This is a genomic window from Roseicyclus amphidinii (genome assembly GCF_030163755.1).
GTDB classification, from domain to species: domain Bacteria; phylum Pseudomonadota; class Alphaproteobacteria; order Rhodobacterales; family Rhodobacteraceae; genus Roseicyclus; species Roseicyclus amphidinii.
This window is the reverse complement of sequence record NZ_JASJOE010000024.1, coordinates 1-53,376: the sequence shown is the minus strand read 5'-3', so window position 1 is coordinate 53,376 and position 53,376 is coordinate 1. Positions and strand designations below refer to the sequence as shown.

Genomic DNA, 53,376 nt, shown 5'->3' with positions numbered 1-53,376 from the left:
GGCGCTCGCGCGGCTCACCGCGGCCCCAGCGGCACCCGCTCCCCAAACCGGCCCCGCCCCCGAAACCGGCGCGGCAACGGCGGACCCGCGCGTGGGGCCCGTCACCGGCTTTCCCCTGCCGCGCTATGTCTCGATCAAGGCCTCCGAGGCGAACGCCCGCCGCGGCCCTTCGCGCAGCCACCGCATCGACTGGGTCTTCCAGCGCCGCAACATGCCGGTGATGATCGTCGCCGAACATGGCCATTGGCGCCGCGTCGTCGACCGCGACGGGGCCGGCGGCTGGGTGCATTACACGCTTCTGTCGGGCGTGCGCACCGCCATCGTCGAGGCCGACCGCGTGGCGCTTCACGCCCGCCCCGACCGCAACGCCATGATCCGCGCCGAAGCCGAGCGCGGCGTCGTGGGCGAGCTGCGCGAATGCCGCCCGACCTGGTGCGAGATGGAGGTCGGCGGCTACCGCGGCTGGGTCGAGGCCCGCAGCCTCTGGGGCGTCGATCCGGGCGAAACCTTCGACTGACGCCGCCCGGTCGTCAGTCCTTCAGCAGCAGCGCCAGCGCCGCGATGGTCAGCGCGATGCCGCCCAGCACCAGCACCGGCGGCAGCGGCTGGCCCAGCGCCAGCTCCCACCCAAGCACCCAGCTGGGCGTCAGGTAGGTATAGGCCATCACCTTGGACGAGGGCAGCCGCATCGTGGCGAACTGCACCAGGAAGACGGTCATCGAGGACGCCGCCACCGCCGTGTAGACCATCGTCACCCAGACCAGCGGCCGCAGCCCCGCCCAGTCGGTCGCCACGATGTCGGACCAGCCGTAGACCCCGATGATCACCGTCGTCGTCGTCAGCGTCCAGAAGGTGAAGACAAGGATCGGCTCGCCCCGGTTCAGCACCCGCACCAGTGGCGTGTAGAAGGCATGCGCCATGCAGCCCCAGAAAAAGATCGCCTCGCCCCTCCCGATCTCGAAGGCCACAAGCGCCGACAGGTCCGCGCGGAAGATCACCCAAAGCGCCCCCGCCGCCCCCAGCGCCAGCGCCAGCACGATCCGGCCGCCCATCACCTGCCGCAGGAGCAGGTAGCCGAAGATCCCGCTCATGATCGGCGTCAAGGTGAAGACCGCGGCGGCCGAGACCGGCGGTGCGGTCTTGAGCCCCTCGAACATGGTCACGAAATAGACCCCGAACAGCCCGCCCAGCATCGCGTAGCGCCAGGGCGCGCGCAGCGCGCGGCCCGCCTCTCCCCAGCCTCCGCGCAGGGCGATCACCACGCCGACGACCGCCGCCGACAGGGCGAAGCGCAGCGCGTTCAGCGCCGCGGGGGCGATCTCGTTGGCAACCTGCCCGCCCAGCGAGAACGATCCCGCGATCAGCGCCGAGAAGGCGAGCATCGCAAGATGCCCGCGTCGCGCCTCGGCCCCCGGCTGCGCCAGCGCCGTCACGGCGGGCTGACCGCCCAGCCCCGGACCTTCTCCTTCAGGAAGCGCACGAAGGTCTGCACCTTGGCGGTGCGGTGCAGGTCCATGTGGGTGACCAGCCAGATCTTCGCCGACCAGTCCTCCATCGGCGGCAGCATCTCGACCAGCCCCTCGGTCCCCTCGTCATCCCAATCCGCGATGAACCCGATCCCGATCCCCGAGCGCACCGCCGTCTTCACCGCCTTCATCGAGGTGACGCGCAGGTAGACCGACGACGGCGGCACCGTCTCCATCAGCCAGCGGAAATTGGGCGCGCGCGGCGTGTCCTCGGTCGTGCCGATGAACCGGTGCCCCGCCAGCGTGCCCTCCTCCAGCATCCCGTGGCGCGCCACGTACTCGGCCGAGGCCATCAACCGCAGCGTCTGGGTGAAGAACGGCTGCACCACGTTGTCGGGCTCGTCCGGCAGCTTGCCCGCACGGATCGCCACATGCGCCTCGCCGTATTCGAGCCGCAACAGGCGCTGGTCCGAGATCAGCTTGACCCGCAGGTCGGGATGATCGGCCATGAACTCCCCGATCGCGGGCACCAGCAGCGGCGCGAGGCTGTCGAGCGAGGTCACCAGCAGGTCGCCCGTCACCTCGTCGCCGCGCCCCTTGATCCGGCTGGCCAGCTGGCTGAACTGGTCGTCGGTCTGGCCCGCCACGGTCAACAGGTCCTGCCCCGCCTCGGTCGGCGTGTAGCCGCGCGCGTGGCGCTGGAACAGCTTCGCGCCCAGCCGCCCCTCCAGCGCGTCGATATGGCGGATGACCGTGGCGTGATGCACGCCCAGCACCTCGGCCGCCCCCGAAACGGTGCCCATCCGGGCAACCTGGTAGGCGGTGCGGATCTCGTCCCAGTGATCGAATGACATCTCTGTGCGCTCACTCACATATTCAACGCAGTTAGGGCAGAGGATGTTTGATTTCGCAAGGGGGGAAGAGGGGGCCGATCTCGGGACCGCGAAAGCCGCTCACGCCCCGCCGCTCCGTCGCGGACCCCTGTGCAGGGGCCCCGGCGGAGCCGGCAGCATCCCGCCCTCGGCGGTCAGATCATGGGTCACGCCCTCGAATGCGCCGAACCCGCCCCCCTGCATCACCGCCATCGCCGTCTCGACGTCCGGCATCACGTCGTCCGTCCCGGTGCCCGCGCCGCAGGCCCCAACGGCCAGCCGCACGGGACGGACGCGAAGCAGGCACCCCGGAGGGATCGTCCTGATGACCAACTGACAGATCTGTGCGGTCGCGCACACAACTCCCGCCATGTGGGCGGATTGTGCATGATGTCTCAAGGGACGATTTCGGTGGTCGACATCCAAACCCTCCCAAAGGACTGATCCCATGACCCGCTCCATCCTCCGCATCGACGCCTCCGCCCGCCGCGACGGCTCGGTCTCGCGCGATCTCGCCGACCGGATCGTCGCCCGTTTCGGCGACGGCGTGACCGTCACCACCCGCGACCTCGCCACCGGCCTGCCGCTGATCGACGAGGCGTGGATCGGCGCGAATTTCACCCCCGCCGACCAGCGGACCGAGGCGCAGCGCACCGCCCTTTCCCTCTCCGACCAGCTCGTCGCCGAGCTGCAGTCCGCCGATACCCTCGTCATCGGCCTTCCGATCTACAATTTCGGCGTCCCCGCCGCCCTCAAGGCCTGGGTCGACCTCGTCGCCCGCGCGGGCGTGACCTTCCGCTACACCGAGGCCGGGCCGCAGGGCCTGCTGACGGCCAAGCGCGCCATCGTCGCCGTCGCCTCCGGCGGCACCGAGGCGGGCAGCGAGATCGACTTCGCCACGGGCTACCTGCGCCACGTCCTCGGCTTCATCGGCATCACCGATGTGAGCTTCGTCACTGCCGACCGGTTGATGCTGGACCCCGAGGCGACCCTCGCCTCCGCCGCAGCCCAGGTCGCTGCCCTCGACATCGCCGCCTGACGGCACGGCGGGCGGGCCGGTCGGGGGCGCAGCCCCCCCCAAGCCGCCCACCCGCCACAGCCGCCCCGCGCCACACGCTCCGCGTCAGCACCATCCCAATGGCCACCCGCGCCACCGCCACCACGCAGGCCGCGGCCCGACACACCTCGGCCGTCGTCGGCACGCCGGCAAACGGAACGGGTGGGGCGCGCAGCGGAACAGCGGTCGGAGAGGCCTCAGCCCCACCCGACCAGCCCACCCGCCGCCGTCACCGTCACAGCCGCCCCGCGCCATGGCTACACCCTCGGCATCAGCACGATCCCCGAAGCGTCACACACAGGTGCAACCACGCAGGCCGCATCCCGCCCCATCGCGGCCCCCGTCGGCACGCCATTCTACCGGTCGGAGAGGCCCCAGCCCCACCCGACCAGCCCATCCGCCGCCGTCACCGTCAGAGCCGCCCCGCGCCATGGCTACACCCTCGGCATCAGCACGATCCCCGAAGCGTCACACACAGGTGCAACCACGCAGGCCGCATCCCGCCCCATCGCGGCCCCCGTCGGCACGCCACTCTACCGGTCGGAGAGGCCCCAGCCCCACCCGACCAGCCCATCCGCCGCCGTCACCGTCAGAGCCGCCCCACGCGACACCAAGGCAGCCCGCGACACCGGCACAACCGAGGGCGACCCGCACAACGCTCCCGCGTCGGCGCCATCCCCCGGCCGTCCGACACCGAATACGCGCGGGCCGTGCCCCCTTCCCCGACGGGGCCGCGCCGCTATCCTATCCCCCATGCGGACTCTCGCCCCCCTCCTGCTGGCGCTGATCCCGGCCGCCTCGCCGCTCGGCGCACAGGAGTGCCGCGTCGACTTCACCGTCGAGGTGACGCAGGGCGCGGGCCAGATCCGCCCCGGCCAGACCCTCACCGGAGAAGCCGCCTTCCGCACGACCGGCGAGACGCTCCCCGGCGAGGCCGGGATCACCGTTCACCTCGCCAGCGGCGAGATGACCCTCGTCCCCGGTATCCGCGGCGAGCTCTGGGCCGTCGTCACCACCTCGGGCAACCCGGTCGCTGACCTGATCGCCCTGCACGCCCGCGAGGTCGAGGGCTTCACCGTCGCGGGCCTGCCCTACGCCGGTCCCATGACCATCACCCTCTACGGAGACCCCGGCACCCTGCCCTCCCCCGCCATCCCCAGCGCGCAACCCGGCTGGGACGCCATGAGCCTCGCCCGCCGCTTCGCGCTCCACGCGCAGGGCTACGACCGCATCGCGGGCGACGTGACCGCCCTCACCCTCGCCTGCGCGCCGCCCTCCCGCGATTGACAGACAGGCGGAATCCGCCTAAGCGGACCGGCAACACCCGGATTGCGCCAGCATTCCGGTCCTGATCCCGTCAGGATCGCCCCCCGTCAGCGAGGTTTCGCCCACGGGGGCAAAACCCGTTTGGGTCTGGCGCATCTCCGCACCGCCCCCCACATTCGGGGGGCACCGAGGATCGACGAAAGGGGCCGAAAGCCCATGTTTGAAAACCTGTCCGAACGCCTCTCCGGCGTCTTCGACCGCCTCACCAAGCAGGGCGCGCTGTCCGAGGATGACGTGCGCACCGCCATGCGCGAGGTGCGCGTGGCCCTGCTCGAGGCCGACGTGTCGCTGCCCGTCGCGCGCGACTTCATCAAGGCGGTCGAGAAAAAGGCCACCGGCGCCGCCGTCACCAAGTCGGTCACCCCCGGCCAGCAGGTCATCAAGATCGTCCATGACGAGCTGAAAAACGTGCTCTCCGGCGACGAAGACCCCGGCAAGCTCAAGATCGACAATCCCCCCGCCCCCGTCCTCATGGTCGGCCTGCAGGGCGGCGGCAAGACCACCACCACCGCCAAGATCGCCAAGCGCCTGAAGGAGCGCGAGGGCAAGAAGGTCCTCATGGCCTCGCTCGACGTCAACCGCCCCGCGGCGATGGAGCAGCTGGCGATCCTCGGCACCCAGATCGGCGTCGACACGCTGCCCATCGTCAAGGGCGAAGACCCCGTCGCCATCGCCAGGCGCGCCAAGACGCAAGCGAGCCTCGGCGGCTACGACGTCTACATGCTCGACACCGCCGGCCGCCTCTCCATCGACGAAGAGCTCATGGCGCAGGTCGAAGCGGTGCGCGACGTCGCCAACCCCCGTGAAACCCTGCTGGTCGTCGACGGCCTGACCGGTCAGGACGCCGTCACAACGGCGGAAAACTTCGACGAACGCATCGGCATCACCGGCGTGGTCCTGACCCGGATGGACGGCGACGGCCGCGGCGGTGCCGCGCTCTCGATGCGCGCGGTCACCGGCAAGCCGATCCGCTTCGTGGGCCTCGGCGAAAAGATGGACGCGCTCGAAACCTTCGAGCCCGAGCGCATCGCGGGCCGCATCCTCGGCATGGGCGACATCGTCGCCCTCGTCGAAAAGGCGCAGCAAACCCTCGAGGCCGAACAGGCCGAGCGCATGATGAAGCGCTTCCAGAAGGGTCAGTTCAACATGAACGACCTCAAGGGCCAGCTGGAACAGATGCTCAAGATGGGCGGGATGCAGGGCATGATGGGCATGATGCCCGGCATGGCCAAGATGCAGAAACAGCTCGACGAAGCGGGCTTCGACGACAGCGTCATCAAGCGCCAGATCGCGCTGATCAACTCGATGACCAAGCGCGAGCGCGCCAACCCCGACCTGCTTCAGGCCAGCCGCAAGAAACGCATCGCCGCCGGTGCCGGTCAGGAGGTCTCGGACCTCAACAAGCTTCTCAAGATGCAGCGCCAGATGGCCGACGCGATGAAGAAGCTGGGCAAGATGGGCAAGAAGGGCCTGGTGCGCGGCGGCCTCGGCGCGCTGATGGGCAAGGGCGCGCCCGCGGGCCTCAAGGGCATGGACCCCTCCGCGATGGACCCCGCCGAGATGGAGCGTGCGGCCAAGCAGATGGGCATGGGCGGCCTGCCCGGCCTCGGCGGCGGTGCCGCGTTGCCCCCCGGCCTCTCGGGCTTCGGCAAGAAGAAGTGACCATGAACGCCCCCACCCTCCAGACCGGGCGCCTGACGCTCCGGCCCCTGCGCGCAGGCGATTTCCCCGCCTATGCCGCGCTGATGGCCGGTCCGCGCGCGGTCTTCATGGGTGGGCCGTTCGACACCGCCGCCGCGTGGGGCATGTTCTGCCATGACGCGGGCTGCTGGGCGCTCTTCGACCATGGCGCGCTGATGATGGACCTGCGCGAGACCGGCCAGACGGTGGGGCAGGTCGGGCTGAACGCCGGGCCGCTCTACCCCGAGACGGAACTGGGCTGGATGCTCCACGACGGCCACGAGGGGCAGGGCTACGCCACCGAGGGCGCGGCGCGCCTGCGCGACTGGGCCTTCGACGCCCTGCCGCTCGACAGCCTCGTCAGCTACGCCGACCCGGCCAACAGCGCCTCCCACGCCGTCGCCCGCCGCCTCGGCGCGGTCGAGGATACCACCGCCCCGCGGCAGGCCCCCGAAGACATCGTCTTCCGCCACCACCGGGGGGCCGCCGCATGACCGCGCCGCGCTGCACCCTGCCGCCCACCGGTGCCGCGGCACAAGCCGCCGCGATGCACCGCGCCAGCCTTCCGGTGATCGAGACCGCGCGCCTGCGCCTGCGCGCCCCCATGCTCGACGACCTGCCCGACTGGACCGCCGTCTTTCTCGAGGCCTTCGCCGAACCGGGCGACGGCCCGGATCGGGCATGGGCCGAGTTCAGCTATTACACTGCGGGCTGGATGCTGCACGGCCACGGCCTCTGGACGGTCGAGCGGCTGTCGGACGGCACGCGCACGGGCTTCGTGCTCGTCGGCCTCGAATGGGGCGACGAGGAACCCGAGCTTGGCTACATGACCCTGCCCGCCTACCGCCGCCACGGCTACGCCGAAGAGGCCGCCACCGCGGCGCGCGACTTCGCCCTCGGCCTGCTCGGCGATCTGGTCAGCTACGTCGATCCGGGCAATCCCGCCTCCGACGCGCTCGCCGCGCGCCTCGGGGCCGCGCGCGATGCCAAGGCCGAGGCGCGGCTCGAAGCCCGCGACGGCGCACCGGTCCATGTCTGGCGTCACAGGGGGGCCGCGTGATGACCGCCCATCTCGCCGACACCCCCGTGCTGCAGACCGAGCGCCTGATCCTGCGCGCCCCCCGCGCCGCCGATTTCGAGGCGCTCGCGCCATTCATCATGTCCGACCGCGCCCGCTTCGTCGGCGGCGGCGCGGACAAGGACATCGGCCACGCCTGGCGCGTTCTGGCGATCTTCTCGGGTCATTGGCACCTGCGCGGCTACGGCATCTTCGTCGCCGAACACCGGGCCGAGGGGCGGCCCGTCGGGTCCGTCGGCCCGTGGTTCCCCGGCGACTGGCCCGAGCAGGAACTGGGCTGGACGATCTGGGACGCCTCCGACGAAGGCCGCGGCTACGCCTTTGAGGCCGTGGAGGCGGTGCGCCGCCACGCCTATGCCGATCTCGGCTGGTCCACCGCCGTCAGCTACATCGACCCGCTGAACGACCGCTCCCGCGCGCTGGCCGCGCGGCTCGGCTGCACGCTGGACGCGGACGCCCCCCGCCCCGACCGCGACCCCGCGCTTCAGGTCTGGCGCCATCCCGCGCCCTCGGAGGTGCTGGCCGCATGATGACCGTTTGCACCATGACCCCCGCGTATGCACGCGGTGTGTACGGGGTGTGCACGCCCTGTGACCCTTTCGAGGAGGCCCTGACATGACCGACGCCACCACCCGCGCCGCCGAGCTTCTGAGGGGCCACCGCGAGAGCATCGACCGCCTCGACGCGATCCTCGTCTATACCCTGGGCGAGCGCTTCAAGCACACCCAGGCCGTCGGCAAGCTCAAGGCCGAACACGACCTTCCCCCGTCCGATCCGGCGCGCGAGGCGCAGCAGATCGCACGGCTCGAAGACCTGGCGAAACGGGCCGATCTGGACCCGGAATTCGCCAAGAAGTTCCTGAACTTCATCATCGCTGAAGTCATTCAGCATCACAAGCAACACCAGGAAACCGGGGCATAAGCCCCCAGCCATTTCAAGGAGTTATCCCATGGCAATGAAGATCCGACTGGCCCGCGGCGGCTCGAAGAAGCGCCCCCACTATTCCATCGTCGCCTCCGACAGCCGCATGCCCCGCGACGGCCGCTTCATCGAGAAGCTGGGCACCTACAACCCGCTTCTGGCCAAGGACAGCGAAGACCGCGTGCGCATGAACGTCGAGCGCGTGCAATACTGGCTCGACCACGGCGCCCAGCCGACCGATCGCGTCAGCCGCTTCCTCGAGGCCGCCGGCGTGATCGCCAAGAAAGAGCGCGCCAACCCGAAAAAGGCACAGCCCGGCAAGAAGGCCGTGGAACGCGCCGAGGAAAAGGCCGCCAAAGCCGCCGCCGCCGCGGAAGCTGCTGAAAATGCAGCGGAAACCGCAGCCGAGGCCACCGAGTAATCGGCCCGGCGATGCGTCCCGCATCCCCCGTCATCCGCGGGCCCGGTCATGGCTGACCGGGTCTGCGTCGGCACCGTCGCGGGCGCCTTCGGCGTCCGTGGCGAGGTGCGCCTGAAAAGCTTCTGCGCCGAACCCACGGACATCGCGGCCTATGGCCCGCTCACGACCGAGGACGGCAGCCGCAGCTTCGAGATCACCCTCACCCGCCCGGTGAAATCCGGCTTCGCCGCCCGCCTCTCCGGCGTGCCCACGAAGGAAGCCGCCGACGCGCTGCGCGGCACGCGCCTCTACGCCCCGCGCGACGCCCTGCCCTCGCTGCCCGACGACGAATTCTACCACGCCGACCTGATCGGCCTGACCGCGCTCGACACCGGCGGCGCGACGCTCGGCAAGGTCGCCGCCGTCCTCAACCACGGCGCGGGCGACCTGCTGGAACTGCGCGGCGCGGGCCTCAAGGGCTCGGTCCTCGTCCCCTTCACCCGCGCCGCCGTCCCCACCGTGGACCTCGCCACCGGCCGCGTCATCATCGACCCGCCCGAGGGGCTTTTCGACTGACCCTGCATCTTTATCCCGGAAATATGGCGGGGGAATCCCGAAGGGATGGGGATCGCCATTGGAACGCCATTGGTCCGAGTAACAATGGCGATGCCCCCCGCGCGAAGCGCAAGAAAAGACTCACGGAGCGAAGCGACCTCTACGAATGCACCGCAGGTGCGCCTTTTGGTCAGGGGCGCAACCGCCACCCCGTGCGGAAGATCCATCCGATCGCGGCAAGGCATGCCACGAGAAAGCCGCAGATCGCCAGGATCGACCAGCCCAAGGCCACGTCCGCCGTCCCGAAAAAGGACCAGCGGAAGCCCGACACGAGGTAGACCACCGGGTTGAACAGGCTCACCGCCTGCCAGCCCGCGGGCAGCATCGAGATCGAGTAGAAGGCCCCGCCGAGAAACACCAGGGGCGTCACGGCCAGCAGCGGAACCAGCTGCAATTGCTCGAAATTCTGCGCCCAGATGCCGATGATGAAGCCGAACAGGCTGAAGGACAGGCAGGTCAGGACAAGGAAGGTCAGCATCCAGACCGGGTGCAGGATCTGCAGATCGACGAAGAAGAACGCGGTCCCCAGAATGATCAACCCGATCGCCAGCGCCTTGGTCGCCGCCGCCAGCACGTAACCCGCCGTGATCTCGAGGAAGGACGCGGGCGCCGACAGCAATTCGTAGACCGTGCCGATGAATTTCGGGAAGTAGATCCCGAAGGACGCGTTCGAGATCGACTGCGTCAGCACCGTCAGCATGATCAGCCCCGGCACGATGAAGGCGCCGTAGCTGACCCCCTCGACCTGGTCGATCCGGCTGCCGATGGCGGTGCCGAAGACGATGAAGTAAAGCGAGGTGGACAGGACCGGCGAGATCACCGATTGCGCCAGCGTGCGAAAGGTCCGCGCCATCTCGAAGCGGTAGATCGCGGCGATTGCGGTCAGGTTCATGCCTCGGCCCCTTCCTTCACCAGCCCCACGAAGATCTCTTCGAGCGAGCTTTGTTTCGTTTCCACGTCGGCCACCTGCAGCCCCGCCTCCTGCAGCGCGGTCAACAGGCGCACGATCCCGGTGCGGTCGGCCCGGGTGTCGTAGCCATAGGTCAGCCGCGCCCCCGTGCCGTCCAGCGTCAGGCCGAAGTCCTCCAGCGCGGCGGGAATGCGCGCGACGGGCTCGCGCAGCTCGATCCGCATCTCCTTGCGCCCCATCCGGCGCATCAGCGCCGCCTTCTCCTCGACCAGCAGGATGCGGCCGCCGTTGATCACGGCGATCCGGTCGGCCATCGCCTCGGCCTCCTCGATGTAATGGGTGGTCAGGATGATGGTGACGCCATCCTCCTTGAGCTGGCGCACCACCTCCCACATGTCGCGGCGCAACTCCACGTCGACGCCCGCCGAGGGCTCGTCGAGGAACAGCACCCGCGGCTCGTGACTGAGGGCCTTGGCGATCAGCACGCGGCGCTTCATCCCGCCCGAGAGCGACCGGATCGGCTGGTCGCGCTTTTCCCAGAGCGAGAGCTGGCGCAGGATCTTCTCGAGGAAGGCATCGTCGCGCGGCTTGCCGAACAGCCCGCGCGAGAAGCGGACGGTGTTGATCACCTTCTCGAAGGGTTCGAGGTTGATCTCCTGCGGGACCAGCCCGATCAGAGACCGCGCCGCGCGATAGGCGGTGACGGTGTCGTGGCCGCCCACGGTGACCTTGCCGCCCGTGGGCTGCACCAGCCCGCAGATCGCCGAGATCAGCGTCGTCTTGCCCGCCCCGTTCGGGCCGAGCAGCGCGAGAATCTCGCCCGCGTGGATGTCGAGCGACACCGCATCGAGAGCGCGGAACCCGCCCTCGTAGGTCTTTTCCAGGCGGTCGACAGTCAAGATGGGCTGGGGCACACATTCTCTCCGCTGAGGGTTCGGCGGCGCTATCGCGCCACGCGCCGACACTTAACCCCTTTGCCCGTCCCCGCAACCGGCAGCGATGCACAGCCGCCGTGACCGGATGCACCCCCGCACCGCGCTGCCCCTTGCCGAACCGCCGCGGCGTGGGTATCGCAGCGGCATGTCCGACACGCCCTCCAGATCCCATGGCCGCCTCGCGGTCTCGGCCAGCGCCACCCCGCGGGAGCTGATGACCGACCGGCCGCGCCTCAAGGGGGCGTGGTGCGCCAAGGTCGTGACGCTGTTTCCCAATGTCTTTCCCGGCGTGCTCGACGCCTCGCTGACGGGCAAGGCGTTGCAGCAGGGGTTGTGGGCGCTGGAAACCATCGACCTTCGGACCTTCGGCACCGGCAAGCACCGGCAGGTGGACGACACGCCCGCGGGCGGCGGTGCGGGGCTGGTGATGAAGCCCGACGTGCTGGGCCGGGCGCTTGGGATGGCCGCGGTCGGCACGCCCGATGATCCCGCGCGCTGGCCGCGCGTCTACCTGTCGCCGCGCGGCAAGCCCTTCACGCAGGCCGACGCGCGCCGTTTCGCGGCCGCCGACGGCATGACGCTTCTGTGCGGGCGGTTCGAGGGGGTGGACCAGCGCGTGATCGACGAATTCGCGCTGGAGGAGGTCTCGATCGGGGATTTCGTCCTGACCGGCGGCGAGATCGCGGCGCAGGCGCTGATCGACGCGACCGTGCGGCTGATCCCCGGCGTGCTGGGCAACGCGGCCTCGACCGAGGAGGAGAGTTTCTCCGACGGGCTGCTGGAGCATCCGCACTACACCCAGCCGCGCGAATGGCGCGGGCGCGAGATCCCGCCCGTGCTGTTGTCGGGCAATCACGGCGAAATCGCCAAGTGGCGCAGGGCCGAGGCCGAGCGTCTGACGGCGGAGCGGCGGCCCGACCTGTGGGCAGCACATCGCGCGAAGACCGGCGACTGAGACGCGCGGAATCGGCTTGATCCGGCTGGAAACCCGGCCTATACGCTGCTCACGCCCGCGGGAGGCAACTCCGGCGGGATTTCCGTTTGTTGCGCATTCTTCTGCGCGACGCCTGCGACGGACGACACACGACAAGACACGGTCGGACGACCTCTGACGGGCGCCCCGCGGATGCGGGCCAAGGCGGACCCGGTTGAAGATCAGAGCTCTCGGCACAAGACCACGACACCTCCGCGGGCAAACCGTGGGCAATATAGGAGCGCATCAGATGGACCTGATCGCACAGATCGAGGCGGAACAGATCGCCGCCCTCGGGAAGAGCATTCCCGACTTCAAGGCCGGCGACACGATCCGCGTCGGCTTCAAGGTCACCGAAGGCACCCGCACCCGCGTGCAGAACTACGAAGGCGTCTGCATCAGCCGCAAGAACGGCAAGGGCATCGCGGGCTCGTTCACCGTTCGCAAGATTTCCTTCGGCGAAGGCGTCGAGCGCGTCTTCCCGCTGTATTCCACGAACATCGACTCGATCGAGGTCGTGCGCCGCGGCAAGGTGCGCCGCGCCAAGCTCTACTACCTGCGCGCGCGCCGCGGCAAATCTGCCCGGATCGCCGAGGACAACACCTACAAGCCGCGCGCAAGCGCCGACGCGTAAGGAGAGGCGTGATGAAAAAGGAAATCCACCCCGACTATCACGTCATCAACGTCAAGATGACCAACGGCGACATCATCCAGATGCGCTCGACCTGGGGCTCGGAGGGCGACACGCTCGCGCTCGACATCGATCCCACGGTTCACCCGGCCTGGACCGGCGGCTCGTCGCGCCTGATGGACACCGGCGGCCGCGTGTCGAAGTTCAAGAAGAAATACGAGGGCCTCGGCTTCTGAGCCGACCCACCGTTCGACTGCATGGCGCCGTCCCCTGTCGGGGGCGGCGTCTTTCTTTGGGTGATTGTGCTTAACCTTTGCCCCCACATCACGTAATATCTGCAACAATTCGCGCCCCGGCCAAGGAGGGCGCCCATATCTTGAGGCCGCATTCGGGGGACGGGCAGTGGCGCATATCATCGTGTTGGGTAACGAGAAGGGCGGCTCGGGCAAATCCACCACCGCAATGCATGTCGCCACCGCGCTGGCGCGCATGGGGCATGTGGTGGGTGGCCTCGACCTCGACCTGCGGCAACGCAGCTTCGCACGCTACATGGAGAACCGCCGCGCCACGATCGCGGCCCGCGGCATGGATGTCGCTGCGCCCGAGCTGATGGAGCTGCCCGAGGTGGACCCCGCGACGCTGGCCGAGGGGGAGAACATCCTCGACAAGCGCCTGTCGGCGGCGGTGGCGCAGCTGGAGGGGCGCTGCGATTTCATCGTGATCGACTGCCCCGGCAGTCACACCCGCCTGAGCCAGGTGGCGCATTCGCTGGCCGACACGCTGATCACGCCGATGAACGACAGTTTCGTGGATTTCGACCTGATGGCGCGGATCGACCCGGAGACCTACGAGATCAAGGGGCCGAGCGTCTATTCCGAGATGGTCTGGCACGCGCGGCAGCTGCGGGCGCGGGCGGGGCTTGCCCCGATGGACTGGATCGCGGTGCGCAACCGCCTGCCGACGCAGCAGATGCACAACAAGCGCAAGGTCGGGCGGGCGCTGGAGCAGCTGTCGGAGCGGATCGGCTTCCGGGTGGCACCCGGCTTTTCCGAGCGGGTGATCTTCCGCGAGCTGTTTCCGACGGGGATGACGCTTCTGGACCTGCGCGACCTGGGCGTGGAGCGGCTGAACATCTCGAACCTTGCCGCACGGCAGGAGCTGCGCGACCTGATGGCGGCGCTGAACCTGCCTGGCGTCAGCGTGGAATTCTGACGGGTTTCGCCGCGCTGCGCGCGCCGACCCGGCGGCGGGCGCACGCCCGCCGGGGGCCTGTGGCCGGTGTTTGCGCGTCATCCCCGGTGTTGCGCGCGTGGCCGGCCGGGTGCCATCCGTATTTGGAGGAAGATGAAGGGCCTGTCGCTCAGTCGTAGCGCAGTTCCGTCGCCTTGCCGCGGAAGATCGTGTAGGCGAGCACCGAGTATCCGAGGATCACCGGGACGACGAAGCAGGCCCCCACAAGGATGATGAAGAGGCTTTCGGGGGCGGCGGCGGCCTCGTAGATCGTCAGCTGATCGGGCACCACATAAGGGTAAAAGCTGTAGGCCATGCCGAGATAGGCCAGCGCGAAGAGCGCGGTCGCCGCGGCGAAGGGCAGCCAGGAGCGGCGATCTTCGGGGAAGGGCATCTCGCGCAGCATCTTCCAGAGCCACAGGATCAGCAGACCCGACAGGATCGGCAGCGGCGCGAGGTAGAAGATCTCGGGCACGGTCAGCCACTTGTCGAAGATGCGGGTGGAGACGAGGGGCGTGGCGAGCGAGACTGCGCCGATGCCGAGGATCACGCCCCAAAGGCTTTCGCGGCCCCAGCGGACGGCCTTCCATTGCAGGGCGCCTTCGGTCTTGTGGATGAGCCAGGCCGAGCCGATGAAGCTGTAGCCGACGGCGAGGAACACCGCCGTCAGCGTGGCGAAGGCGTAGGTGGCAAGCGTCTGTTCCAGCCCCATGATGTAGAGGCCGAGCATGAAGCCCTGGGCCAGGGCCGTCATCAGGGAGCCGGTGAAGAACAGGCGGTTCCACAGCCGCTTGTGGTGGTCGCGCGCCTTGGCCCGGAACTCGAACGCCACGCCGCGCAGGATGAGGCCCACGAGCATCACGAAGACCGGCAGGTAGAGTGCTGTCAGGATCATGCCGTGCGCCTGCGGGAAGGCCACGAGGAGAAGGCCCACGGCGAGGACGAGCCAGGTTTCGTTGGCGTCCCAGAATGGCCCGATGGAGCCGATCATGCGGTCCTGTTCCGCAGGTTCGGCCAGCGGAAACAGGATGCCGACGCCGAGGTCGAAGCCGTCGAGCACCACGTAGATCAGGATCGACAGGCCCATGAGCGAGGCGAAGGCCCAGGGCAGCCAGTCGGCGGGGTTGGCGAAATCGGGCAGCATGGGTTCACTCCGCGGGGCTGAGGGCGACCACGCCGGCCTTGCCGGAATGATCCATGTCGATGGCGCGGCCGTCGTCACCGCGGGCGGCCTTGCGGGCGAGATAGGCGATGACGCCGATATAGGCGACGAGCAGCGCCGCGTAGATCGCCAGGTAGGTCACGAGCGTGCCCAACACCATCGGCGCGGGCACGTCGGCCACGGCCATCTCGGTGGTCATCACCCCCTGCACAAGCCAGGGCTGGCGGCCGATCTCGGTGGTATACCAGCCCGCGAGCGTGGCGACCCAGCCGGAGAAGGCCATGGGCACCAGCGCCCAGAGAATCGGCTTCGGCAGCCCCTCGACCGCGAACCAATGGCCCGCGATCCGCCCCTCGTGCAGCGCGCGGCGGCGCCACATGAACCAGACCGAGGCCCAGCTGAGCAGCAGCATGGCGACGCCGGTGCCGACCATGACGCGGAAGGACCAGAAGACGGGGGCCACCGGCGGGTGCAGGACGGTGCCGTCCTCGGCCACGAAATCGTTGAGGCCCTGCAACTCGCCATCCCACTCATGCGTGAGGATGAAGGAGGCGAGACCGGGGATTTCCACGGCCATGTGGTTGGTCCGCGCCTCTTCGTCCGGGATGCCGAAGAGGACGAGCGGCGCGCCCTCCTGCGTTTCCCACAGGCCCTCCATCGCGGCGACCTTGGCGGGTTGGTATTCCTTGGTGTTGAGCCCGTGCAAATCGCCCATGAAGATCTGCACGGGGATCAGCAGCGCACCGATCGAGACGCCGGTCTTGAGCATCGCCCGCACCTCGCGCGAACGGTCGCCCAGAAGCCAGCGGAAGGCCGAGACACCGGCGACGAGGAAGCCCACGGTCAGGAAGCTGGCCAGCATCATGTGGGCGAAGCGGTAGGGCATGGAGGGGTTGAAGATGATCGCCCACCAGTCGGTGGCGAAGGCCTCTCCGTCGATCATCTCGAAGCCCTGCGGCGTGTGCATCCAGGAGTTCAGCACGATGATCCAGAAGGCAGACATGGTGGTGCCGAAGGCCACGAGGAAGGTCGCCAGCATGTGCAGCCAGCCCGGCACGCGGGAAAAGCCGAAGAGCATGATGCCGATGAAGACGGCCTCGAGGAAGAAGGCGGTCAGCACCTCGTAGGCGAGCAAGGGCCCCGCGATATTGCCCACGGTCTCCATGAAGCCCGGCCAGTTGGTGCCGAACTGGAAGGACATGGTGATGCCCGAGACGACGCCCATGGCGAAGGAGAGGGCAAAGACCTTCACCCAGAAGCGGTAGGCGGCCATCCATTTCTCGTCGCCGGTCTGCGCGAAGCGGACGCGGAAGAAGAACAGCACCCAGCCCAAGGCGATGGTGATCGTCGGGAACAGGATGTGGAACGAGATGTTGGCCGCGAACTGGATGCGGCTCAGGAGAAGGGTGTCCAGCGTTTCCATGGCAATCGTCCCCTACTTGCGTTTCGTGAGCGACGGGATCATCCCGCCCGTCTTGTCGATCAGCCCCGCGATGCGGCTGCCCAGCGTCATCAGCTTCACCAGCCGCTCGGTTTCGAGCTTTTCCATCTCGGCGTAGAAGCCGGTCATCATCTCGATCAGCTCGCGCAGCTCGGCGATGCGGGCCTCGGCGTAGTCGTCCCCGGCGGGGCCCTGCATCTCGAGCTCGCGCAGCTTGGTCAGCGTCGGGTCGATCTCGCGCTTCTTGCGCTCGGCCACGAGGGTGCGCACGATCTCCCACAGGTCGTCTGGTGTGGTGAAATAGTCCCTGCGGTCGCCGGGGACATGCTTGAGCCGCACGAGGTTCCAGCTTTGCAGCTCCTTCAGGCCCATCGAGGTGTTCGACCGGCTGATCCCGAGCGCCTCGGTGATGGTTTCCGCGTTCAGCGGCTCGGAGGAGAGGAACAGCAGGGCATAGATCTGCCCCACGGTGCGGTTGATGCCCCACCGGCTGCCCATTTCCCCGAAATGCAGGATGAACTCCTGCCGGAGCGGCGTCGTCTTCATGCAAAATCCTGTTCGCGCAGTGATTTCAGAAATTTCTGAAACGAAGGTAATGCTTGCAGCCGCAAGAGCAAGCGCGCGCAGGTGCGACAGGTTGGCCGCGTGGGGACAGGCCGAAACGAAAAAAGGCCCCGCCGATGGGGCGGGGCCTTTCCGATGGTCCGGGTGGACGGATCAGTCGTCGTTCTTGCTCAGTGCCGCGCCGAGAATATCGCCCAGCGATGCACCCGAGTCGGACGAGCCGAACTGTTCCACGGCCTCTTTCTCTTCGGCGATCTCGCGCGCCTTGATCGACAGGCCGAGGCGGCGGGTCTTGGCATCCACGTTGGTGACGCGGACGTCGACCTTGTCGCCCTTCTGGAAGCGCTCGGGGCGCTGCTCGGCCCGGTCACGCGACAGGTCGGAGCGGCGGATGAAGGACTTCATGCCCTCGTATTCCACCTCGACGCCGCCATCCTCGATCGCCGTCACTTCGACGGTGATGATCGAGCCGCGCTTCACGCCGCCGATCGCCTCGGCGAAGGGGTCGCCTTCGACCGCCTTGATCGAGAGCGAGATACGCTCCTTGTCGGTGTCGACCTCGGTGACGACGGCCTTGACCACGTCACCCTTGCGATACTCGCCGATCACGTCTTCGCCACGACCTTCCCAGGTCAGGTCCGACAGGTGAACCATGCCGTCGATGTCGCCCGGAAGGCCGATGAACAGACCGAACTCGGTGATGTTCTTGACCTCGCCCTCGACCTGCGTGCCGACGGGGTGGGTTTCCTCGAAAACCTCCCACGGATTGCGCATGGTCTGCTTGAGGCCCAGCGACACGCGACGCTTGGCGGTGTCGATCTCGAGCACCATGACCTCGACCTCTTGCGAGGTGGAGACGATCTTGCCGGGATGGACGTTCTTCTTCGTCCAGGACATTTCCGACACGTGCACGAGGCCCTCGACCCCAGGCTCCAGCTCCACGAAGGCGCCGTAGTCGGTGATGTTGGTGACGCGGCCGGTGTGGGTCGATTCCAGCGGGTAGCGCGTTTCCACGGCATCCCACGGATCGTCCTGCAGCTGCTTCATGCCGAGGCTGATGCGGTGCGTGTCCTTGTTGACCTTGATGACCTGCACCTTGACGGTCTCGCCGATGGTGAGGACCTCTTTCGGGTCGTTAACGCGGCGCCATGCCATGTCGGTGACGTGCAGCAGGCCGTCCACACCGCCGAGGTCGACGAAGGCGCCGTATTCGGTGATGTTCTTGACCACGCCGTCCACGACGTCGCCCTCGTTCAGCTTGCCGATGACCTCGGCGCGCTGCTCGGCGCGGGACTCTTCGAGGATCGCACGACGCGACACCACGATGTTGCCGCGGCGGCGGTCCATCTTGAGGATCTGGAAGGGCTGCTTGAGACCCATCAGCGGGCCCGCGTCGCGCACGGGGCGCACATCGACCTGGGAGCCGGGCAGGAAGGCCACGGCACCGCCCAGATCGACGGTGAAGCCACCCTTGACGCGGCCGAAGATCGCGCCGTCGACGCGCTCTTCCGCGGCATAGGCCTTCTCCAGGCGATCCCAGGCGGCCTCGCGGCGTGCCATCTCGCGGCTGATGACGGCTTCGCCGCGGGCGTTCTCGACGTTGCGCAGGTAGACCTCGACCTCGTCGCCGACGGCGATCTCGGGGGCCTCACCGGGGTTTGCGAATTCCTTGAGATCGATGCGGCCTTCCATCTTGTAGCCGACATCGATGATGGCCTGGCCCGCCTCGATGGCGATGACCTTGCCCTTGACGACGCTGCCCTCGTCGGGCGTGTCGATTTCGAAGCTTTCGTTCAGGAGGGCTTCGAACTCCTCCATGGTTGCTTTGGCGCACATATGCGTATCGGTTCCTTTATCTGCCCTGCCCCTTCGCCGGGCGACGGTGCGGGCGTTCGATTTTTCCGGCCGTGCGGTTGTCTCCGCCGGTCTTGGGGTGATCGTTGGTCTGACGTTCCGGAAAGCAAAGAGGGCCGGTGACACCGACCCTGCTCGATCTCTTGGCTTCCGGCGTTGATCGCCGTGTTGACGGGGGCGCTATAGCGGCAAGCACCGCGCAAGGCAAGAGTGGGGGGGCAAGGGTGGGGGCGCGGACCCGGCAGGGGGCGCAGACGCCCCACCCTGCCCTACCCGCGCGCCCCGACCCAGGGCGCAGGTCAGCCGTCGGCGGCCGCCTGCAGGCGCTGCGTGATCCGGGCGTTGAGATCGGCGTCCTCTCCGGCCCGCTGCAGCATGGCGGCGTAAAGCTCGATATCCATGCCCTCCACCTCGTTGATCGCGGCGACGATGGCGGCATTGCCCTCTTCGACGATGGCCTGCTGCGCCGCCTCGTCGGCCGCCTGCTGCAGGCGCTCTGTATAGACCGCGCGCAGCGCATCGACATCGAGGAACGCTTCGACGAAGGCGTCCAGCTGGCCCGCCGAATAGGCCTGCTCGGCCTGCGCGGCCGCGGGCCCCGCGGACAGCATCACGGCGGGGGTGGCGGCAAGGGCCAGGACGGCGGCGGACGTGGTAGCGACTAGGGTCTTTCGGAAGGTCATGATTTCTCCTGATGGGGCCGCCGGAGCGGCGTGCCGCGCACCGGGCGATGACCCGGCCGCAACCGTCAGGCTATGGACCATGGCGCGACGACGCAAACCGGGCGGCAAGAACTTGCCGACGGCGGCGCGATCAGCCCACCCTGGCGGCCTCGACGGCGGCGACGGCGGCAGCCACCGCCTCCTCCACGCCCATGGCGCTTGTGTCGAGCGTCAGGGCATCGTCCGCCGCACGCATCGGCGCGCTGGCGCGCTCGGCATCGCGGGCATCGCGGCTTTTCACATCGGCCAGCACCGTTCCAAGATCCGTCTCGAACCCCGCGGCCAGAAGCTCCTTCAGCCGCCGCTCGGCCCGCACCTCGGCGCTGGCGGTGACGAACAGCTTCACCTCCGCCTCGGGGCAGATCACGGTTCCGATGTCCCGCCCGTCCAGCACCGCACCGCCCGCGCGCCGGGCAAAGGCGCGCTGGAAGTCGAGCAGCGCCGCGCGCACCTCGGGGATCACGGCGACCTTGCTTGCGGCCTCGGCCACCGCGGCGGTGCGCAGCGCGTCGGGATCGGCGAGGTCATCCGGCGTCAGCGCCTCCGCCGCCGCGATGGACGGCTCACCCGCCAGCATCCGCCGCCCCACGGCCCGGTACAGCAGCCCCGTGTCGAGATGCGCGAAGCCGAACCGCGCGGCCACGGCCCGCGAGATCGTGCCCTTGCCCGCCGCCGCGGGCCCGTCGATGGCGACCGTGAAGCTCATGAGGTAACCTTCAAACAGAGCGACGCCAGCCCCACAAGCCGCAATCCACCCTCCGCCGTTTCACAAATATCTCGGGGGAGTCCCGCAGGGACGGGGATCGCCATTGGAACGCCATTGGTCCGAGTGACAATGGCGATGCCCCCCGCGCCGGAGGCGCAAACAAAAGCCTCGCGGAGCGAAGCGACCTGAAAGGAATGCACCGCAGGTGCGCCTTCTGGTCAGGTGTCAGACGCTGTTCGCCCGGTCCAGCCGTGCGCCGAGACCGCGCATCAGCGGCTCGAACACCGGGAAGGACGTGGCGATAGGGCCCGCGTCATCCACCGTGATCGGCTGCGCCGAGGCCATGCCGCCGCAGAGGAAGGACATGGCGATCCGGTGGTCGAGATGGGTGGCGACCGTCACGCCCCCCTGCACACCGCCCGCGCCGCGGCCATGGACGATCCACCAGTCGGGCCCCTCCTCGACCTCCACCCCCGCGGCGCGCAGGCCCACGGCCATGGCGTCGATCCGGTCACTTTCCTTGACGCGCAGCTCCTTGACGCCGCGCATCACGGTCGCGCCCGTGGCATTGGCCGCGACAACCGAGAGGATCGGGTATTCGTCGATCATGCTGGCGGCGCGTTCGGGCGGCACCTCGATACCCAGCATGTCGGGCGAATAGCGCGCGCGCAGGTCGGCCACCGGCTCACCGCCCTCTTCGCGCAGGTTCTCGTAACTCAGGTCCGCGCCCATCTCGCGCAGCGTCTCGAAGAGACCCGCGCGCGTGGGGTTCAGCCCGATGTTCGGCACCAGCACGTCAGAGCCCTCGACGATCAGCGCCGCACAGACCGGGAAGGCGGCGGAGGACGGGTCGCGCGGCACGGCGATGGTCTGGGGCTTCAGCTCGGGCTGGCCGGTCAGGGTGATGACGCGGCCCTCGTCCGTCACCTCGGTCGTGATCTCGGCGCCGAAACCCGCGAGCATCCGCTCGGTATGGTCGCGCGTCGCCTCGGCCTCGATCACCACGGTCTGACCGGGCGCGTTCAGCCCGGCGAGCAGCACCGCGGATTTCACCTGCGCCGAGGGCACGGGCGTGGTGTAGCGCACCGGCAGCGGCTCGGCCGCGCCGGTGATCGTCATCGGCAGGCGCCCGCCCGCGCGGCCCACCGACACCGCCCCGAAGAGCGCCAGCGGGTCCGTCACCCGCGCCATCGGCCGCGAGCGCAGCGAGGCGTCGCCGGTGAAGGTCGCCACGATGGGCGTCGTGGCCATAGCCCCCATGATGAGCCGCACGCCGGTGCCCGAGTTGCCGCAGTCGATCACGTCCTCGGGTTCCCCGAAGCCGCCGACACCCACGCCATGCACATGCCACGTGCCGTCCGCGTCGCGCGTCACCTCGGCCCCGAAGGCCTGCATCGCCTTCGCGGTGTCCAGCACGTCCTGCCCTTCGAGAAGGCCGGTGATCACCGTCTCGCCCACGGCCATCGCGCCGAGGATCAGGGAGCGGTGCGAGATCGACTTGTCGCCCGGCACCTCGGCCACGCCCTTGAGCGCGGTGCCCTTGCGGGCCGTCATCGGAACGGGGTCACCATGGCCGGACATGCGCGTCTTCTCCCTGCTGATGTCCCGCGCCTGATAGACGGGTGCGGGCGGGCCGTCCACACCCTCCGGCACCCCCTGGCACCTGTGGCCGACGCGTCAGGCCGGGGCATCCGCCCGCATCCGGGGCAGCAGGACCAGCGGAATGGCGAGGATCATCATCGCGCCGATGCCGAAGGCGGCGCGGAGGCCGAAGGCTTCCGACAGGAACCCCATCAACGGCGGGCCGATGAAGAAGCCGAAATAGCCGATCATCGCGGCGCGCGACACGGCGAAGGTGCGCGCCTCGGGACGCGCGGTCTGGCCCGCCAGCGCCAGCGCCATCGGCCCGATGACCGACACCCCGAGGCCGAGGCACCCGAAGCCGAGATAGGCCACCAGCGGCACCGGCGCGGCGGCGGCGGCGACAAGCCCGGAGGCGGCCAGAAGCGCCGCCCAGCGCAGCACGGTGGTCTCGGTTCCCCGCGCGGTCACGAGATGACCGGCCAGCCGGCCGATGCCCATGGTCAGGCCCAGCATCGCGGGGCCGAGCGCGCCTTCGGCGGCCCCGCCGCCCAGCGTCCGCTCGATATGCAGGGCCGACCAGCCCTCGGTCGCGTTCTCGGCGAAAAAGCCGATCAGGCAGACAAGCCCGGCCAGCCAGACATAGGGCGTGATCCTGCCGCGGCTTTCCTGCGGCGTCTCGTCCTGACCGATGGTCAGGTCGGGGCGCGACCATGTCAGCGTGCCCGCCAGCAGGATCACGGTGCCCACGACGGCGAACCACAGGCCCGGCGCCAGTCCCGCCTCGCGCGCGGCCCCGGTCGCCGTGGCCGCCGCCGCGTAGGAGAAGGAATAGAGCGCGTGGTTGAGGTTCATCAGCGACAGCCGGTGCCGCGCCTCGAGCCGCGAGATCCGGGCGTTGCCGAGGATGTCATACATCCCCGTCGACATGCCGACCGCCACCATCCCGATCACGAAGGGCACCAGCGCCTCGATCAGGCCCAGCGGCAGCGCCACGAGCCCCAGCGCCACCCCCGACAGCGTCAGCCCCCAGCGCGGCAGCGCCGCGTCCAGCCGCGGCGAGAGCCACATCGCCAGAAGCGCCCCGGCGGCGGAGCCCAGCAGGATCACCCCCAGCGTCGCGTCCGAGATCGCCAGCCGCGCCTTGAGGTCGGGCAGCATGGCCGCGAAACTGCCCCAGAAGACGCCGACGCCCGCGAAAGCGGCGATGGGCGCGCGGCACAGGCGTATGTCGGACAACAGGCGCATGGCTCAGGCGCTAGTGCGAAACCGCCGGGGCCACAAGCCCGGACAGAACGGTGCGCGGGCGCAGGCGGTTTGGGCGCGGACGGTTAACCGGATGTTAACCGCTTGGGGCCACGGTTGGCCGCACCGGGTTTCACCGCAGTCGGAGAGTGTCGGGACATGGCCGATTACATCGCGGATCGCGCCATTTACCTGAGCGGGTTTTCGGGCCCCACCAACGGCAGTGGCGCGACGTGGGACAGCGCCTTCGATCAACAGCAGGCCTCCACCGTCCGTGACGTGTCTGGGGACGGGTTCGGGGCGCTGACGCTCGATGACTGGATGAACAACAGCTCCATCAAGTTCACCGGCTATTACGTCGAGATCGGCGGGCAGCATTACGGGATATTCCAATTCGGCAGTTTCGGCTTCATCCCCTACAACTCCGCCCTCACCGGGGGTTTGCTCGATCTTGGCGGACAGCGCGGGACCACGCTGCATACGGACGCGCTCGAGACCGCCGCCAACTGCTTTCTCACCGGCACGCGCATCGCAACCCCCGCGGGCCAGCGCCCCATCGAGGTGCTTGGCCCCGGCGACCGCGTGTTGACCGCCGATGGCGAGGCCGTCGCGGTCCTGTGGGTGTGGCGGCAGGAGATCGTCACCCTGTTCGGCCTTGGCGAGCGCCGGGCCCCGATCCGCATTGCGGCCGGTGCCCTTGGTCCCGGCTGCCCGGCGCGCGACCTCGTGCTGAGCGCCGATCACGCGGTCGTGCTGGGCGGGCATCTCGTGAACGCGGGCGCGCTGGTGAACGGTGGCACCATCGCCGTCCTGCCGCTGTCGCGGATGCCCGCGCGCTTCACCTACTGGCATGTCGAGACCGAGGCGCATGTCGCCCTGATGGCCGAGAACTGCCCGGCCGAAAGCTTCATCGACTACACACCGCGCGCGGTCTTCGACAATGTCGAGGCCTATCGGGCGCAGGGCGGCACGGATCGCCCCATCGCCGAGATGCCGCTGCCGCGCATCATAGCGCAGCGCCAGCTGCTGCCGGGGCTGCGACAGCGGCTCGGACTGATCGGCGCGGCCTGATCCGGGCTTTACAAATCCCGGATTCCGCCCTATGCGGCGCCCTTCATCGGGGCCGACACCCTTGGAGGCGGCCCCCCGTATCACATGGAGAACAGCAATGGCTGGTGAGATTCCAGATCTTATCGTCGAGCCGCGCGCGGGGACAGGCAAGGGGGCCGCCCGCCAAGCTCGTCGTGACGGCAAGGTGCCGGGTGTCGTCTACGGTGGCGGCGCGGACCCGATCGCGATCCAGATCCCCTTCAACGTCCTTCTGAAGCGCCTCAAGGCGGGCCGCTTCCTCTCGACGCTCTTCAACCTGAAGCTCGAGGGCCAGGACGACGTGCGGGTGATCTGCCGCGGCGTGCAGCGCGACGTGGTCAAGGACCTGCCGACGCATGTCGATTTCATGCGCCTGCGCCGGACCTCGAAGGTCAACCTCTTCATCCCCGTCGAGGTGATCAACGAGGACAAGGCCCCCGGCATCAAGCGCGGCGGCGTGCTGACCATGGTGCGCCCCGAGGTGGAACTGATCGTGACCGCGGGGGACATCCCAGATCACATCACCATCGACCTCGAAGGCCTGAACATCGGCGACACGATCACGATCTCGTCGGTGGCGCTGCCCGAGGGCACGAAGCCCACGATCGACCGCGACTTCGTCATCGCCAACATCACCGCGCCCTCCGGCCTCGTGTCGGCGGAAGCCGCGGCAGGCGATGACGCCGAGAACGCCGAGGGCTGAGGCCAGCCCCGAGCGGCGCATGCCCGAGAGTGGCGCGCCACCGCACGCACAGGAAAACGCCGCCCCCTCAGGGCGGCGTTTTTTCATGGGCGGGCGCGCGGGCGTCGCAGCCCCCTGCCCCTTGCGCGGCGCGGCGGGCATCCCAGATGATTGTCAGACACAACCGCAAGGCGTTTCATCCCATGCCCCCTTCCTCCTCGGCCTCCGCGTCCACCGCGACCTCAGATCACGTCACCTGCCTGTCCTGCGCCACGGTCAATCGCGTGCCCGGGGCGAAGCTGGCGGCCCATCCCAAATGCGGAACCTGCGGCGCCAAGCTGGTGGAGCCGCGCGTTCACGACCTGGACAGCGCGACCCTGCGCAAGGCCGAGACCAAGGACAGCCTGCCCCTGCTGGTGGATTTCTGGGCCCCCTGGTGCGGGCCCTGCCGCATGATGGCGCCCGAGTTCGAAAAGGCCGCGCGCGCACTCAACCCGCAGGTGCGGTTCGCCAAGATCAACACGCAGGTGCATGGCGACGTGTCGCAGCGATACGGCATCCGGGGCATTCCGCTGCTGATCCTGTTCCGGAACGGGCAGGAGGTCGCGCGCCTGACCGGGGCCCGGCCCGCGGCCGAGATCGAGGCCTTCGTGCGCCAGAACACGCGCGGTCCGGCATAGGCGGCGAACCGGCGGCAATGCGGCGGCGGCGGGCCTTTCCCTAGGGCGAAAGCCCCCTATGCTGCCCCGCATGAAAGATACCGACACACGCGACATCGTGATCCTTGGCGGCGGACCGGCGGGTGCCGCCGCGGCGGCCAGCGCGGCCGCCCGTGGCCTCGATGTGCTGCTGATCGACAAGGCGCGCTTCCCCCGCGACAAGCTGTGCGGCGGGCTCTTCACCGGTCGGGCGCTGACCGAATACCGTCACATCTTCCGCCGCGCGCCGCCCGAGGGGCTGTTCGAGGAACGCCGCGCGATCAGCTTTCACATGGGCGCGCGCCCGATGGGGCGCATGGACGACGTGCCGCCGATGTTCCTGACCATGCGCCGCGATCTCGACGCGCATCTGCTTGGCCTCGCGCAGGAGGCGGGGGCCGAGCTTTTGACGGGGCAACGGGTGGCGGCGATCGACCTCGCCGGCGAGTGTCTGACGCTGGAGGATGGCCGCACGATCCGGTTCCGCGTCCTGATCGGCGCGGATGGCGTGACCTCGGCCGTGGCGCGGGCGCTCTTCGGGCGGCCCTTCGACCCGGCGACCATCGGCTTCGCGCTGGAAAAGGAGATGCCGCCGGTTTCGGACCCCGAGACGGCGCGCACCGTGCGCGTCGATTTCGGCGCGGCCGACTGGGGCTATGGCTGGAGCTTTCCCAAGCGCCGCTCGACCACGGTCGGCGTGGGCGGCCTGCAGGCGCGCAACCCGGACATGAAGGCGCGGCTGCACGGCTACGCGGCGCTTCTGGACCAGGGCGAGGCCGCGGGCATGAAGGGGCATTTCCTGCCCTTCGGCGATTACCGGCGACGGCCGGGGCGGGGCTGCGTGCTGCTGGCGGGCGATGCGGCGGGCTTTGTCGACCCGATCACGGGCGAAGGCATCGCCCATGCGCTCGGCTCGGGGCGGCTAGCGGCCGAGGCGGCGGCCCGCGCCCTGCGCGAGGGGCGGCCCGAGGGGGCGGCGGCACTCTACCGTGCGGCAACCCGGCAGATCCGCCTGTCGCTGCGCATCGCGGCCCTGCTCAGGCCCATCGTCTTTTCCGACCGGATGGCCCCGATCTTCTCGCGGTCCTTCGCCGGTTCCCGGCGGGTGAAGGGGGCCTACATGCGGATGCTGGCCGGTGAGCTTGACTACCCCGCGCTGCTCTGGCTCGTGGCGCGCCGCCTGCCCGTGGCCGCGTGGCGGTCATGGCGCATGGAGCGCGTCGGGAGCATGGGGCGCAGCACCGGACCACGCCCCCCGGCCTGAGCGGGCGCAGGGCCCGACTCAGACCTCAGAAGCGGGCGTAGTAGATCAGCGCGATCGGGATCACCATCGAGGACCAAAGGCAGAAGAAGAACGCCGCGCGCCCCATCTTGAGCCAAAGCTGGATTTCCCGATCCTCGGCGAAATCGGTGCTGACCTCGGTGGCCGACGCGGTCATGCTGTCGATGAATTCCATGCGGGACATGGTTGGGGCTCCCTCTCTGCGCAAGCTGACGGAGAGAAAAGATAACCGCCCCATCCCCCCGGTCCAGTCAGGGCGTGTCGTTTTTCTGGAATGAGCGGAAAAATTCCATAACCTGCACCCCGTGTGCGAAGGAGTGTCACGATGCCAGAGTTCCAGACCCGCCCCCGTCCTGCCCTGTCTGCGCTGCTGCTGTCGCTCGCTGTCGCGCTGCCCGGCCTGGCTCTGCCCGGCATGGCGCGTGCGCAGAGCGCGCAGGAAACCGCCTTTGTCCTCGGGCTGATGGAATCGATGAACGCGCTGTCGGTGCGCTTCAACCGCGAGGTCTGCGGCTACATCCTGCGGCATCCGAACGGGGCCTATTCCTCGACCAAGGTCAGTTGGGGCGGCCACGCCTCCTGCGCGTCGCTGCCGCTCGAGGGGGGCGTCGATGTGGTGTCGTCCTGGCACACCCATGCGGCCTGGGGCGAAGGCTATGACGGCGAGGTCCCTTCGATCCAGGATGTCGAGGGCGACATGGGCCAGGGCATCAACGGCTGGGTTGGAACGCCGGGCGGTCGGCTGTGGCACGTGGACGGACGCACCGGCACCATGCGGCAGGTCTGCGGGCGCGACTGCCTGCCGGTGGACCCGAACTTCTTTCCCGAGGAACACGGGCCGGTCGCCGAGAGCTACACGCTCGACGCGCTTTACGCGCGTTTCGGACAGCGGCGGTAGCGGCCCCGGCGGACCCCGTCGGGGTCCACCGTTGTTGCAAGGGCCGCCCCCTACTCGGCCGCCTCCTGGTAGCTTTCCAGCGGCGGGCAGGTGCAGACGAGGTGCCGGTCGCCATAGACGTTGTCGACGCGATTGACCGGCGGCCAGTACTTGTCCACGCGGAAGGCGCCGGGCGGGAAGCAGCCCTGTTCGCGGGTATAGGGCCGGTCCCAGTCCCGGATCAGGTCCTCCATCGTGTGCGGCGCCATGCGCAGCGGGCTTTGCTCCACCGGCATCTCGCCCCGCTCGACGGCCGCGATCTCGTCACGGATCGCCAGCATCGCGTCGCAGAACCGGTCAAGCTCGGCCTTGGGCTCGCTTTCGGTCGGCTCCACCATCAGCGTGCCGGCCACCGGCCAGCTCATCGTGGGCGCGTGGAAGCCCGCATCCATCAGCCGCTTGGCGATGTCATCGACGGTCACGCCGGCCTCGGCGAAGGGCCGCGTATCGAGGATGCACTCATGCGCGACGCGCCCCCCCTTGCCCTTGAACAGAACGGGGAAAGCCCCCTCCAGCCGCTTGGCGATGTAATTGGCGTTCAGGATGGCGATCTTGGTCGCCCGCGTGATCCCCTCGCCCCCCATCAGCCGGACATAGGCATAGGAGATCGGCAGGATCGAGGCCGAGCCATAGGGCGCGCCGGACACCGGCCCCGTGGCCCCGCCCGTCTCGGGATGGCCGGGCAGGAAGGGCGCAAGATGCGCCTTGACCCCGATCGGCCCCATGCCGGGGCCGCCGCCGCCATGCGGGATGCAGAAGGTCTTGTGCAGGTTCAGGTGGCTCACGTCGGCACCGATGTCGCCGGGCCGCGAGAGGCCCACCATCGCGTTCAGGTTCGCCCCATCGAGATAGACCTGCCCGCCATGCTGGTGCGTGATCTCGCAGACCTCGCGCACGGTCTTTTCAAAGACGCCGTGGGTCGAGGGATAGGTGATCATGCAGGCCGCCAGCCGGTCGCCCGCGGCCTCGGCCTTGGCGCGGAAATCGGCCAGGTCGATGTCGCCGTTCTCGGCGGCCTTCACCACGACCACCTCCATGCCGCACATCTGGGCGGAGGCCGGGTTGGTCCCATGCGCCGACACCGGGATCAGGCAGACCCGGCGGTCATGGTCACCCTTCGCGCGATGATAGGCGGCGATGGTCAGAAGCCCCGCATACTCACCCTGCGCGCCCGAGTTCGGCTGCATCGACATCGCGTCATAGCCGGTGATCTCGCACAGCTTCGCGGACAACTCCGACAGCATCCCGGCATAGCCCTCGGCCTGGTCGGCGGGGGCGAAGGGGTGGATCGAATTGAACTCGGGCCAGGTGACCGGCATCATCTCGACCGCCGCGTTCAGCTTCATGGTGCAGGAGCCGAGCGGGATCATCGCCCGGTCGAGCGCAAGGTCGCGGTCCGAGAGGCGGCGCATGTAGCGCATCATCTCGGCCTCGGCCCGGTTCATGTGAAAGATCGGATGGGTCAGGTAGGGCGTCGCGCGCAGCAGCGCGTCGGGGATGGCGGGCACCTCGGCCACACCGGCCAGTTGCACATCAAAGGCGCGCGCGACGGCCAACAGGTGTTCTTCGGTCGTCGTCTCGTCGACCGAGATGCCGATCCGGTCCGCGCCCACGTCGCGCAGGTTGATCCCCCGCGCCACCGCGGCGGCCATGATCCGGCTTTGCCGGTCGCCGACATGCACCGTGATCGTGTCGAAGAAGCTGTCCGCCTCGGGCGCGTAGCCCCCCGCGCGCAGGCTCTCGGCCAGGCGCACGGCCTTCAGGTGAACATCCTGCGCGATGGCCTTCAGCCCCTCGGGGCCGTGGAACACGGCATAGAAGCTCGCCATGACCGCCAGCAGAGCCTGCGCGGTGCAGACATTCGACGTGGCCTTTTCGCGGCGGATATGCTGCTCGCGGGTCTGCAGCGACAGGCGGTAGGCCTTGTGCCCGTGGCTGTCGACCGAGACGCCGACGATCCGCCCCGGCATCGCGCGCTTGTGCGCGTCATGGCAGGACATGAAGGCCGCATGCGGCCCGCCATAGCCCAGCGGCACGCCGAAGCGCTGCGCGGAACCGACGGCGATGTCGGCGCCCATCGAACCGGGGTCCTTGACCAGCGTCAGCGCCAGAAGGTCCGTCGCCACGATCCCGATGGCCTTTTCCGCATGCAGCGCGGCAATCTGCGCGCTCGGATCGGACAGGCCACCATAGGTGCCGGGATACTGGAAGATCGCGCCGAAGACCGCCTTGGGGTCGAGCGCCTCGGGCGCGCCGACGATCACCTCGATCCCCAGCGGCTCGGCGCGGGTCTTCATCACCGCGATGTTCTGCGGGTGGCAATTCTCGTCGATGAAGAAGGCGCGCGCCTTGGACTTCGCCACGCGCTCGGCCATCACCATGGCTTCGGCGCAGGCCGTCGCCTCGTCCAGCAGCGAGGCATTGGCGATCTCGAGGCCCGTCAGGTCCGCGACCATGGTCTGAAAGTTCAACAGCGCCTCGAGCCGCCCCTGCGCGATCTCGGGCTGGTAGGGGGTGTAGGCCGTGTACCAGGCGGGGTTCTCCAGCACGTTGCGCTGGATCGCGGGCGGCGTATGGGTGCCGGAATAGCCCTGCCCGATCATCTGGACCATCGGCTTGTTCTTCGCCGCGATGCCTCGCATGTGGGCCATCAACTCGGCCTCGGACATCGGTGCCCAGTCCAGCGGCACCGCCTGCCGGATCGAGGCGGGCAGCGTCTGGTCCATCAGCTCATCGACGCTGGCCGCACCGACCACCGTCAGCATCTCGGCGATCTCGGCGGGCGAGGGCCCGATATGGCGGCGGTTGGCGAAATCGGTCGGGTCGTAGGCGGTCGGCGTCCAGGGCATCGGGGTCGTCCTTTGCGGGGTAACAGGGGCATCGGCACAAGCGGCGAACCGCCTGCGCTTCTCCGTTTCACAAATATCCCGGGGAGGCGCGCGCCCCGTCAGGGGCCGCGACGGGGGCAGAGCCCCCTATTCCCCGATATGATCCTTGTAGTCGTCCTCGGTCATGAACTCGTCGAGGGCGGCGGCATCCTCGATCTTGATCTTGAAGAACCACGCCGCGCCGGTCGGGTCCTCGTTCACGAGCGCGGGGTTGTCGACCAGCGCCTCGTTGATCTCGACGATCTCGCCGTCGATGGGGGCGACGATGTCGGAGGCGGCCTTGACGCTTTCGATCACCACGATCTCGTCGCCCTTGGCGACCTGCGTCTCGACCTCGGGCAGTTCGACGAACACCACGTCGCCCAGCTGGGTCGCGGCGTATTCGGTGATGCCCACGGTGACGATGTCGCCATCGGCGTCCAGCCACTCGTGATCTTCGGTGTATTTCATGGGGTCCTCTTGGTCAGGAATGTCTCAGGGGGGGGTCAGAGGGAAGGTGTCAGCGTTTGTAGCCGGGTGAAACGAACGGCAGCGGCACCTGCGCAGCCGGAAGGCGCTTGCCGCGGACCTCTCCGTAGAGCGTGGCATCGGCCGGGACGGAGGCGTCGATCAGCCCGATGGCGACGGGCGCCCCCACCGAGGGGCCGAACCCGCCCGATGTGATGCGCCCGATGGGCTCACCGCCCTCGGCCGCGACAAACAGCGGCACGCCCATGCGCATCGGCGCGCGCCCCTCGGGGCGCAGGCCGACGCGGCGGCGCGGCGCGCCACTGGCCAGCTGGTCGAGGATGACATCGGCGCCGGGAAACCCGCCCGCCCTCGCCCCGCCCGCGCGGCGGGCCTTGCCGATGGCCCAGGCCTGGCCCGCCTCGATGGGCGAGATGCCCTCGTCCATCTCCTGCCCGTAAAGCGGCAACCCGGCCTCGAGCCTGAGCGAATCGCGCGCGCCAAGCCCGATGGGCCGGACCCTGTCATCGGCGAGAAGCGCCTGCGCGAACCCCTCGGCCAGCGCAACCGGCACGGAAATCTCGAACCCGTCCTCGCCGGTGTAACCCGAGCGCGACAGCCACAGCTCGCCCCCCTGCCAGCCCATCACGGCGACATCCATGAAGCGCATCGCAGCCACGCCCGGCAGAAGCCCCGCCAGCGCCGCTTCGGCCTCCGGCCCCTGCAGCGCCAGAAGCGCGCGGTCGCCCACCTCCTCGACCCCCGGCAGATGCGCGCGCAGGTGGGCAAGGTCATGCGCCTTGCGCGCGGCGTTCACCACTAGGAACACATCGCCCGGGCGATGCGCGACCATCAGGTCGTCGAGCACCCCGCCCGCCTCGTTGGTGAACATCCCATACCGCTGCCGCCCCTCGGGCAGGCCCAGCAGATCGGCGGGGATCAGCGCCTCCAGGCCGGCCAGCGCATCCTTCGGCAACAGGACCTGCCCCATGTGGCTGACATCGAACAGCCCCGCATGCTGCCGCGTCCACAGATGCTCGGCCATCACGCCCTCGGCGTAGTGCACCGGCATGGAATAGCCCGCGAAAGGCACGAATTTCGCACCGCGTGCGGCATGCAATCCCTGCAGCGGCAACTCGATCAGTGTCTCGTCGGCGGTCTCGGCCATATGTCCCCGTCTCGTCATGGGCCGCGCGCGGCCGGGCATCCTGCGGCCCTCGCGGACCGCGCTGTCAGATGCCCCCTCTGTCCTGTCGCCTGAGATCGTTATCCCTTCGGCGGATGCGGCGGGCCGCATCACTCTCCAGAGCTCGTCCGTCGTCGCAGGTCCCTTTGCCTGAGAGTTTACCGGGGCGGTTGCTCCTTCGGCCCTGACCCTGAGCGGTCAGCGTCTCCCTGCGTCGACGGGTACGAAAATATCAGGCTTGCGGGATGCTGCAAGGGGCCTTGTGCATCCGCGGCGCTTTGGCCATCAAACACGACATGGACCTGACCGGCGCACCTTATTTCTTCGGCTACGGCAGCCTCGTGAACCGCGCGACGCATGACTACCCGCGCGCCTCGCGCGCCCGCGTGCGCGGCTGGGCGCGGGTCTGGCGCGGAACCTCGCTGAGGCAGGTCGCCTATCTCTCGGCGACCGAGGCGCCCGGCACCGAGATCGAGGGGCTGATCGCCGCGGTCCCCGGCGGCGACTGGGCGGCCCTCGATGCGCGCGAACGCGCCTATGCGCGGCATCCGGTGGCGATGGTCGAGCATGACCACCCCGAGGCGCTGAGCATCATGATCTACAAGTTGGAACCGCACCACGTCAGCACCACGGGCGCGCACCCGATCCTCCTGAGCTATCTCGACACGGTGGTTCAGGGCTTTCTCACCGAATTCGGCGAGGCCGGCGCGGCCCGCTTCTTCGAAACGACACGGGGCTGGGAGGCCGGCATCCTCGACGACCGGGCAAACCCCCTCTACCTCCGCGCGCAGCCCACCACCGACAGGGACCGCGCCCTTGTGGACGCGGCCTTGCATGACCTCGCCGTGCCACGTCACGCCTGACGCTCGCCCGTATCTCTATCCCGAAAATATGGCGGGGGGTGTCGGCGCAGCCGACAAAGGGGGGCAGAGCCCCCCACTTCGGGGGCACCCTTGACCCATGGCGCGACGCCGTCATGCAGCACCACCGCACCGCGTCAGCGGTGCCACCGCCGTCGCTGACGCAGGCCGAAGGCCGAGATGCGCGGCAGCATCCCCCTTCGGGATCAGAGCGTCGGTTTCTTCTGCAAGAGCCGCATCACGTCGGCCATCTCCGGCCCGCGCTCGAGGCCCGTCACCGCCTTGCGTAGCGGCATGAACAACCCCTTGCCCTTGCGGCCCGTCGCCTCCTTCACGGCACTGGTCCAAGCCCCCCAGGTCTCTCCGTCATAGGGCGGCTCGGGCAGCATGGCGAAAGCCTCGGCCACGAAGGCGCGGTCCTCGTCCTCGACCAGCGGGGTCGCCCCGTCGCGGAAGAGCCGCCACCAGCCCGGCAGGTCGGCCTTCGTGGTGATGTTGGCGCGCGCCACCTCCCAGAAGGTCGGCGCAAGCGCCTCGGGCACGCCAAGCGCCGCGATCTCGCCCGCCATGGCGTCGAAGGGCGTCTCCTGCAGCACCCGCGCGGTGAGCGGGAAAAGATCGGTCTCGTCGAACTTGGTCGGCGCCGCGCTGAACTGCGACAGGTCGAATCCCTCGGCCAGCTCGTCGATGGACCCCGCCAGCACCACCGGCTGCGACGAGCCGATCCGTGCGAGCAGGCTCAAGAGCGCCATCGGTTCCACACCCGCCGCGCGCAGGTCGCGCAAGGACAGCGTTCCGAGGCGCTTCGACAGCGCCTCGCCCTGCGGGCCGGTCAGTAGCGAGTGATGCGCGAAGCCGGGGTGGTCGAAGCCCAGCGCCGCCATGATCTGGATCTGGGTCGCGGTGTTCGTGACATGGTCCGAGCCACGCACGACATGGGTGATCCCCATGTCGGTGTCATCCACCACCGAGGCCAGCGTATAAAGCACCTGCCCGTCCGCCCGGATCAGGACCGGGTCCGACACCGAGCCCGCGTCGATGGAAAGCGCGCCAAGGATGCCATCCTCCCACTCGATCCGCTCCTGGTCGAGCTTGAAGCGCCAGACGCCCGCGCCGCGCTCGGCCCTGAGCTTCGCGCGGTCCTCCTCCGACAGGGCCAGGGCGGCCCGGTCATAGACCGGCGGAAGCCCCATGTTCAGCTGCTTCTTGCGCTTGAGGTCGAGCTCGGTAGGCGTCTCCCAGGCCTCGTAGAACCGCCCCTTGTCGCGCAGCTCGTCGGCGGCCGCGGCGTAGCGGTCGAGCCGGTCCGACTGCCGCTCCAGCCGGTCCCAGGTGATGCCCAGCCATTCCAGGTCTTCCTGGATCGCGTCGGCGTATTCCGCCTTGGAGCGTTCCGGGTCGGTGTCGTCGAGGCGCAGAATGAACTGCCCGCCCGCCTTTTTCGCAATCAGGTGATTGAAGAGCGCGGTGCGCAGGTTGCCCACATGCAGGTAGCCGGTGGGGGAGGGCGCGAAACGGGTTGTGACGGTCATCGGAAAGCCTTTGTCGACGTGGCGCGCGTGGTCTTTCAGATCGGGCCGGAATTGTCCATATCGGCCCCATGACCGATGCACCCGACCCCGCCGCGCTGATCGCCCCCGATCTCGAGACCTTCGAGGCGCTGGCCGAGGCCGCGTTTGCGGCCCTGCCCGAGCCATGGCGGGCGCGCGCCCTGCAGATCGTGATCCGGGTCGAGGATTTCGCCCCGCCCGACATGCTGTCCGAGATGGAGATGGACGACCCGTTCGAGCTGACCGGGCTATACGACGGCATCCCGCTGACCGAGAAATCGGTGATGGATCAGCCGATGGGGCCGGATACGATCTGGCTCTTCCGCCGCCCGATCCTCGATGAGTGGGCCGACCGCGGGAACGTCACGCTCGGCGAGATGGTGACCCATGTGCTGATCCACGAGATCGCGCATCACTTCGGCTGGTCGGACGACGACATCGCCGCCATCGACCCGTGGTGGGAGTGATCCGCGCGCGCGACCGCGTGCACAGGTGCTGTGCAGACATCGCCACCCCCTTCACGAAGGCGTGACAGGCCGGGCGGCTGGGCGTGCTACCTTTCGCGTCACACGTCCAACCCCGAGGGAGAGACTGCCATGACCGATCTGACACGTCGCACGCTGCTGGCCTCCGGCGCGGCTCTGCCGCTTGCCGCCACCCTGCCCCGCCCCGCCGCCGCCGAAGCGCCGATGATGGGCGCAAGCTTCGCCCGGCACCGCCGTTTCATGATTGGCGGCTTCGAGGTGACCACGATCCTCGGCGGCACCACGCCCCGCGAGGAACCGCAGGGGATTTTCGGGATGAATGTCTCGCCCGAGGAGTTCGCCGCCGTCAGCGAGGCGAATTTCCTGTCGCCCGACGTCTCGCAATTCTTCTTCACCCCCACCGTGGTCAACACCGGCGCCGAGCTGGTGCTGTTCGACACCGGCCTGAACGGCCCGGCCACGACCGAGGCGCTGGCCGCCGCGGGCTACAGCCCCGATCAGATCGACATCGTCGTTCTGACCCACATGCATGGCGACCATATCGGCGGCATGATGACCGAGGGCGCGCCGACCTTCGCCAACGCGCGCTACGTGACCGGGCAGGCGGAATACGATTTCTGGGCCGCGGCGGGCAACGAGGGCTTCGACGCCAACGTGCGGCCCATGGCCGAGAACATGACCTTCCTCGGCGACGGGCAGGACGTGGTCAGCGGGATCACCGGCATGGCCGCCTTCGGCCACACGCCGGGGCACATGGTCTATCGCCTCGAGAGCGAGGGGGCGGGCCTTGTCATCTTCGCCGATCTCGCCAACCACCCGGTCTGGTCGCTGGCGCGCCCCGATTGGGAGGTGCGCTTCGATGCCGACAAGGCGATGGCCGCCGAAAGCCGCCGCCGCATCCTCGGCATGATCGCCGCCGACCGCATCCCGGCGGTGGGCTATCACATGCCCTTCCCCGCGGTGGGCTACGTCGACACAGGCCGCGACGGGGCGGAGTTCCGCTGGGTGCCCGAGGCCGGTCAGCTGATGGGCTGAACAGGGCGCGCCTGACAGCTGAAGGGCCGCGCGGTCACCCCGCGCGGCCCTTTTTCATGTCGGGTCGGGGAAGGGATCAGGCCAGTTTCGCGGTCAGCTCCACCTGGCGCTTCGCCTGGTGGCGGATCGCGGCCTTGACCTCGTCAGTGACCTCGCCCGCCTTGGCCGAGGTGCCGTAGGGATTGCCGCCCGCCTCGAAGAGGCACGGGTCGGTGTAGCCCGGCGCGGTGATGATCGCGCCCCAGTGCATCGCGGTGGTGTAGAGCGAGATCAGCGTGGTTTCCTGCCCGCCATGGGTGTTCTGGGCCGAGGTCATCGCGCTGAAGGTCTTGTTGGCCAGCTTGCCCTCGAACCACAGCCCGCCCAGCGTGTCGATGAAGGCGCGGGCCTGGCTGGCCACCACGCCGTAGCGCGTCGGCACCGAGAAAAGGTAGCCGTTCGCCCATTCCATGTCGTCATGGGTCACTTCGGGGATGTCGGCGGTCTTCTCGGCCTGCGCCTTCCAGGCGTCCTGGCCTGCGACCACCTCGGCGGGGGCGGTTTCGGGCAGGCGCAGCAGGCGCACCTCGGCCCCGGCAGCGCGGGCGGCCTCGGCGGCGACCTCGGCCATCTGGTGATTGGTGCCATAGGTCGAATAGAAGATGACGGCGAGTTTCACGTCGGACATGTCAGGGTCTCCCTGCGTTGAAATTGTCTCGTCCGAGAGATGTCGCCGCAATGCCGCACGCTCAATTCCGCGCCGGTGCAAGGGGCCTGTGCGAGGGTTCACACTTGCCGTGTGCAACAGTCAGCGGAACGGCGCGCCGTGGCACCAGACGGTCAGCGAATGCCGCTCGCCCGCCGTCACTGGCGTGACCCGGTGCAGCACGAAGGACGGAAACAGAACCGCCGCCCCCCGCGCGCGCTCGGCGGTCAGCACGCCCGCCCCCGGCATCAGCTCCAGCGCGCCGCCGGCGTAGCCATCCGGCTCGGACAGCTGAACAACGATGGTCAGCTTGCGCCGTTCCGCCAGCCGCCCCTCACCGATGTCGGAATGCCAGCCGAAATGCCCCTCGCGCTCGGCCCCGTAGCGGGCGACCTGCGCGCTTTCGGCGAAATCGCTGATGTCGAAGTCGAAGACATCGCGGTTGGCGTCGCGCACCAGCGCGATCATCCGGTCCATGACCCAGTCGGTCCCCTCGACCTCGTCGAGCCACACCAGGTCGGCGCGGCGCAAATTGTGGTCGCGCGCCTGCCGCACGAGGCCCGCATCGCGCGCGGGCGCTTCGGCCACGAGGTCGAGAAGCCGGGCGCATTCGGCACCCGAGAAGGCATCGCTCACGGAATGAACGGCGATCATCTTGCATGTCCTGCGAGAGGGGGGCGCGGGCCGTGGATCAATTCCGTCCGCGCGTCGCTCGCAGATGGGGCGCGGCGCGCTTGCCGTCAAGCGCCCTCAGACGCGCGCGCCCGTGTCGAGTTTGCCGAGGAACGCCTCGGCGCTGTCGAGCGTCGCCTGCCGCTTCTCGTCCGACATCCGCATCCAGGTGCGATACATCTGCGCCATGCGGGGGTTCTTGCCGAACCGGTCGCGGTGGCGGTGCAGGAACGCCCAGTAGAGGTAGTTGAACGGGCAGGCCTTGTCCCCGGTCTTCTCCCCGACCTCGTAGGCGCATCCCTTGCAGTAATCCGACATCTTGTTGATGTAGTTGCCGCCCGAGACATAGGGTTTCGACCCGACGATCCCGCCATCGGCGAACTGGCTCATGCCGATCACGTTGGGTGCCTCGACCCATTCATAGGCATCGGCGTAGACGGCCAGATACCATTCATGAACCTCGTGCGGGTCGATCCCCGCGAGAAGGGCGAAGTTGCCGGTCACCATCAGCCGCTGGATATGATGGGCATAGGCCTCGTCGCGGGTCTGTTCGATGGCGCGGGCCATGCAGCGCATGTCGGTGTCGGCGGTCCAGTAGAAACCGGGAAGCTTGCGCTGGTGGTCCAGCGCGTTGCGGCGCGTGTAGTCCGGCCCTTCGCGGAAGTAGATGCCGCGCATGTATTCGCGCCAGCCGATGATCTGGCGGATGAACCCCTCGACCGCGTTCAGCGGCGCGTCGCCGGCGGTGTAGGCGGCTTCGGCGGCTTCGCAGATCTCCTGCCAGCCAAGGAGACCGGCGTTGAGATACATCGAGATGACCGCGTGATAGAGGAACCGGTTCCCGTCCAGCATCGCGTCCTGGTAATCGCCGAAGCGGGGCAGCGCATGAGCGGTGAAATGCGCCAGCGCCTGCCGCGCCTGCGCGCGGTCGGTGGCGAACCAGAAGGGGCGCAGCGTGCCGAAATTCTCGGGGAAGCGCGCCTCGACCAGTGCCAGAACCTCCTCGACGGTGTCGTCGGGGGTGAACTGCATCGGCCCGCGGAACGTGATCTCGTCGGGGGCTGGTTTGCGGTTGTCGTGGTCGTAGTTCCACTTCCCGCCCTCGGGCTTGTCGCCCGCCATCAACAGGCCGGTCTTGCGCCGCATCTCGCGGTAGAACCATTCCATCCGCAGCTCTTTTCGCCCCTCGGCCCATTGGTCGAACTCGGCATGGGAACAGAGGAACCGGTCGTCGGGGAAAAGGTGGACGGGGATCGGGCAATCCTCCAGCGCGGCGATCAGGCGGAACTCGCCCGGCTCGATGGCCAGCACTTCGGTGGCCCCGGTTTCCTCGGCGCGGCGCAAGAGCTCGCCGGGGATGGAGCCCGCGTTGTCGGGATCGTCGAGCCGCGTGTAGCGGACGCGCCAGCCCTGCCCCTCCAGATGCGCCGCGAATTTCCGCATCGCGGCGAAGAGGAAGGCGATCTTCCGGGGATGGTGGGGAACGTAGGAGGCCTCGTCCATCACCTCGGCCATGACGACGGTATCGGTGGCGCGGTCGGCCTCGCGCAGGGCGGCGATCTCCTCGGACAGCTGATCGCCGAGGATCAGGACAAGACGGCTCACCACGGGATCTCCGCGCCGGAATAGTCGTAGAACCCGCCGGACTGGTCGACGGTCAGCCGCTCCATCACGTCGCAGAGATTGCGCGCGGCCTCCTCGGCGGTGACTTTGCCGTGCTTCGGGTCGTAGCCCGCGGTGAACGGCGTGGCGACCGTGCCGGGGTGCAGCGACGCGACGACCGCGTCCCGGTGCGACCGGCCCAACTCGATGGCCGCGCCATGCACGATCTGGTTCAACGCGGCCTTCGAGGCGCGGTAGGAATGCCACCCGCCCATCCGGTTGTCGCCGATGGAGCCGACGCGCGCGGTCAAGACCCCGGTCACCGAACGCCCGCGCTTGGGCAACAGCCGTGGCAGGTGGCTCAGAACATGAGCCACGCCAATGGTGTTGACCGCAAAGACCCGCGCCATCGCCTCGGGGTCGATCGCGGCCAGCTGCTTTTCCGGCGCGCCGCCCTCGGGGGCAAGGATGCCCACCGAGACGAAGACGGTCTGGAACGGCCCCGTCAGCGCGCCCATGACGCGCGCCACGCTGGCGGCGTCCGTCACGTCCAGCCCGTCCACGGCCCGCGAGAGCCGCGTGACCCTGCCGCCGCGCGTTTCCATCTCATCCGCCACGGCGCGGCCGATGCCGCCCGAAGCCCCGATCACCAATGCATCCATCATGGCGGGTGCAGCTATGCCGCGCGGAGGACCGGTCAATCCCCCTGACCCGATTGGGGGTTTTCAAATGCGTCCGGATCGGTATCTTCCGGCCCCATGACGACGCAGACACATATTGCGACCCTTGCGGCCCCCCGGGCCCGTCTGCCGCTGCGTGGTCTTCTTCTCCTTAGCCGCCTCTGAGCGTGCCATTCGGCGCGACCGCTCAGGGGAGGGACAGCGCCGGAGAAACGCACTCAGCTAAGGACTACACGACATGACCACCGACAAGAACCGCGTCCTGATTTTCGACACGACGCTGCGCGACGGCGAGCAATCGCCCGGCGCGACCATGAGCCACGAGGAAAAGCTGGAGATCGCGGCGCTGCTCGACGAGATGGGCGTCGACATCATCGAGGCCGGGTTCCCCATCGCCTCCGAAGGCGATTTCGCCGCCGTGTCCGAGATCGCCAAACTGGCGAAGCAGGCCACGATCTGCGGGCTGGCGCGGGCGAATTTCAAGGACATCGACCGCTGCTGGGAGGCGGTGAAGCACGCCAAATCCCCCCGCATCCACACCTTCATCGGCACAAGCCCGCAGCATCGCGCCATTCCGAACCTGACCATGGACGAAATGGCCGAGCGCATCCACGAGACGGTGACCCACGCCCGCAACCTCTGCGACAACGTGCAATGGTCGCCGATGGACGCGACGCGGACGGAGTGGGGCTATCTCGCCCGCGTGGTCGAGATCGCCATCAAGGCCGGGGCCACGACGATCAACATCCCCGACACGGTGGGCTACACGGCACCGGTGGAAAGCGCCGACCTGATCCGGCGGCTGATCGCCGAGGTGCCGGGCGCCGAGGACGTGATCTTCGCCACCCATTGCCACAACGACCTGGGCATGGCGACGGCCAACGCGCTGGCCGCAGTCGCGGGCGGCGCGCGGCAGATCGAATGCACGGTCAACGGGCTGGGCGAGCGCGCGGGCAACACCGCGCTGGAAGAGGTCGTGATGGCCATGAAGGTGCGCCACGACATCATGCCCTATTCGACCGGCATCGACACGACCAAGATCATGCACATCTCGCGCCGGGTCTCGACCGTCTCGGGCTTTGCCGTTCAGCCCAACAAGGCGATCGTCGGCAAGAACGCCTTCGCGCACGAGTCGGGCATCCACCAGGACGGGATGCTGAAATCGGCCGACACGTTCGAGATCATGCGCCCCGAGGACGTGGGCCTTGCCGGCACCTCGCTGCCCCTGGGCAAGCATTCGGGCCGGGCCGCGCTGCGCGCGAAGCTCAAGGACCTGGGCTTCGACATGGTCGACAACCAGCTCAACGACCTTTTCGTGCGGTTCAAGGCACTGGCCGACCGCAAGAAAGAGGTGTTCGACGACGACCTGATCGCACTGGTGACGGATGCGGCGGCGGCGGGCACCGAGGATCACCTCGAGCTGAAGTTCCTGCGCGTGATCTGCGGGACCGAGGCGCCGCAATCGGCCGACATCACGCTGCGCGTGGGCGACAAGGACCGGCAGGCGACGGCCCAAGGGGATGGTCCGGTCGATGCCGCCTTCAACGCGGTCAAGGCGCTTTATCCCAACGACGCGGTGCTGAACCTCTACCAGGTCAGCGCGGTGACCGAAGGCATGGACGCGCAGGCCACCGTGACCGTGCGCATCGAAGAGGACGGGCGCATCGCCACGGGCCAGTCGGCGGATACCGATACGGTGGTCGCCAGCGTCAAGGCCTATGTGAACGCGCTCAACCGCTTGATCGTACGGCGCGAGAAGCTGGGCAGCGACACCAAGGAAGTGTCCTACAAGGACGTTGGGTAGTGAAAAACCCGATACCCGGCATTGTCGCGTGGTCTCTCGCTGCGTCTGCCGCCTGTGCAGCCTGCCCCACCCAGGCTGACTTGGCGCATGGCATCGAACTGAAGCGCAACGATCCGTTCCTCGGCACAGTTTGGACCACAACCGATCAAGGCCTTACCGAAGCGCGGATGACAGAGCGCGACGGTGAGGTTTCGGATGTCTCCGCAATATATGCTCATGCTTTGGCCGTAACGCATCGCATCGACGAGAGTGGCACACTGGAACTGGTTTATGAAACAGACCCGTCGACCCTCGACGCGCTACAGATCGGTCAACTATGGCACAGCACGCTGCGACTTTTGTACGATGGCTCGGAAATCGCGGATGGAACGGTTTCGATCACCCGGCTGGAGGACGGTGAACAGACCGTCGGAGAGTGCACCTATAGGGTTTGGATCGTGCGGTCGGAACAGCGGCTGAGCGGGTTTTCGGACACCAACTTCGATTATGTTTATGCGCCGGGCCTTGGGTTGAACCTCGCCGCCATCCGTTTGGATGACCGGGGTGACCCGGTGACGGGTGTGTTCTTCGACACGATCCGGGCCCGCTAGTTCGGGCAGGACTCCCTGACCAAACTTTTCGCCAGGATGCGCGCCGGACCGGGTCATGTCCGGCGGGCGTCCCGGCGGATTGGCGCTGAGGACCAACCGAAGGGGGCCTTTACGCCCCCAAGCGTGAACGCCTATATGACATCGGCCGGGGCGTGGCCGAGTCTCCTTCCGAGGCGCGGCTCACGCCCTTTTGGAATTGGGGATCGGGACAGGTTAATGGCTTTCTGGGGCAATCTCTTTTCGTCCGACATGGCGATCGACCTCGGCACGGCGAACACGCTTGTCTACGTCAAGGGCCGTGGCGTGATCCTGAACGAGCCGTCGGTTGTCGCCTACCAGGTCAAGGACGGCGTGAAGAAAGCGCTCGCCTTCGGCGAAGACGCGAAGCTGATGCTGGGCCGCACGCCCGGCTCGATCCAGGCGATCCGACCGATGCGCGACGGGGTCATCGCCGACTTCGACGTGGCCGAAGAGATGATCAAGCACTTCATCCGCAAGGTTCACAAGCGCACCACCTTCACCAAGCCCAAGATCATCGTCTGCGTCCCCCATGGCGCGACCCCGGTCGAGAAACGCGCGATCCGACAGTCGGTTCTGGGGGCGGGCGCACGCAAGGCAGGGCTTATCGCGGAACCCATCGCTGCGGCCATCGGGGCGGGCATGCCGATCACCGATCCCACCGGCTCGATGGTGGTCGATATCGGCGGCGGCACGACCGAGGTTGCGGTCCTGAGCCTTGCCGACATCGTCTATGCGCGCTCTGTCCGCGTCGGCGGCGACCGGATGGACGAGGCGATCATCAGCTACCTGCGGCGTCAGCATAACCTGCTGATCGGCGAGTCCACCGCCGAGCGGATCAAGACCTCGATCGGCACGGCGCGGATGCCCGATGACGGGCGCGGCGCCTCGATGCGCATCCGGGGCCGTGACCTCTTGAACGGGGTGCCCAAGGAAACCGAGATCAGCCAGGCCCAGGTCGCCGAGGCGCTGGCCGAACCGGTGCAGACGATCTGCGAGGCGGTGATGGGCGCGCTGGAAGCCACCCCGCCCGACCTTGCCGCCGACATCGTCGACCGCGGCGTGATGCTGACAGGTGGCGGCGCGCTTCTGGGCGATCTCGACGTGGCGCTCAGGGAACAGACCGGGCTGGCGATTTCGGTGGCGGATGAAAGCCTGAACTGCGTGGCCATCGGCACCGGCAAGGCGCTGGAGTATGAAAAGCTCCTTCGCCATGCGATAGATTACGACAGCTGACACCCGACCAAGCCCCCTGCGCGGCCTGCCTGAAGGAGCGACATGGCACGGGAGACGTATGACGCGACCCATACCCGCCCCGTCCGGCGCTTGCTGGTGACGGTGCTTGTCCTGTTGCTGGTCGCCCTCGTGTTGGTCTGGCGCATCGACAACCCGCGGGTCGAGCGGCTGCGGGCCGCCATCGTCGACCGCGTGGTGCCCAACATGGAATGGGCCATGGCCCCGGTGACCGGGCTGGCGCGGATGCTCGACGATTTCCAGAGCTACGCGCGGCTCTACGAGCAGAACCAGCAATTGCGCCGCGAGTTGCAGCAGATGCGATCCTGGCGCGAGGCGGCGCTGCAGCTCGAACAGGAGAACGCCCGGCTTCTGGACCTGAACCGCGTGCAGCTGGACCCGGAACTGACCTTCGTCACCGGCATCGTCATGGCCGACAGCGGCAGCCCCTTCCGCCGCTCCGTCCTGCTGAACGTCGGCGCGCGCGACGGCATTCTCGACGGTTGGGCGACGATGGACGGGCTGGGCGTGGTCGGCCGCATCTCGGGCGTGGGCGAGCGCACGGCGCGCGTTCTCTTGCTGACCGACACCAACAGCCGCGTTCCGGTGACGATCCAGCCTTCGGGGCAACAGGCGCTCCTGATGGGGGACAACACCCAGACGCCGATCCTCGAGTTCCTCGAGACGCCCGAGGATATCAGCGCGGGCGACCGTATCGTGACCTCCGGCGATGGTGGCCTGTTTCCGCCCGGCCTGCTGGTGGGTCAGGTGATCGAGACGACCGACCGCCGCCTGCGCGCGCGGCTGGCCGCCGACATGGCCCGACTGAGTTTCCTGCGCGTGATGCGCAGCCACCCCGGCACCGCGCTGGCCGATCCCGGCGAGCTGATCGGTCCGCCCTGGCCCCCGCCCGAAGGCTTCGTCCTGCCGCCGGGCACCGCGCCGCAGCCGCGCCCCGACCAGGCCGCGCGCCTTCTTCCCGAGGGGGGGCTTGAATGACCCCCCTCTCCTCGCCCCGCCATGTCTGGACCTACCGGATCCTCTTCGTGGCGCTGTGCCTCGTGGTGATCTCGTTCAAGATGCTCCCCCTGGGCCTTGACGAATACGGCCTGCCGGGGCCGGACCTGCTGCTGGCGCTGACGCTGGCCTGGCTGCTGCGGCAACCCGCGGTGGTGCCGCTGGGCGCGATCCTCGTCGTGTTCCTGCTGGCCGATTTCCTGTTCCAGCGTCCGCCCGGCCTCTGGACGCTACTCGTGATCGTCGTCTCCGAAAGTCTGCGTCGCCGCCGCCTGACGATGACCGAATTTCCCTTTCTCGTGGAATGGTCCGCCTTCGCGGGCGCGGTGCTGACGATGATCGTTCTCAACCGGCTTCTTCTCTGGATGCTGATGGTCGATCTGCCCTCGCTCGGGCTCGAGCTTGCTCACGCGATTGTCACCGCGGCGATCTACCCCATCGTCGTGGCCGTCTCGAAATTCCTCTTCGGTCTGCGTAAGATCGGACCCGCAGAAGCCGAGGCGCTCTAGCCGATGAAACGCACCCAGAAGGACACCGAGGACAGCGCCCGCCAGATCGGACGGCGGAGCCTTGTCGTCGGCGGCATCTTCATCGGAACCGCAGCCGTGCTGGCCGCGCGCATGCGCTACCTGCAGGTCGAGCGGGCCGATGATTTCCGCCTGCTGGCCGAAGAGAACCGGATCAACATCCGCCTCCTTCCGCCCGCCCGCGGGCTGATCTTCGACCGCGGCGGCGTTCTGCTGGCGGCCAACGAACAGAATTACCGCATCACCCTTGTGCGCGAGGACGCGGGCGACGTCGACGCCGTGCTGGCCGAGCTGGGGCGGATCGTGAACCTCGACATGGTGACGCTGCAACGCGCCCGGCGCGAGATCGACCGCCGTCCGCCCTTCGTGCCCGTCACCATCGCCGACCGGCTCAGCTGGGCCGAGGTGAGCGCGGTGGCGGTCAACGCCCCCGCCCTGCCCGGTATCAGCCCCGAGGTGGGCCTGAGCCGCGTCTACCCGATGAGCGGCGATTTCAGCCATGTCGTCGGCTATGTCGGCCCGGTCTCGGATTACTACCTCGAACAGACCGGCGACACCGACCCGGTGCTTCAGATCCCCGACTTCCAGGTCGGCCGCAACAACATCGAGGCGCGGCTGGAACATACCCTGCGCGGCAGCGCGGGCACCAAGCGGGTGGAGGTGAACGCCGGCGGCCGCGTCATGCGCGAGCTGGACCGCGATCCGCCCGAGCCTGGCTCGGATGTGCAGTTGACCGTCGACGCCGGCCTGCAGAACTACGTCGAGGCACGTCTGCACGGCGAAAGCGCGGGCGCGGTGGTGATGGATTGCGAGACCGGCGAGATCCTCGCGCTGGCCTCGGCCCCGACCTTCGACCCCAATCTCTTCGTGCGCGGCATCTCTACCGCGGCCTGGACCGACCTGAACGAGGATCGCTACCGCCCGCTTGCGAACAAGGCGACGCAGGGCCTGTATCCGCCCGGCTCGACCTACAAGATGATCGTGGCGCTCGCCGCGCTCGAGGCGGGGCTGGTCACGCCCGAGGAAACCGTCACCTGCCCCGGCCACATGGACGTCGGCAACCGGCGTTTCCACTGCTGGCGGCGTGATGGGCACGGGCGCGTGAACCTGGTCGAAAGCATCAGCCAGAGTTGCGACGTCTATTACTACGAACTGGCCCAGCGCGTCGGCATCGAGGCGATTTCCGAGATGGCCCACCGCTTCGGCTGCGGCGTGCGCCACGACTTGCCGCTGTCGGGCATCGCCGAGGGGCTCGCGCCCACGATGCAATGGAAGCTGCAGAACCGCGGCGCGGCCTGGGTGGTGGGCGACACGCTCAACGCTTCCATCGGGCAGGGCTTCGTGTTGAACTCGCCGCTGCAACTGGCGGTGATGACCGCACGGCTGGCGACAGGGCGCGAGATCGTGCCTTCGATCATCCGCTCCATCGACGGGATCAGCCAGCTGCCGCCGCCCGCCGCGGACATGGGCTTCGACCCCGGACATCTCGACCAGATCCACCGCGGCATGTGGAACGTGAACAACGACCGCCGCGGCACCGCCTACGGCGCGCGGGTCGAGGTCGCCGACTACAAGATCGCCGGCAAGACCGGCACCAGCCAGGTGCGCAACATCTCGGCCGCCGAACGCGCCTCGGGCGTCATCCGCAACGAGGACCTGCCGTGGGAACGGCGCGACCACGCGCTCTACGTGGGCTACGCGCCCTATGACAGCCCGCGCTTCGCCTGCTCGGTGATCGTCGAGCATGGCGGCGGCGGATCGGCGGTGGCAGCCCCCATCGCGCGCGACATCCTTCTGCGCGCGCAACTGGGCGAGGTGCCCCCGCCCGAGCTCTATCCCGCAGGCCAGCGCCACGACATCGAACGGATGCACCGCGACTTGCCGATCCTGCCCTCCCCCCCCGTTCCCACGGGCCGCACCGTGCGGAGCCAGGCATGAGCTTTCTCGAATACAACGTGAAGTCCATGCCCTCGGGCTGGCGCAAGGTGCTTTACCTCAACTGGGGGCTGATCCTGCTGCTGATCGCGGTCGCCAGTTTCGGCTTCCTGATGCTCTACTCGGTCGCGGGCGGCAATTTCGACCGCTGGGCCGAGCCGCAGATGGAACGCTTCGCCCTCGGCTTCGTCGCCATGTTCATCGTGGCGATGGTGCCGATCTGGTTCTGGCGCAACATGTCGGGGGTGGCTTACGGCATCTCGGTGCTGCTGCTGCTCTACGTGGAATTCTTCGGCTCGGTCGGCATGGGCGCACAACGCTGGATAGACCTCGGCTTCATGCGGCTGCAACCCTCCGAACTGACCAAGATCACGCTCGTGATGATCCTCGCGGCCTATTACGACTGGCTCGACCTGTCGAAGAAATCGCGCCCGCTTCACGTGCTGATCCCGCTCGTTCTGATCGCCGTGCCGGTCTTCCTGACGCTGCGCCAGCCCGACCTCGGCACAGCACTCCTGCTCCTGATGGGGGGCGGCGCGGTGATGTTCGTCGCTGGCGTCCACTGGGCCTATTTCGCGGGCGTCATCGCTGCGGGCGTGGGCGCGGTGACGGCGGTCTTCACCTCGCGCGGGACCGAGTGGCAGCTCTTGCAGAACTACCAGTATCGCCGCATCGACACCTTTCTCGATCCCTCCAACGACCCGCTCGGCGCGGGCTATCACATCACGCAAAGCCAGATCGCGCTGGGGTCGGGCGGCTGGACCGGCCGCGGCTTCATGGAGGGCACGCAGTCACGCCTGAACTTCCTGCCCGAGAAACACACCGACTTCATCTTCACCACGCTGGCCGAGGAATTCGGCTTCATCGGGGCCGCCTCGCTGCTGGTGCTCTACATCCTGATCCTCGTCTTCTGCATCGCCACCGCGGTCATGCAGCGTGACCGCTACGCCTCGCTGCTGGTCATGGGAATTGCCGTCGCCTTCTTCCTCTATTTCGCCATCAACATGGCGATGGTGATGGGGCTTGCGCCCGTGGTCGGCGTGCCGCTGCCGCTGGTCAGCTACGGCGGATCGGCGATGCTGGTCTTGATGGTGGCCTTCGGTCTGGTGCAAAGCGCGCATATCCACCGCCCGCGCTGACAGGAGACCTCCCATGCCCACCATCCTTTTCGCCGCCAAGTCCGAGCGGTGGGACACCTACGAAGCCCCCCTGCGCAAGGCGCTGTCCGAGGTCGGCCTGGGCGAGGCGACCCTCACGACCGAGGCCGCGCCCGACACCGTCGACTACATCGTCTACGCCCCCAACAGCGGGCTGACCGATTTCACGCCGTACACGCGGCTGAAAGCCGTGCTGAACCTCTGGGCCGGGGTCGAGGACGTGGTGGGCAACCCCACGCTCAAGGTGCCGCTCGCCCGCATGGTCGACGCGGGGCTCACCGAGGGGATGGTCGAATGGGTCACCGGCCACGTGTTGCGTCACCACCTCGGCATGGACCGCCACATCCACGGGCAGGACGGCATCTGGCGCGCGGGCAGCGCCCCGCCGCTGGCGCGCGACCGGACCGTGGCCATGCTGGGCCTGGGCGAGCTTGGATCGGCCTGCGCGCGGATGCTGGCGCAGCTGAACTTCCGGACCCTCGGCTGGTCGCGCAGCCCGAAAGAGATCGCGGGCGTCGAGACGCATCACGGGGCGGACGGCCTCGACACCGTCCTGGAACGGGCCGAGATCGCGGTGCTGCTCCTGCCCGACACGCCCGCGACCGAGAACACGCTCGACGCCCGCCGCCTCGCGCTCATGCCCGAGGGCGCGGTGATCCTGAACCCCGGCCGCGGCCCGCTGATCGACGACGAGGCGCTTCTCGCGGCCCTCGACAGCGGCCATATCGGGCACGCCACGCTCGACACGTTCCGCACCGAGCCGCTGCCGCCCGGCCACCGCTACTGGGCGCATCCCCGCGTCACCGTCACCCCGCATATCGCCAGCGAGACGCGTGCCGCCTCCGCCTCGCGCGCCATCGCCGAGAACATCCGCCGCGGCGAGGCCGGGGAACCTTTCCTCCACCTCGTCGACCGCGACAGGGGCTATTGACCGGGCGCGCCCATCGCATCTTCATCCCGCAAATATGGCCGCCGGAGGCATCCGACACCGACACCGGCCCCGAACGGCCACCTGCCGGGACCGTCCCGCGACACCCATCCATGGCAATGCGCCGCAAGGAGGGCGCCAGCGGCGCCTGACGCGCGGCGCCCCCCCCTCTCAGCGCAGCCTTGGCGGCGCGTCGGGGTCCATGCCGGGCGCGGCACCCGGCACCCGCTCGACCTTCGGTGCCTCGGGCAGGTCGAAGCGCAGACCCACCCGCGCCAGCCGCGCGGCGACCGGGTCGGAGGCGCGGAAGAACCCCACGTCGAGCGACCCGGCCTCGACACCCGAAAAGGTCAGCGCGTCGCCCACCGCGCGCGCAAGCGACGGCTCGGCCCCCGGCACCGTGTCGACGAAGGCCATCAAGTGCCCGCGCCGCCCGCCCGCGTAGGTCGCGGCCACCAGGTAGGCCATGCGCGCCAGCCCCTCGGCCGCGGCCAGCCGCGCATCCAGCGCAGTCAACAGCATCTCCGGCAGGCCCGCGGGTGCGGCCAGTTCCTCGGGACGCTCCTCTACCTCCTCGGGGGCCTTCTCCAGCGTCGCGGCGAGCCAGTCGACCGAGCCCGCCTCGATCAGGATCGAGGAGGGCGCGACGCCGAGGTTCACCCCCAGCCCGATCCCCTGCCCCGCCAGCATCCCCGCCAGCGCGCGGCCCGAGAGCGCCGCGTAAGGGGCGGCCCCCTCGGCGAAGGCGGTCAAGCGCTCCTCGCGGTCGAAGACGAGGGCGAAGCTTTGCCCCTCGACCGGGAAGATCGCGGGGCGGATGCGGTCGCCTTCGGGCTCCTCCTCGAGCATCAGGAACAGTTCCGAGCCGGCAAGCCGGTCGTAGAAGCGCAGCCGTGCGGCATCGTTCTCGGGCGCGGCCTCCATCGCGGCATGGGCCTGGTCGAGCGGTGTCATCTGTCCAGCACCTCGCGGATACGGGCCCGCAGGACCGGCAGAAGCTCGGCCTCGAACCAGGGGTTTCTCTTCAACCACGCGGTATTGCGCCACGAGGGATGCGGCAAGGGGAAGACCGCGGGCGCATGGTCGCGCCAGCCCGCGACGCGCGCGGTCACCGCCATCCGCCCACCCAGGTGCCAGCCCTGCGCATGGGCGCCGATGAGCAGCGTCAGCTCGACGCCCTCCAGCATCTCCATCGCCTGCGCGCGCCATGTCCGGGCACAAAGCCGCGGCGGCGGCAGGTCGCCGCCCTTGGCGTCGTAGCCGGGAAAGCAGAAGGCCATCGGCAGGATGGCGATGCGCGACCGGTCGTAGAACTCGGCTTCGCTCACGCCCATCCAGTCGCGCAACCGCTGGCCCGAGCGGTCCCAGAAGGGGCGGTTGGCATGGTGAACCCGCATTCCCGGCGCCTGGCTGGCGACGAGGATCCGCGCGCCGGGCCGGAACCAGACCACCGGGTTCGGGGCATGGCGCGTGGCCGTCGCCGCGAAACGGTCGGCGCAAAGGCGGCAGGCGGCGATATCGGCCAGAAGATCGGGCATGGCGGGCCAGATAGGGGCACGGCCCCGCCGCGGCAATGCGGAGCGTCGCGGGACTGGACGGCAGTCAGTCATTTCGATACTTATAGAATCATGGAAGCCAAGCCACACCCGCTCCCCGAGATCACACGCGCCGCCACGGCCTTGGCAGCGCTGGGGTCCGAACCCCGGCTGGCGATCCTGCGCCGCCTCGTGCGGGCAGGGCCGCGCGGCCTGCCCATCGGCGACCTGGGCGAGGCGGTGGGCGTCACCGGATCTGTCCTGACCCATCACCTCAAGCAACTGGTGTCCGCGGGGTTGGTCGTGCAACGCCGCGACGGTCGGCGCATCCTGTCCTCGGTCGACATCGCCGCGGTCGAGGCGCTGTCGCGGTTCCTGATCTCGGAATGTTGCGCCGATCTCGGCGGGCCCGACCCTGACTGTCGAAAGGACAAGGCCAATGGCTGATCTCACCCAGACCCCCCGCCCGATCCCGGCGCTTTGGCAGCGCATCGACAAGGTCGCGCTCACGGGCGCGCTGATCCTGCTGGTTCTCGCCGTCTTCGACCCGCCGGCCGTCGCGCCCACCGTGGCCGAGATGCTCGACAGTTTCGCGGGGACGTTGCCCTATATCCTGTTCGCCGTGATCGCCATCGCGGGGATGAAGGCCTCGGGCTCCGAGCGGCTTCTGGACGGCGCGTTCAAGGGGCGCGAGACGCGGATGATCGTGATCGGCGCGCTGGTGGGCGGGCTCTCGCCCTTCTGTTCGTGCCAGGTGATCCCCTTCGTCGCGGCGCTGCTGGCCGCGGGCGCGCCGCTGTCGGCGGTCATGGCCTTCTGGCTCGCCTCGCCCCTGATGGACCCCGCGATGTTCGCCATCACGGCGGGCGGGCTCGGCTTCGACTTCGCACTCGCCAAGACGGTGGCCGCCGTGGCGCTCGGCCTTGCGGGCGGCCTGACCGTCAAGCTGATGGCCGCGACACCTGTCTTCGCCGATCCGCTGCGCACGCAGCCCAAGGTCGGCGGCTGCTGCAAGGCGAAGAAGGCCACGCTGAACTGGCGCTTCTGGCAAGAGGCGCAGCGCCGCCGCGTCTTTGCGGAAAGCGGGTGGTCGAATTTCGTCCTCCTCGGCAAGTGGCTGATGCTGGCCTATCTCTTCCAGGCGCTCCTGATCGCCTATGTCCCCGCCGAGGCGGTGGCCCGTCTCATCGGCGGCGGCGGGATCGCCCCGATCGCGCTTGCGGCGCTGGTCGGTGCGCCGGCCTACCTGAACGGCTATGCCGCCGTGCCGCTGCTCGAGGGGCTTCTGACCCAGGGCATGAACCCCGGCGCGGCCATGGCCTTCGTCATCGCGGGCGGCGTCAGCAGCATCCCGGCCGCCATCGCGGTCTGGGCGCTGGTCAAGCCGCGGGTCTTTGCCGCCTACATCGCCTTTGCGCTGGCGGGGGCGATGGTCGCAGGCGTGACCTGGGCCGCGCTGGCCTGACCCGATCCGCTGGCGGCGCGTCCGCCCCCTCGGACACTGACGCCCCCAACTTCGAAAGGCCCGCGCCCATCCCGCGGGCCCTTCGGCATTTTTCGGATCACGGCATCAATCCCATCACATCATGGTGGATTGGACATATTACCGCCCAAAATCATCTTTAGGGTGGTAGGATGCAAAGGTGGCGGTCAGACCACCGCTTGACACTCAGACAGCGCGGAAGCGACAGGCAGCAGATGCTCGAATTCGTCGAGGTTTCGAAATCCTTCTGGACCGGGGAACGCCGCAAGGTGATTCTCGACCGTGCCTCGTTCAAGGTCGAGCTGGGCTCGTCTCTGGGCATTCTCGCCCCCAACGGCACCGGCAAGACCACGCTGATCAAGATGATGGCCGGGCTCGAGAAACCCGACGAGGGCAATATCTACCGCTCGGCGCGCATCTCGTTTCCGCTGGGCTTCATGGGCGGCGTCATCGGTCGGCTCTCGGGCTGCGAGAACGCCCGCTACATCGCGCAGCTCTACGGGCTCGACCCCGATTACGTGGAGGCCTTCTGCCGCTGGGTCTGCGGGATCGACGAGTATTTCGACATGCCCGTCGGCACCTACTCGGCCGGCATGAGCGCGCGGTTCAACTTTTCGCTCCTCCTGGCGCTGGACTTCGACATCTACCTGATCGACGAGGGGATGCCGCAGACGACAGACGCCGAATTCAACCGCAAGGCGGGTTCGATCCTGGCCGACCGGTTGAAGAACGCGACCGTGGTGATCGTGTCTCACCAGGCGCAGACATTGGAAAAATTCGCCCGCCGCGCCGCCGTCCTGCGCGATGGGCACTTGTACGAGTTCGACACGCTCGAAGAGGCGAAGCAGCTTTATGACTACGACACCCAAGGCGCGTAAGTTCCGCATCCGCCGCAGCGATCCGGTCACGAAGGCGGGGAAATGGGCGGTGATGAAGCCCAGCTGGTAGCCGCAGGAGAAGAAGCCGATGAAGATCAGCGCGAAGGAGGGATCGCGGATCGCC

General features: G+C 68.5%; 57 protein-coding genes and 1 riboswitch. Of the genes, 33 read left to right on the top strand and 24 right to left on the bottom strand.

Going from position 1 to position 53,376, the window contains the following annotated elements:
- The coding region (locus QQK83_RS10075; RefSeq protein ID WP_284263854.1) for an SH3 domain-containing protein at positions 1-517 on the top strand (517 nt) is incomplete at its 5' end.
- Positions 518-530: 13 nt separating this feature from the next.
- Here QQK83_RS10075 and QQK83_RS10070 read toward each other — a convergent pair.
- The 3 genes from QQK83_RS10070 to QQK83_RS10060 form a co-directional block, all read right to left on the bottom strand.
- Positions 531-1,382: a DMT family transporter gene (locus tag QQK83_RS10070; RefSeq protein ID WP_417750343.1), complete on the bottom strand. Its 852-nt coding sequence runs from the start codon at positions 1,380-1,382 to the stop codon at positions 531-533.
- A 47-nt stretch (positions 1,383-1,429) separates the two neighbouring features.
- Complete coding sequence (locus QQK83_RS10065) at positions 1,430-2,320, bottom strand: LysR family transcriptional regulator (protein WP_284263850.1); 891 nt, start codon at positions 2,318-2,320, stop codon at positions 1,430-1,432.
- A gap of 99 nt (positions 2,321-2,419) precedes the next feature.
- On the bottom strand, positions 2,420-2,623 hold the full coding sequence (locus QQK83_RS10060; protein ID WP_284263848.1) for a hypothetical protein: 204 nt from the start codon (positions 2,621-2,623) through the stop codon (positions 2,420-2,422).
- A gap of 163 nt (positions 2,624-2,786) precedes the next feature.
- Here QQK83_RS10060 and QQK83_RS10055 point away from each other — a divergent pair, with 163 nt between their 5' ends.
- The 9 genes from QQK83_RS10055 (at position 2,787) to rimM (ending at position 9,376) form a co-directional block, all read left to right on the top strand.
- Entirely contained in the window at positions 2,787-3,377 is a 591-nt protein-coding gene (locus QQK83_RS10055) for an FMN-dependent NADH-azoreductase (protein WP_284263847.1), read from the top strand.
- 771 nt (positions 3,378-4,148) lie between these two features.
- Positions 4,149-4,682 (top strand): hypothetical protein, encoded by a 534-nt coding sequence (locus tag QQK83_RS10050; RefSeq protein ID WP_284263845.1) that lies wholly within the window; start codon positions 4,149-4,151, stop codon positions 4,680-4,682.
- Between the two features lie 195 nt (positions 4,683-4,877).
- Positions 4,878-6,383 (top strand): signal recognition particle protein, encoded by a 1,506-nt coding sequence (ffh, locus tag QQK83_RS10045; RefSeq protein WP_284263843.1) that lies wholly within the window; start codon positions 4,878-4,880, stop codon positions 6,381-6,383.
- A 2-nt stretch (positions 6,384-6,385) separates the two neighbouring features.
- On the top strand, positions 6,386-6,895 hold the full coding sequence (locus QQK83_RS10040) for a GNAT family N-acetyltransferase (protein WP_284263841.1): 510 nt from the start codon (positions 6,386-6,388) through the stop codon (positions 6,893-6,895).
- Positions 6,892-7,461: a GNAT family N-acetyltransferase gene (locus tag QQK83_RS10035; protein WP_284263840.1), complete on the top strand. Its 570-nt coding sequence runs from the start codon at positions 6,892-6,894 to the stop codon at positions 7,459-7,461. Before QQK83_RS10040 ends, QQK83_RS10035 begins: the two co-directional genes overlap by 4 nt.
- A complete protein-coding gene (locus QQK83_RS10030) occupies positions 7,461-8,009 on the top strand; it encodes a GNAT family N-acetyltransferase (RefSeq protein WP_284263837.1) in 549 nt (182 codons plus the stop codon). The genes QQK83_RS10035 and QQK83_RS10030 overlap by 1 nt, the downstream gene beginning before the upstream one ends.
- Before the next feature lie 85 nt (positions 8,010-8,094).
- Entirely contained in the window at positions 8,095-8,400 is a 306-nt protein-coding gene (locus QQK83_RS10025; RefSeq protein WP_284263836.1) for a chorismate mutase, read from the top strand.
- A gap of 28 nt (positions 8,401-8,428) precedes the next feature.
- Positions 8,429-8,821 carry a 30S ribosomal protein S16 gene (rpsP, locus tag QQK83_RS10020; protein ID WP_284263835.1) on the top strand — a complete coding sequence of 131 codons (393 nt, stop codon included), beginning with the start codon at positions 8,429-8,431 and terminating at the stop codon, positions 8,819-8,821.
- Positions 8,822-8,869: 48 nt separating this feature from the next.
- Positions 8,870-9,376: a ribosome maturation factor RimM gene (gene rimM, locus QQK83_RS10015; protein WP_284263834.1), complete on the top strand. Its 507-nt coding sequence runs from the start codon at positions 8,870-8,872 to the stop codon at positions 9,374-9,376.
- A 169-nt stretch (positions 9,377-9,545) separates the two neighbouring features.
- On the opposite strand, the gene QQK83_RS10010 is transcribed toward rimM, so the two are convergent.
- Both QQK83_RS10010 and QQK83_RS10005 read right to left on the bottom strand, forming a co-directional pair.
- Entirely contained in the window at positions 9,546-10,307 is a 762-nt protein-coding gene (locus QQK83_RS10010; RefSeq protein ID WP_284263833.1) for an ABC transporter permease, read from the bottom strand.
- The gene (locus QQK83_RS10005; RefSeq protein ID WP_284263832.1) at positions 10,304-11,239 is read right to left on the bottom strand and encodes an ABC transporter ATP-binding protein; all 936 of its coding nucleotides are present in this window, start codon (positions 11,237-11,239) and stop codon (positions 10,304-10,306) included. Before QQK83_RS10005 ends, QQK83_RS10010 begins: the two co-directional genes overlap by 4 nt.
- A gap of 166 nt (positions 11,240-11,405) precedes the next feature.
- On the opposite strand from QQK83_RS10005, the gene trmD reads away from it, so the two are divergent.
- The 4 genes from trmD (at position 11,406) to QQK83_RS09985 (ending at position 14,076) form a co-directional block, all read left to right on the top strand.
- Complete coding sequence (trmD, locus tag QQK83_RS10000; protein WP_284263831.1) at positions 11,406-12,215, top strand: tRNA (guanosine(37)-N1)-methyltransferase TrmD; 810 nt, start codon at positions 11,406-11,408, stop codon at positions 12,213-12,215.
- Positions 12,216-12,483: 268 nt separating this feature from the next.
- Positions 12,484-12,867, top strand: coding sequence for a 50S ribosomal protein L19 (rplS, locus tag QQK83_RS09995; protein WP_284263830.1), 384 nt, complete (start codon positions 12,484-12,486; stop codon positions 12,865-12,867).
- An 11-nt stretch (positions 12,868-12,878) separates the two neighbouring features.
- On the top strand, positions 12,879-13,100 hold the full coding sequence (gene rpmE / locus QQK83_RS09990) for a 50S ribosomal protein L31 (RefSeq protein WP_284263829.1): 222 nt from the start codon (positions 12,879-12,881) through the stop codon (positions 13,098-13,100).
- 166 nt (positions 13,101-13,266) lie between these two features.
- Entirely contained in the window at positions 13,267-14,076 is an 810-nt protein-coding gene (locus tag QQK83_RS09985; protein WP_284263828.1) for a division plane positioning ATPase MipZ, read from the top strand.
- Positions 14,077-14,224: 148 nt separating this feature from the next.
- Here QQK83_RS09985 and QQK83_RS09980 read toward each other — a convergent pair whose 3' ends face one another.
- The 8 genes from QQK83_RS09980 to QQK83_RS09945 form a co-directional block, all read right to left on the bottom strand.
- Positions 14,225-15,238 carry a cytochrome d ubiquinol oxidase subunit II gene (locus tag QQK83_RS09980; protein WP_284263826.1) on the bottom strand — a complete coding sequence of 338 codons (1,014 nt, stop codon included), beginning with the start codon at positions 15,236-15,238 and terminating at the stop codon, positions 14,225-14,227.
- Positions 15,239-15,242: 4 nt separating this feature from the next.
- Positions 15,243-16,679 (bottom strand): cytochrome ubiquinol oxidase subunit I, encoded by a 1,437-nt coding sequence (locus QQK83_RS09975; protein WP_284263824.1) that lies wholly within the window; start codon positions 16,677-16,679, stop codon positions 15,243-15,245.
- 12 nt (positions 16,680-16,691) lie between these two features.
- Positions 16,692-17,243 carry a GbsR/MarR family transcriptional regulator gene (locus QQK83_RS09970; RefSeq protein ID WP_284263822.1) on the bottom strand — a complete coding sequence of 184 codons (552 nt, stop codon included), beginning with the start codon at positions 17,241-17,243 and terminating at the stop codon, positions 16,692-16,694.
- A gap of 171 nt (positions 17,244-17,414) precedes the next feature.
- Entirely contained in the window at positions 17,415-19,097 is a 1,683-nt protein-coding gene (gene rpsA, locus QQK83_RS09965) for a 30S ribosomal protein S1 (RefSeq protein WP_284263820.1), read from the bottom strand.
- A 317-nt stretch (positions 19,098-19,414) separates the two neighbouring features.
- Positions 19,415-19,798 carry a DUF4168 domain-containing protein gene (locus QQK83_RS09960; protein ID WP_284263818.1) on the bottom strand — a complete coding sequence of 128 codons (384 nt, stop codon included), beginning with the start codon at positions 19,796-19,798 and terminating at the stop codon, positions 19,415-19,417.
- A gap of 130 nt (positions 19,799-19,928) precedes the next feature.
- Positions 19,929-20,543, bottom strand: a complete 615-nt coding sequence (locus QQK83_RS09955; protein WP_284263815.1) for a (d)CMP kinase — start codon at positions 20,541-20,543, stop codon at positions 19,929-19,931.
- 225 nt (positions 20,544-20,768) lie between these two features.
- A complete protein-coding gene (gene aroA, locus QQK83_RS09950; protein WP_284263813.1) occupies positions 20,769-22,124 on the bottom strand; it encodes a 3-phosphoshikimate 1-carboxyvinyltransferase in 1,356 nt (451 codons plus the stop codon).
- Between the two features lie 96 nt (positions 22,125-22,220).
- A complete protein-coding gene (locus tag QQK83_RS09945) occupies positions 22,221-23,372 on the bottom strand; it encodes an MFS transporter (RefSeq protein ID WP_284263811.1) in 1,152 nt (383 codons plus the stop codon).
- A gap of 156 nt (positions 23,373-23,528) precedes the next feature.
- Here QQK83_RS09945 and QQK83_RS09940 point away from each other — a divergent pair, with 156 nt between their 5' ends.
- From QQK83_RS09940 to QQK83_RS09925, 4 genes are all read left to right on the top strand, one after another.
- Positions 23,529-24,440 carry a Hint domain-containing protein gene (locus QQK83_RS09940; RefSeq protein WP_284263810.1) on the top strand — a complete coding sequence of 304 codons (912 nt, stop codon included), beginning with the start codon at positions 23,529-23,531 and terminating at the stop codon, positions 24,438-24,440.
- A gap of 97 nt (positions 24,441-24,537) precedes the next feature.
- A complete protein-coding gene (locus QQK83_RS09935; RefSeq protein ID WP_284263808.1) occupies positions 24,538-25,161 on the top strand; it encodes a 50S ribosomal protein L25/general stress protein Ctc in 624 nt (207 codons plus the stop codon).
- 182 nt (positions 25,162-25,343) lie between these two features.
- Complete coding sequence (gene trxC, locus QQK83_RS09930) at positions 25,344-25,820, top strand: thioredoxin TrxC (RefSeq protein ID WP_284263806.1); 477 nt, start codon at positions 25,344-25,346, stop codon at positions 25,818-25,820.
- A 70-nt stretch (positions 25,821-25,890) separates the two neighbouring features.
- Positions 25,891-27,102 carry a geranylgeranyl reductase family protein gene (locus tag QQK83_RS09925; RefSeq protein WP_284263804.1) on the top strand — a complete coding sequence of 404 codons (1,212 nt, stop codon included), beginning with the start codon at positions 25,891-25,893 and terminating at the stop codon, positions 27,100-27,102.
- A 25-nt stretch (positions 27,103-27,127) separates the two neighbouring features.
- Here QQK83_RS09925 and QQK83_RS09920 read toward each other — a convergent pair whose 3' ends face one another.
- Positions 27,128-27,304, bottom strand: a complete 177-nt coding sequence (locus QQK83_RS09920) for a hypothetical protein (RefSeq protein ID WP_284263802.1) — start codon at positions 27,302-27,304, stop codon at positions 27,128-27,130.
- Between the two features lie 141 nt (positions 27,305-27,445).
- Between QQK83_RS09920 and QQK83_RS09915 the strand changes: the two genes are divergently transcribed.
- Positions 27,446-28,018, top strand: a complete 573-nt coding sequence (locus tag QQK83_RS09915) for a DUF4329 domain-containing protein (RefSeq protein WP_284263800.1) — start codon at positions 27,446-27,448, stop codon at positions 28,016-28,018.
- Positions 28,019-28,068: 50 nt separating this feature from the next.
- On the opposite strand, the gene gcvP is transcribed toward QQK83_RS09915, so the two are convergent.
- The 3 genes from gcvP to gcvT form a co-directional block, all read right to left on the bottom strand.
- On the bottom strand, positions 28,069-30,906 hold the full coding sequence (gcvP, locus tag QQK83_RS09910; RefSeq protein ID WP_284263798.1) for an aminomethyl-transferring glycine dehydrogenase: 2,838 nt from the start codon (positions 30,904-30,906) through the stop codon (positions 28,069-28,071).
- 126 nt (positions 30,907-31,032) lie between these two features.
- On the bottom strand, positions 31,033-31,395 hold the full coding sequence (gene gcvH / locus QQK83_RS09905) for a glycine cleavage system protein GcvH (RefSeq protein WP_284263796.1): 363 nt from the start codon (positions 31,393-31,395) through the stop codon (positions 31,033-31,035).
- A 49-nt stretch (positions 31,396-31,444) separates the two neighbouring features.
- Positions 31,445-32,560, bottom strand: a complete 1,116-nt coding sequence (gene gcvT / locus QQK83_RS09900) for a glycine cleavage system aminomethyltransferase GcvT (RefSeq protein WP_284263793.1) — start codon at positions 32,558-32,560, stop codon at positions 31,445-31,447.
- Positions 32,561-32,706: 146 nt separating this feature from the next.
- Positions 32,707-32,799, bottom strand: a riboswitch (glycine riboswitch).
- 75 nt (positions 32,800-32,874) lie between these two features.
- On the opposite strand from gcvT, the gene QQK83_RS09895 reads away from it, so the two are divergent.
- Positions 32,875-33,441 (top strand): gamma-glutamylcyclotransferase family protein, encoded by a 567-nt coding sequence (locus QQK83_RS09895; protein WP_284263791.1) that lies wholly within the window; start codon positions 32,875-32,877, stop codon positions 33,439-33,441.
- 203 nt (positions 33,442-33,644) lie between these two features.
- Here the strand turns inward: QQK83_RS09895 and gltX are convergent, their stop codons facing one another.
- Positions 33,645-34,970: a glutamate--tRNA ligase gene (gltX, locus tag QQK83_RS09890; RefSeq protein WP_284263790.1), complete on the bottom strand. Its 1,326-nt coding sequence runs from the start codon at positions 34,968-34,970 to the stop codon at positions 33,645-33,647.
- A 68-nt stretch (positions 34,971-35,038) separates the two neighbouring features.
- Between gltX and QQK83_RS09885 the strand changes: the two genes are divergently transcribed.
- Both QQK83_RS09885 and QQK83_RS09880 read left to right on the top strand, forming a co-directional pair.
- Positions 35,039-35,455 (top strand): metallopeptidase family protein, encoded by a 417-nt coding sequence (locus QQK83_RS09885; protein ID WP_284263788.1) that lies wholly within the window; start codon positions 35,039-35,041, stop codon positions 35,453-35,455.
- A 129-nt stretch (positions 35,456-35,584) separates the two neighbouring features.
- Positions 35,585-36,508, top strand: coding sequence for an MBL fold metallo-hydrolase (locus QQK83_RS09880; RefSeq protein ID WP_284263786.1), 924 nt, complete (start codon positions 35,585-35,587; stop codon positions 36,506-36,508).
- 76 nt (positions 36,509-36,584) lie between these two features.
- On the opposite strand, the gene wrbA is transcribed toward QQK83_RS09880, so the two are convergent.
- The 4 genes from wrbA to QQK83_RS09860 form a co-directional block, all read right to left on the bottom strand.
- The gene (wrbA, locus tag QQK83_RS09875; protein ID WP_284263784.1) at positions 36,585-37,175 is read right to left on the bottom strand and encodes an NAD(P)H:quinone oxidoreductase; all 591 of its coding nucleotides are present in this window, start codon (positions 37,173-37,175) and stop codon (positions 36,585-36,587) included.
- Positions 37,176-37,295: 120 nt separating this feature from the next.
- Positions 37,296-37,847 carry a 2OG-Fe(II) oxygenase gene (locus QQK83_RS09870; RefSeq protein WP_284263782.1) on the bottom strand — a complete coding sequence of 184 codons (552 nt, stop codon included), beginning with the start codon at positions 37,845-37,847 and terminating at the stop codon, positions 37,296-37,298.
- Between the two features lie 96 nt (positions 37,848-37,943).
- Positions 37,944-39,473, bottom strand: a complete 1,530-nt coding sequence (locus QQK83_RS09865; protein WP_284263780.1) for a cryptochrome/photolyase family protein — start codon at positions 39,471-39,473, stop codon at positions 37,944-37,946.
- The gene (locus QQK83_RS09860; protein WP_284263778.1) at positions 39,467-40,132 is read right to left on the bottom strand and encodes an SDR family NAD(P)-dependent oxidoreductase; all 666 of its coding nucleotides are present in this window, start codon (positions 40,130-40,132) and stop codon (positions 39,467-39,469) included. The genes QQK83_RS09865 and QQK83_RS09860 overlap by 7 nt, the downstream gene beginning before the upstream one ends.
- Positions 40,133-40,385: 253 nt before the next feature.
- On the opposite strand from QQK83_RS09860, the gene QQK83_RS09855 reads away from it, so the two are divergent.
- From QQK83_RS09855 to QQK83_RS09820, 8 genes are all read left to right on the top strand, one after another.
- The gene (locus QQK83_RS09855; protein ID WP_284263776.1) at positions 40,386-41,951 is read left to right on the top strand and encodes a 2-isopropylmalate synthase; all 1,566 of its coding nucleotides are present in this window, start codon (positions 40,386-40,388) and stop codon (positions 41,949-41,951) included.
- Positions 41,951-42,541, top strand: coding sequence for a hypothetical protein (locus tag QQK83_RS09850; protein ID WP_284263774.1), 591 nt, complete (start codon positions 41,951-41,953; stop codon positions 42,539-42,541). Before QQK83_RS09855 ends, QQK83_RS09850 begins: the two co-directional genes overlap by 1 nt.
- A gap of 216 nt (positions 42,542-42,757) precedes the next feature.
- Entirely contained in the window at positions 42,758-43,795 is a 1,038-nt protein-coding gene (locus QQK83_RS09845; protein ID WP_284263772.1) for a rod shape-determining protein, read from the top strand.
- A 42-nt stretch (positions 43,796-43,837) separates the two neighbouring features.
- Positions 43,838-44,791 carry a rod shape-determining protein MreC gene (gene mreC, locus QQK83_RS09840; RefSeq protein ID WP_284263770.1) on the top strand — a complete coding sequence of 318 codons (954 nt, stop codon included), beginning with the start codon at positions 43,838-43,840 and terminating at the stop codon, positions 44,789-44,791.
- Positions 44,788-45,318, top strand: a complete 531-nt coding sequence (locus QQK83_RS09835; protein ID WP_284263768.1) for a rod shape-determining protein MreD — start codon at positions 44,788-44,790, stop codon at positions 45,316-45,318. Before mreC ends, QQK83_RS09835 begins: the two co-directional genes overlap by 4 nt.
- 3 nt (positions 45,319-45,321) lie before the next feature.
- A complete protein-coding gene (mrdA, locus tag QQK83_RS09830; RefSeq protein WP_284263767.1) occupies positions 45,322-47,274 on the top strand; it encodes a penicillin-binding protein 2 in 1,953 nt (650 codons plus the stop codon).
- A complete protein-coding gene (gene rodA, locus QQK83_RS09825; protein WP_284263765.1) occupies positions 47,271-48,410 on the top strand; it encodes a rod shape-determining protein RodA in 1,140 nt (379 codons plus the stop codon). The genes mrdA and rodA overlap by 4 nt, the downstream gene beginning before the upstream one ends.
- Positions 48,411-48,423: 13 nt before the next feature.
- Positions 48,424-49,359 carry a 2-hydroxyacid dehydrogenase gene (locus QQK83_RS09820; RefSeq protein WP_284263763.1) on the top strand — a complete coding sequence of 312 codons (936 nt, stop codon included), beginning with the start codon at positions 48,424-48,426 and terminating at the stop codon, positions 49,357-49,359.
- A 168-nt stretch (positions 49,360-49,527) separates the two neighbouring features.
- On the opposite strand, the gene QQK83_RS09815 is transcribed toward QQK83_RS09820, so the two are convergent.
- Positions 49,528-50,310 (bottom strand): SseB family protein, encoded by a 783-nt coding sequence (locus tag QQK83_RS09815; protein WP_284263761.1) that lies wholly within the window; start codon positions 50,308-50,310, stop codon positions 49,528-49,530.
- On the bottom strand, positions 50,307-50,894 hold the full coding sequence (locus QQK83_RS09810) for a uracil-DNA glycosylase family protein (RefSeq protein WP_284263759.1): 588 nt from the start codon (positions 50,892-50,894) through the stop codon (positions 50,307-50,309). The genes QQK83_RS09815 and QQK83_RS09810 overlap by 4 nt, the downstream gene beginning before the upstream one ends.
- Positions 50,895-50,984: 90 nt before the next feature.
- Between QQK83_RS09810 and QQK83_RS09805 the strand changes: the two genes are divergently transcribed.
- From QQK83_RS09805 to QQK83_RS09795, 3 genes are all read left to right on the top strand, one after another.
- Positions 50,985-51,338: an ArsR/SmtB family transcription factor gene (locus tag QQK83_RS09805; RefSeq protein ID WP_284263757.1), complete on the top strand. Its 354-nt coding sequence runs from the start codon at positions 50,985-50,987 to the stop codon at positions 51,336-51,338.
- The gene (locus QQK83_RS09800) at positions 51,331-52,356 is read left to right on the top strand and encodes a permease (protein WP_284263755.1); all 1,026 of its coding nucleotides are present in this window, start codon (positions 51,331-51,333) and stop codon (positions 52,354-52,356) included. Before QQK83_RS09805 ends, QQK83_RS09800 begins: the two co-directional genes overlap by 8 nt.
- 233 nt (positions 52,357-52,589) lie before the next feature.
- On the top strand, positions 52,590-53,252 hold the full coding sequence (locus QQK83_RS09795; protein WP_284263752.1) for an ABC transporter ATP-binding protein: 663 nt from the start codon (positions 52,590-52,592) through the stop codon (positions 53,250-53,252).
- Positions 53,253-53,376 lie beyond the last annotated feature (124 nt).

What these genes read in the sequence shown, in the direction of transcription:
- QQK83_RS10070 (WP_417750343.1), bottom strand. Translation starts at nt 1,382, where the DNA reads ATGCTCGCCTTCTCGGCGCTGATCGCGGGATCGTTCTCGCTGGGCGGG.
- QQK83_RS10065 (WP_284263850.1), bottom strand. Translation starts at nt 2,320, where the DNA reads ATGTCATTCGATCACTGGGACGAGATCCGCACCGCCTACCAGGTTGCC.
- QQK83_RS10055 (WP_284263847.1), top strand. Translation starts at nt 2,787, where the DNA reads ATGACCCGCTCCATCCTCCGCATCGACGCCTCCGCCCGCCGCGACGGC.
- QQK83_RS10050 (WP_284263845.1), top strand. Translation starts at nt 4,149, where the DNA reads ATGCGGACTCTCGCCCCCCTCCTGCTGGCGCTGATCCCGGCCGCCTCG.
- ffh (WP_284263843.1), top strand. Translation starts at nt 4,878, where the DNA reads ATGTTTGAAAACCTGTCCGAACGCCTCTCCGGCGTCTTCGACCGCCTC.
- QQK83_RS10040 (WP_284263841.1), top strand. Translation starts at nt 6,386, where the DNA reads ATGAACGCCCCCACCCTCCAGACCGGGCGCCTGACGCTCCGGCCCCTG.
- QQK83_RS10035 (WP_284263840.1), top strand. Translation starts at nt 6,892, where the DNA reads ATGACCGCGCCGCGCTGCACCCTGCCGCCCACCGGTGCCGCGGCACAA.
- QQK83_RS10030 (WP_284263837.1), top strand. Translation starts at nt 7,461, where the DNA reads ATGACCGCCCATCTCGCCGACACCCCCGTGCTGCAGACCGAGCGCCTG.
- QQK83_RS10025 (WP_284263836.1), top strand. Translation starts at nt 8,095, where the DNA reads ATGACCGACGCCACCACCCGCGCCGCCGAGCTTCTGAGGGGCCACCGC.
- rpsP (WP_284263835.1), top strand. Translation starts at nt 8,429, where the DNA reads ATGGCAATGAAGATCCGACTGGCCCGCGGCGGCTCGAAGAAGCGCCCC.
- rimM (WP_284263834.1), top strand. Translation starts at nt 8,870, where the DNA reads ATGGCTGACCGGGTCTGCGTCGGCACCGTCGCGGGCGCCTTCGGCGTC.
- QQK83_RS10010 (WP_284263833.1), bottom strand. Translation starts at nt 10,307, where the DNA reads ATGAACCTGACCGCAATCGCCGCGATCTACCGCTTCGAGATGGCGCGG.
- trmD (WP_284263831.1), top strand. Translation starts at nt 11,406, where the DNA reads ATGTCCGACACGCCCTCCAGATCCCATGGCCGCCTCGCGGTCTCGGCC.
- rplS (WP_284263830.1), top strand. Translation starts at nt 12,484, where the DNA reads ATGGACCTGATCGCACAGATCGAGGCGGAACAGATCGCCGCCCTCGGG.
- rpmE (WP_284263829.1), top strand. Translation starts at nt 12,879, where the DNA reads ATGAAAAAGGAAATCCACCCCGACTATCACGTCATCAACGTCAAGATG.
- QQK83_RS09980 (WP_284263826.1), bottom strand. Translation starts at nt 15,238, where the DNA reads ATGCTGCCCGATTTCGCCAACCCCGCCGACTGGCTGCCCTGGGCCTTC.
- QQK83_RS09975 (WP_284263824.1), bottom strand. Translation starts at nt 16,679, where the DNA reads ATGGAAACGCTGGACACCCTTCTCCTGAGCCGCATCCAGTTCGCGGCC.
- QQK83_RS09970 (WP_284263822.1), bottom strand. Translation starts at nt 17,243, where the DNA reads ATGAAGACGACGCCGCTCCGGCAGGAGTTCATCCTGCATTTCGGGGAA.
- rpsA (WP_284263820.1), bottom strand. Translation starts at nt 19,097, where the DNA reads ATGTGCGCCAAAGCAACCATGGAGGAGTTCGAAGCCCTCCTGAACGAA.
- QQK83_RS09960 (WP_284263818.1), bottom strand. Translation starts at nt 19,798, where the DNA reads ATGACCTTCCGAAAGACCCTAGTCGCTACCACGTCCGCCGCCGTCCTG.
- QQK83_RS09955 (WP_284263815.1), bottom strand. Translation starts at nt 20,543, where the DNA reads ATGAGCTTCACGGTCGCCATCGACGGGCCCGCGGCGGCGGGCAAGGGC.
- aroA (WP_284263813.1), bottom strand. Translation starts at nt 22,124, where the DNA reads ATGTCCGGCCATGGTGACCCCGTTCCGATGACGGCCCGCAAGGGCACC.
- QQK83_RS09945 (WP_284263811.1), bottom strand. Translation starts at nt 23,372, where the DNA reads ATGCGCCTGTTGTCCGACATACGCCTGTGCCGCGCGCCCATCGCCGCT.
- QQK83_RS09940 (WP_284263810.1), top strand. Translation starts at nt 23,529, where the DNA reads ATGGCCGATTACATCGCGGATCGCGCCATTTACCTGAGCGGGTTTTCG.
- QQK83_RS09935 (WP_284263808.1), top strand. Translation starts at nt 24,538, where the DNA reads ATGGCTGGTGAGATTCCAGATCTTATCGTCGAGCCGCGCGCGGGGACA.
- trxC (WP_284263806.1), top strand. Translation starts at nt 25,344, where the DNA reads ATGCCCCCTTCCTCCTCGGCCTCCGCGTCCACCGCGACCTCAGATCAC.
- QQK83_RS09925 (WP_284263804.1), top strand. Translation starts at nt 25,891, where the DNA reads ATGAAAGATACCGACACACGCGACATCGTGATCCTTGGCGGCGGACCG.
- QQK83_RS09920 (WP_284263802.1), bottom strand. Translation starts at nt 27,304, where the DNA reads ATGTCCCGCATGGAATTCATCGACAGCATGACCGCGTCGGCCACCGAG.
- QQK83_RS09915 (WP_284263800.1), top strand. Translation starts at nt 27,446, where the DNA reads ATGCCAGAGTTCCAGACCCGCCCCCGTCCTGCCCTGTCTGCGCTGCTG.
- gcvP (WP_284263798.1), bottom strand. Translation starts at nt 30,906, where the DNA reads ATGCCCTGGACGCCGACCGCCTACGACCCGACCGATTTCGCCAACCGC.
- gcvH (WP_284263796.1), bottom strand. Translation starts at nt 31,395, where the DNA reads ATGAAATACACCGAAGATCACGAGTGGCTGGACGCCGATGGCGACATC.
- gcvT (WP_284263793.1), bottom strand. Translation starts at nt 32,560, where the DNA reads ATGGCCGAGACCGCCGACGAGACACTGATCGAGTTGCCGCTGCAGGGA.
- QQK83_RS09895 (WP_284263791.1), top strand. Translation starts at nt 32,875, where the DNA reads ATGGACCTGACCGGCGCACCTTATTTCTTCGGCTACGGCAGCCTCGTG.
- gltX (WP_284263790.1), bottom strand. Translation starts at nt 34,970, where the DNA reads ATGACCGTCACAACCCGTTTCGCGCCCTCCCCCACCGGCTACCTGCAT.
- QQK83_RS09885 (WP_284263788.1), top strand. Translation starts at nt 35,039, where the DNA reads ATGACCGATGCACCCGACCCCGCCGCGCTGATCGCCCCCGATCTCGAG.
- QQK83_RS09880 (WP_284263786.1), top strand. Translation starts at nt 35,585, where the DNA reads ATGACCGATCTGACACGTCGCACGCTGCTGGCCTCCGGCGCGGCTCTG.
- wrbA (WP_284263784.1), bottom strand. Translation starts at nt 37,175, where the DNA reads ATGTCCGACGTGAAACTCGCCGTCATCTTCTATTCGACCTATGGCACC.
- QQK83_RS09870 (WP_284263782.1), bottom strand. Translation starts at nt 37,847, where the DNA reads ATGATCGCCGTTCATTCCGTGAGCGATGCCTTCTCGGGTGCCGAATGC.
- QQK83_RS09860 (WP_284263778.1), bottom strand. Translation starts at nt 40,132, where the DNA reads ATGATGGATGCATTGGTGATCGGGGCTTCGGGCGGCATCGGCCGCGCC.
- QQK83_RS09855 (WP_284263776.1), top strand. Translation starts at nt 40,386, where the DNA reads ATGACCACCGACAAGAACCGCGTCCTGATTTTCGACACGACGCTGCGC.
- QQK83_RS09845 (WP_284263772.1), top strand. Translation starts at nt 42,758, where the DNA reads ATGGCTTTCTGGGGCAATCTCTTTTCGTCCGACATGGCGATCGACCTC.
- mreC (WP_284263770.1), top strand. Translation starts at nt 43,838, where the DNA reads ATGGCACGGGAGACGTATGACGCGACCCATACCCGCCCCGTCCGGCGC.
- QQK83_RS09835 (WP_284263768.1), top strand. Translation starts at nt 44,788, where the DNA reads ATGACCCCCCTCTCCTCGCCCCGCCATGTCTGGACCTACCGGATCCTC.
- mrdA (WP_284263767.1), top strand. Translation starts at nt 45,322, where the DNA reads ATGAAACGCACCCAGAAGGACACCGAGGACAGCGCCCGCCAGATCGGA.
- rodA (WP_284263765.1), top strand. Translation starts at nt 47,271, where the DNA reads ATGAGCTTTCTCGAATACAACGTGAAGTCCATGCCCTCGGGCTGGCGC.
- QQK83_RS09820 (WP_284263763.1), top strand. Translation starts at nt 48,424, where the DNA reads ATGCCCACCATCCTTTTCGCCGCCAAGTCCGAGCGGTGGGACACCTAC.
- QQK83_RS09815 (WP_284263761.1), bottom strand. Translation starts at nt 50,310, where the DNA reads ATGACACCGCTCGACCAGGCCCATGCCGCGATGGAGGCCGCGCCCGAG.
- QQK83_RS09810 (WP_284263759.1), bottom strand. Translation starts at nt 50,894, where the DNA reads ATGCCCGATCTTCTGGCCGATATCGCCGCCTGCCGCCTTTGCGCCGAC.
- QQK83_RS09805 (WP_284263757.1), top strand. Translation starts at nt 50,985, where the DNA reads ATGGAAGCCAAGCCACACCCGCTCCCCGAGATCACACGCGCCGCCACG.
- QQK83_RS09800 (WP_284263755.1), top strand. Translation starts at nt 51,331, where the DNA reads ATGGCTGATCTCACCCAGACCCCCCGCCCGATCCCGGCGCTTTGGCAG.
- QQK83_RS09795 (WP_284263752.1), top strand. Translation starts at nt 52,590, where the DNA reads ATGCTCGAATTCGTCGAGGTTTCGAAATCCTTCTGGACCGGGGAACGC.